51 protein-coding genes, 1 tRNA gene and 2 pseudogenes are annotated in these 55,131 nt (G+C 38.3%); 22 read left to right on the forward strand and 32 right to left on the reverse strand.

Annotation, left to right across the window (positions count from 1 at the left end):
* The first annotated feature begins 89 nt into the window (after nucleotides 1–89).
* The 4 genes from ADIARSV_RS06435 (at nucleotide 90) to ADIARSV_RS06450 (ending at nucleotide 4,487) form a co-directional block, all read left to right on the forward strand.
* A complete protein-coding gene (locus ADIARSV_RS06435; RefSeq protein ID WP_016194622.1) occupies nucleotides 90–935 on the forward strand; it encodes a transglutaminase-like domain-containing protein in 846 nt (281 codons plus the stop codon).
* 44 nt (nucleotides 936–979) lie between these two features.
* Nucleotides 980–2,623 (forward strand): AsmA family protein, encoded by a 1,644-nt coding sequence (locus tag ADIARSV_RS06440; protein ID WP_016194623.1) that lies wholly within the window; start codon nucleotides 980–982, stop codon nucleotides 2,621–2,623.
* Between the two features lie 23 nt (nucleotides 2,624–2,646).
* Entirely contained in the window at nucleotides 2,647–3,663 is a 1,017-nt protein-coding gene (locus ADIARSV_RS06445; RefSeq protein ID WP_016194624.1) for a Gfo/Idh/MocA family oxidoreductase, read from the forward strand.
* 221 nt (nucleotides 3,664–3,884) lie between these two features.
* Entirely contained in the window at nucleotides 3,885–4,487 is a 603-nt protein-coding gene (locus tag ADIARSV_RS06450; protein ID WP_016194625.1) for a DUF4142 domain-containing protein, read from the forward strand.
* A gap of 2 nt (nucleotides 4,488–4,489) precedes the next feature.
* Here the strand turns inward: ADIARSV_RS06450 and ADIARSV_RS06455 are convergent, their stop codons facing one another.
* Nucleotides 4,490–5,374, reverse strand: coding sequence for a diacylglycerol/lipid kinase family protein (locus ADIARSV_RS06455; protein WP_016194626.1), 885 nt, complete (start codon nucleotides 5,372–5,374; stop codon nucleotides 4,490–4,492).
* 35 nt (nucleotides 5,375–5,409) lie between these two features.
* Nucleotides 5,410–5,745, reverse strand: coding sequence for a MerR family transcriptional regulator (locus ADIARSV_RS06460; RefSeq protein WP_016194627.1), 336 nt, complete (start codon nucleotides 5,743–5,745; stop codon nucleotides 5,410–5,412).
* 111 nt (nucleotides 5,746–5,856) lie between these two features.
* Between ADIARSV_RS06460 and alaS the strand changes: the two genes are divergently transcribed.
* On the forward strand, nucleotides 5,857–8,490 hold the full coding sequence (gene alaS, locus ADIARSV_RS06465) for an alanine--tRNA ligase (protein ID WP_016194628.1): 2,634 nt from the start codon (nucleotides 5,857–5,859) through the stop codon (nucleotides 8,488–8,490).
* A 286-nt stretch (nucleotides 8,491–8,776) separates the two neighbouring features.
* Here alaS and ADIARSV_RS06470 read toward each other — a convergent pair whose 3' ends face one another.
* The 15 genes from ADIARSV_RS06470 to ADIARSV_RS06540 all read right to left on the reverse strand — a co-directional run bounded on the left by ADIARSV_RS06470 (nucleotide 8,777) and on the right by ADIARSV_RS06540 (nucleotide 24,081).
* Nucleotides 8,777–10,687 (reverse strand): OmpA family protein, encoded by a 1,911-nt coding sequence (locus tag ADIARSV_RS06470; protein ID WP_016194630.1) that lies wholly within the window; start codon nucleotides 10,685–10,687, stop codon nucleotides 8,777–8,779.
* A 175-nt stretch (nucleotides 10,688–10,862) separates the two neighbouring features.
* Complete coding sequence (locus ADIARSV_RS06475) at nucleotides 10,863–11,486, reverse strand: 7-carboxy-7-deazaguanine synthase QueE (RefSeq protein ID WP_016194631.1); 624 nt, start codon at nucleotides 11,484–11,486, stop codon at nucleotides 10,863–10,865.
* A 326-nt stretch (nucleotides 11,487–11,812) separates the two neighbouring features.
* Nucleotides 11,813–12,694, reverse strand: a complete 882-nt coding sequence (locus ADIARSV_RS06480; protein WP_016194632.1) for a bifunctional 5,10-methylenetetrahydrofolate dehydrogenase/5,10-methenyltetrahydrofolate cyclohydrolase — start codon at nucleotides 12,692–12,694, stop codon at nucleotides 11,813–11,815.
* 36 nt (nucleotides 12,695–12,730) lie between these two features.
* Complete coding sequence (lepA, locus tag ADIARSV_RS06485) at nucleotides 12,731–14,518, reverse strand: translation elongation factor 4 (RefSeq protein ID WP_016194633.1); 1,788 nt, start codon at nucleotides 14,516–14,518, stop codon at nucleotides 12,731–12,733.
* 300 nt (nucleotides 14,519–14,818) lie between these two features.
* Nucleotides 14,819–15,013: a hypothetical protein gene (locus ADIARSV_RS06490; RefSeq protein WP_016194634.1), complete on the reverse strand. Its 195-nt coding sequence runs from the start codon at nucleotides 15,011–15,013 to the stop codon at nucleotides 14,819–14,821.
* 73 nt (nucleotides 15,014–15,086) lie between these two features.
* Nucleotides 15,087–15,785 (reverse strand): DUF3291 domain-containing protein, encoded by a 699-nt coding sequence (locus ADIARSV_RS06495; RefSeq protein ID WP_040299305.1) that lies wholly within the window; start codon nucleotides 15,783–15,785, stop codon nucleotides 15,087–15,089.
* A 95-nt stretch (nucleotides 15,786–15,880) separates the two neighbouring features.
* A complete protein-coding gene (locus tag ADIARSV_RS06500) occupies nucleotides 15,881–16,414 on the reverse strand; it encodes a ferritin (RefSeq protein WP_016194636.1) in 534 nt (177 codons plus the stop codon).
* Between the two features lie 92 nt (nucleotides 16,415–16,506).
* Entirely contained in the window at nucleotides 16,507–16,860 is a 354-nt protein-coding gene (locus ADIARSV_RS06505; RefSeq protein ID WP_152439791.1) for a hypothetical protein, read from the reverse strand.
* A gap of 481 nt (nucleotides 16,861–17,341) precedes the next feature.
* Entirely contained in the window at nucleotides 17,342–18,673 is a 1,332-nt protein-coding gene (locus ADIARSV_RS06510; protein ID WP_016194639.1) for a DUF6600 domain-containing protein, read from the reverse strand.
* Nucleotides 18,674–19,088: 415 nt separating this feature from the next.
* Nucleotides 19,089–20,120, reverse strand: a complete 1,032-nt coding sequence (mgrA, locus tag ADIARSV_RS06515) for an L-glyceraldehyde 3-phosphate reductase (RefSeq protein WP_016194640.1) — start codon at nucleotides 20,118–20,120, stop codon at nucleotides 19,089–19,091.
* A 75-nt stretch (nucleotides 20,121–20,195) separates the two neighbouring features.
* Entirely contained in the window at nucleotides 20,196–21,161 is a 966-nt protein-coding gene (locus tag ADIARSV_RS06520) for a GlxA family transcriptional regulator (protein WP_016194641.1), read from the reverse strand.
* A gap of 57 nt (nucleotides 21,162–21,218) precedes the next feature.
* Complete coding sequence (locus tag ADIARSV_RS21820; RefSeq protein ID WP_016194642.1) at nucleotides 21,219–21,362, reverse strand: hypothetical protein; 144 nt, start codon at nucleotides 21,360–21,362, stop codon at nucleotides 21,219–21,221.
* Between the two features lie 147 nt (nucleotides 21,363–21,509).
* Nucleotides 21,510–22,340: an ATP-grasp fold amidoligase family protein gene (locus ADIARSV_RS06530; protein WP_235048373.1), complete on the reverse strand. Its 831-nt coding sequence runs from the start codon at nucleotides 22,338–22,340 to the stop codon at nucleotides 21,510–21,512.
* Between the two features lie 192 nt (nucleotides 22,341–22,532).
* Entirely contained in the window at nucleotides 22,533–23,363 is an 831-nt protein-coding gene (locus ADIARSV_RS06535) for a ferritin-like domain-containing protein (RefSeq protein ID WP_016194644.1), read from the reverse strand.
* A 10-nt stretch (nucleotides 23,364–23,373) separates the two neighbouring features.
* Nucleotides 23,374–24,081 carry a ferritin-like domain-containing protein gene (locus ADIARSV_RS06540; RefSeq protein WP_016194645.1) on the reverse strand — a complete coding sequence of 236 codons (708 nt, stop codon included), beginning with the start codon at nucleotides 24,079–24,081 and terminating at the stop codon, nucleotides 23,374–23,376.
* 139 nt (nucleotides 24,082–24,220) lie between these two features.
* Between ADIARSV_RS06540 and ADIARSV_RS06545 the strand changes: the two genes are divergently transcribed.
* Together ADIARSV_RS06545 and ADIARSV_RS06550 are read left to right on the forward strand one after the other, a co-directional pair.
* A complete protein-coding gene (locus ADIARSV_RS06545; protein WP_016194646.1) occupies nucleotides 24,221–24,769 on the forward strand; it encodes an RNA polymerase sigma factor in 549 nt (182 codons plus the stop codon).
* A gap of 4 nt (nucleotides 24,770–24,773) precedes the next feature.
* The gene (locus ADIARSV_RS06550; RefSeq protein WP_016194647.1) at nucleotides 24,774–25,601 is read left to right on the forward strand and encodes an anti-sigma factor; all 828 of its coding nucleotides are present in this window, start codon (nucleotides 24,774–24,776) and stop codon (nucleotides 25,599–25,601) included.
* Nucleotides 25,602–25,628: 27 nt separating this feature from the next.
* Here the strand turns inward: ADIARSV_RS06550 and ADIARSV_RS06555 are convergent, their stop codons facing one another.
* Both ADIARSV_RS06555 and ADIARSV_RS06560 read right to left on the reverse strand, forming a co-directional pair.
* Nucleotides 25,629–29,006: a DEAD/DEAH box helicase gene (locus ADIARSV_RS06555; protein WP_016194648.1), complete on the reverse strand. Its 3,378-nt coding sequence runs from the start codon at nucleotides 29,004–29,006 to the stop codon at nucleotides 25,629–25,631.
* Nucleotides 29,007–29,366: 360 nt separating this feature from the next.
* On the reverse strand, nucleotides 29,367–29,966 hold the full coding sequence (locus ADIARSV_RS06560; RefSeq protein ID WP_040299308.1) for an outer membrane beta-barrel protein: 600 nt from the start codon (nucleotides 29,964–29,966) through the stop codon (nucleotides 29,367–29,369).
* 333 nt (nucleotides 29,967–30,299) lie between these two features.
* On the opposite strand from ADIARSV_RS06560, the pseudogene ADIARSV_RS21000 reads away from it, so the two are divergent.
* From ADIARSV_RS21000 to ADIARSV_RS06580, 5 genes and pseudogenes are all read left to right on the forward strand, one after another.
* Nucleotides 30,300–30,386, forward strand: a pseudogene (locus ADIARSV_RS21000) (helix-turn-helix domain-containing protein); the annotation flags it as partial.
* Between the two features lie 418 nt (nucleotides 30,387–30,804).
* Nucleotides 30,805–31,485, forward strand: a complete 681-nt coding sequence (locus tag ADIARSV_RS06565) for a peptidylprolyl isomerase (RefSeq protein WP_016194652.1) — start codon at nucleotides 30,805–30,807, stop codon at nucleotides 31,483–31,485.
* 437 nt (nucleotides 31,486–31,922) lie between these two features.
* The gene (locus ADIARSV_RS06570) at nucleotides 31,923–32,885 is read left to right on the forward strand and encodes a hypothetical protein (protein WP_016194654.1); all 963 of its coding nucleotides are present in this window, start codon (nucleotides 31,923–31,925) and stop codon (nucleotides 32,883–32,885) included.
* A gap of 132 nt (nucleotides 32,886–33,017) precedes the next feature.
* Nucleotides 33,018–33,092 (forward strand) — tRNA-Val (locus ADIARSV_RS06575).
* A gap of 226 nt (nucleotides 33,093–33,318) precedes the next feature.
* Nucleotides 33,319–34,896 carry a GxGYxYP domain-containing protein gene (locus ADIARSV_RS06580; RefSeq protein WP_235048374.1) on the forward strand — a complete coding sequence of 526 codons (1,578 nt, stop codon included), beginning with the start codon at nucleotides 33,319–33,321 and terminating at the stop codon, nucleotides 34,894–34,896.
* Nucleotides 34,897–34,982: 86 nt separating this feature from the next.
* On the opposite strand, the gene ADIARSV_RS22095 is transcribed toward ADIARSV_RS06580, so the two are convergent.
* The 10 genes and pseudogenes from ADIARSV_RS22095 to ADIARSV_RS06625 form a co-directional block, all read right to left on the reverse strand.
* Nucleotides 34,983–35,135, reverse strand: coding sequence for a hypothetical protein (locus ADIARSV_RS22095; RefSeq protein WP_016194657.1), 153 nt, complete (start codon nucleotides 35,133–35,135; stop codon nucleotides 34,983–34,985).
* Entirely contained in the window at nucleotides 35,122–35,727 is a 606-nt protein-coding gene (locus ADIARSV_RS06585) for a zeta toxin family protein (RefSeq protein WP_016194658.1), read from the reverse strand. The genes ADIARSV_RS22095 and ADIARSV_RS06585 overlap by 14 nt, the downstream gene beginning before the upstream one ends.
* Before the next feature lie 241 nt (nucleotides 35,728–35,968).
* Nucleotides 35,969–36,376: pseudogene (locus ADIARSV_RS23145) on the reverse strand (DUF6855 family protein).
* A gap of 3 nt (nucleotides 36,377–36,379) precedes the next feature.
* Nucleotides 36,380–36,874 (reverse strand): peptide-methionine (S)-S-oxide reductase MsrA, encoded by a 495-nt coding sequence (msrA, locus tag ADIARSV_RS06595; protein WP_016194661.1) that lies wholly within the window; start codon nucleotides 36,872–36,874, stop codon nucleotides 36,380–36,382.
* 5 nt (nucleotides 36,875–36,879) lie between these two features.
* Nucleotides 36,880–37,818, reverse strand: a complete 939-nt coding sequence (locus ADIARSV_RS06600) for an NADP-dependent oxidoreductase (protein ID WP_016194662.1) — start codon at nucleotides 37,816–37,818, stop codon at nucleotides 36,880–36,882.
* A 63-nt stretch (nucleotides 37,819–37,881) separates the two neighbouring features.
* Nucleotides 37,882–38,679 carry a CHAD domain-containing protein gene (locus ADIARSV_RS06605; protein WP_016194663.1) on the reverse strand — a complete coding sequence of 266 codons (798 nt, stop codon included), beginning with the start codon at nucleotides 38,677–38,679 and terminating at the stop codon, nucleotides 37,882–37,884.
* A gap of 60 nt (nucleotides 38,680–38,739) precedes the next feature.
* A complete protein-coding gene (locus ADIARSV_RS06610; RefSeq protein ID WP_316929491.1) occupies nucleotides 38,740–39,078 on the reverse strand; it encodes an acetylxylan esterase in 339 nt (112 codons plus the stop codon).
* Between the two features lie 460 nt (nucleotides 39,079–39,538).
* Nucleotides 39,539–40,036 (reverse strand): DinB family protein, encoded by a 498-nt coding sequence (locus tag ADIARSV_RS06615; RefSeq protein ID WP_016194666.1) that lies wholly within the window; start codon nucleotides 40,034–40,036, stop codon nucleotides 39,539–39,541.
* A 60-nt stretch (nucleotides 40,037–40,096) separates the two neighbouring features.
* Complete coding sequence (locus ADIARSV_RS06620) at nucleotides 40,097–41,050, reverse strand: helix-turn-helix transcriptional regulator (RefSeq protein WP_016194667.1); 954 nt, start codon at nucleotides 41,048–41,050, stop codon at nucleotides 40,097–40,099.
* A 4-nt stretch (nucleotides 41,051–41,054) separates the two neighbouring features.
* Complete coding sequence (locus ADIARSV_RS06625; protein ID WP_016194668.1) at nucleotides 41,055–41,396, reverse strand: cyclic-phosphate processing receiver domain-containing protein; 342 nt, start codon at nucleotides 41,394–41,396, stop codon at nucleotides 41,055–41,057.
* Nucleotides 41,397–41,782: 386 nt separating this feature from the next.
* Here ADIARSV_RS06625 and ADIARSV_RS06630 point away from each other — a divergent pair, with 386 nt between their 5' ends.
* From ADIARSV_RS06630 to ADIARSV_RS06645, 4 genes are all read left to right on the forward strand, one after another.
* The gene (locus ADIARSV_RS06630; protein ID WP_016194670.1) at nucleotides 41,783–42,817 is read left to right on the forward strand and encodes a helix-turn-helix transcriptional regulator; all 1,035 of its coding nucleotides are present in this window, start codon (nucleotides 41,783–41,785) and stop codon (nucleotides 42,815–42,817) included.
* A gap of 9 nt (nucleotides 42,818–42,826) precedes the next feature.
* Nucleotides 42,827–43,333: a 3'-5' exonuclease gene (locus ADIARSV_RS06635; RefSeq protein WP_016194671.1), complete on the forward strand. Its 507-nt coding sequence runs from the start codon at nucleotides 42,827–42,829 to the stop codon at nucleotides 43,331–43,333.
* 204 nt (nucleotides 43,334–43,537) lie between these two features.
* A complete protein-coding gene (locus ADIARSV_RS06640) occupies nucleotides 43,538–43,915 on the forward strand; it encodes a DUF805 domain-containing protein (RefSeq protein WP_052016966.1) in 378 nt (125 codons plus the stop codon).
* Between the two features lie 35 nt (nucleotides 43,916–43,950).
* On the forward strand, nucleotides 43,951–44,247 hold the full coding sequence (locus tag ADIARSV_RS06645) for a DUF2752 domain-containing protein (protein WP_040299311.1): 297 nt from the start codon (nucleotides 43,951–43,953) through the stop codon (nucleotides 44,245–44,247).
* Here ADIARSV_RS06645 and ADIARSV_RS06650 read toward each other — a convergent pair.
* Nucleotides 44,244–45,005: an RDD family protein gene (locus ADIARSV_RS06650; protein WP_016194673.1), complete on the reverse strand. Its 762-nt coding sequence runs from the start codon at nucleotides 45,003–45,005 to the stop codon at nucleotides 44,244–44,246. The two genes, ADIARSV_RS06645 and ADIARSV_RS06650, sit on opposite strands and share 4 nt — an antisense overlap.
* A gap of 97 nt (nucleotides 45,006–45,102) precedes the next feature.
* Between ADIARSV_RS06650 and ADIARSV_RS06655 the strand changes: the two genes are divergently transcribed.
* The 6 genes from ADIARSV_RS06655 to ADIARSV_RS06680 all read left to right on the forward strand — a co-directional run bounded on the left by ADIARSV_RS06655 (nucleotide 45,103) and on the right by ADIARSV_RS06680 (nucleotide 51,156).
* Entirely contained in the window at nucleotides 45,103–46,074 is a 972-nt protein-coding gene (locus tag ADIARSV_RS06655) for a stage II sporulation protein M (RefSeq protein ID WP_016194674.1), read from the forward strand.
* A gap of 241 nt (nucleotides 46,075–46,315) precedes the next feature.
* Nucleotides 46,316–46,915 carry a hypothetical protein gene (locus ADIARSV_RS06660; protein WP_152439793.1) on the forward strand — a complete coding sequence of 200 codons (600 nt, stop codon included), beginning with the start codon at nucleotides 46,316–46,318 and terminating at the stop codon, nucleotides 46,913–46,915.
* On the forward strand, nucleotides 46,915–47,655 hold the full coding sequence (locus tag ADIARSV_RS20455) for a DUF4129 domain-containing protein (protein ID WP_016194676.1): 741 nt from the start codon (nucleotides 46,915–46,917) through the stop codon (nucleotides 47,653–47,655). Before ADIARSV_RS06660 ends, ADIARSV_RS20455 begins: the two co-directional genes overlap by 1 nt.
* On the forward strand, nucleotides 47,652–48,836 hold the full coding sequence (locus tag ADIARSV_RS06670) for a DUF4350 domain-containing protein (protein ID WP_016194677.1): 1,185 nt from the start codon (nucleotides 47,652–47,654) through the stop codon (nucleotides 48,834–48,836). Before ADIARSV_RS20455 ends, ADIARSV_RS06670 begins: the two co-directional genes overlap by 4 nt.
* On the forward strand, nucleotides 48,826–49,803 hold the full coding sequence (locus tag ADIARSV_RS06675; RefSeq protein ID WP_016194678.1) for an AAA family ATPase: 978 nt from the start codon (nucleotides 48,826–48,828) through the stop codon (nucleotides 49,801–49,803). The genes ADIARSV_RS06670 and ADIARSV_RS06675 overlap by 11 nt, the downstream gene beginning before the upstream one ends.
* Before the next feature lie 6 nt (nucleotides 49,804–49,809).
* Nucleotides 49,810–51,156 (forward strand): DUF58 domain-containing protein, encoded by a 1,347-nt coding sequence (locus ADIARSV_RS06680; protein WP_016194679.1) that lies wholly within the window; start codon nucleotides 49,810–49,812, stop codon nucleotides 51,154–51,156.
* 427 nt (nucleotides 51,157–51,583) lie between these two features.
* Here the strand turns inward: ADIARSV_RS06680 and ADIARSV_RS06685 are convergent, their stop codons facing one another.
* Both ADIARSV_RS06685 and ADIARSV_RS06690 read right to left on the reverse strand, forming a co-directional pair.
* Complete coding sequence (locus ADIARSV_RS06685; RefSeq protein ID WP_016194680.1) at nucleotides 51,584–52,372, reverse strand: carbon-nitrogen hydrolase family protein; 789 nt, start codon at nucleotides 52,370–52,372, stop codon at nucleotides 51,584–51,586.
* A 150-nt stretch (nucleotides 52,373–52,522) separates the two neighbouring features.
* Nucleotides 52,523–54,394, reverse strand: coding sequence for a CocE/NonD family hydrolase (locus ADIARSV_RS06690; RefSeq protein WP_016194681.1), 1,872 nt, complete (start codon nucleotides 54,392–54,394; stop codon nucleotides 52,523–52,525).
* Nucleotides 54,395–55,131: the final 737 nt, after the last annotated feature.

A 55,131-nucleotide genomic window follows, 5' to 3' on the forward strand; every position in this document is an offset into this window, starting at 1 on the left:
GCAGCACTCCACCGGATTCCTGAAGACTGGATGGAGCCCGCCTTTGAAAAACTAAATGCAACTAAAGATTGTGAGGAGAAAATCGATCTATGAAGTTTAAGGTAACATCCGAATTATCCTATCAGTTCAACTCCCCGGGAACATTAATCCTAAACATTCATGCACTCAGAACTCCAGATCAAACCGTGCTGGAGGAGCTTCATCAAGTTGAACCTTATTTTAAGTCTCAGGAACTGGTATCAGCTCATGCTGAAAACAGGTTTATCAGGATTGAAATTGATACACCTTCACCCATTCATATTAAGTATGAGGCCCTTATAGAGAACGCAACTGCTTTCATACCAGCATCCGAACTCTATGAAGTACAAGTAAAAGATATGGATGCATTGGTGTTATCTTATTTGAATCCAAGCAGGTATTGCCAGTCTGATAAACTCTATCGCCTGGCAAATAACATGTTTGGCTATATTGATGGCGCTTTCAACAAGGTTTTGGCACTTACCGACTGGATTTATTACAACGTGGAATATTTAAGTGGATCTACTAACTCTCAGACCTCTGCCTACGATACTGTTACGGAACAAGCTGGTGTATGCCGTGACTTTGCACACTTAGGCATCGCCTTATGCAGGGCGTTAACTATTCCCGCCAGGTATTTCACCGGGTACTCCTACAAGCTTAGCCCTCCAGATTTTCATGCCTGCTTTGAAGCCTATTTAGGGGGCAAATGGATTATTTTTGATGCCACCAAACTATGTCCGCTAAATGGTCTGGTTAAAATTGCTACAGGAAGAGATGCTGCAGATACGGCCATTGCCAGCATCTTTGGTGATGTATTATTTACATCGATCCAGGTAGGATGCGAAATAGCGGATGAAAATTTTGTTCCTTTTCAGTACGATAAGGCTGATCTGAAGGGACTTGCGTATCTCTGAAAATTACAGTTAAACTATAAGTCGTCTGATCTGTTCATCCTAAAATGAAAAGATATATAACCTTTATTGGAGTGGCACTCATCACCCTGGTGATTGCCTCTCTTTTATACTTAAAGTTCAGAAAACTGGATGATTTTGAACCCCAGATTAAAGGGAAACTTCAAAAGCTTGTACATGATGCCTCCAAAGGCCTCTATCGGCTGGATATAGAAAAAATAAATGCCGATATCGTCGGTTCTAAGGTAATTTTTAGCAATGTGAACATTAGGTATGATTCATTAGTCTACGTGAAGCTCAGGGCAGCTAAACAAGCTCCTGCAGATGTCTTTAACATTCATTTGAATTCCCTTGCTTTGGATGGAATAACTCCGGAAGATTTAATCCGCAAAAAGGATATCCATCTCAACATTCTTTTAATCGAAAAGCCTGTCGTTCACGTGTACCATCATCAGCTTGATTATGAGCGTCCTAAGAAAGAAACCAGCGTTTATGATGTGGTGCACAAAGAAATTGGAAGCTTTGCATTGAATTCCCTTGACCTCAAACATGTGGAATTTATTTATCATCATGTGGCTTCCAAAGTGCAAACCAGCTTTAAAGATTTGAATGTCAGCCTCAAAGATATTCTCATTGATTCTAAAACTCAATCTGATACTACCCGTTTTCTGTATGCTAAAGACGCAACCCTGTCTTTAAAGGATTTTAAACATAAAACGGCTGATAGTCTGTATAATTTTAAGCTGGACAGTATCACTATCCTGGCTGCAAAAAATGAGGTGCAGATTCAGTCGCTCAGAATGGAGCCCCGCATAAGTAAGGCTGACTATCCTAAAGTGCTTAAATCAAGGAAGGACCGCTTTGATATCTTAATTCAGCATGTGGTTTTAGAAAATATAAACTGGTGGGCATTGCTTGCCGATGAAGGGATTTATGTGGACCATGCTTTCCTGTCTAAAGGCAAGATCGAAGTTTACACAGACCGTACCCTTCCCAGCAATGAAACTAAACTGGGTAATTATCCGCATCAGCAATTGTTTAAAACGGACCTTCCCATTGGGATCAAAAAAATAGATGCGGCTGACTTTGATATTTCCTATATTGAACGGAATCCCAAGACGTTGAAAACCGGAGGACTAGATTTTATCAGCACCCAAGCCACCCTAACCAACATCACCAACATCCCTTCCTGGATTAAAAAAGATGAGCAGTTTAAAATCGATGCTACCACTCGTTTTATGGATGAAGGCAAGCTGAAGGTTGGTTTTCGCTTTAATCTCAGGCGACAAAAAGAGGGCATATTTTCAGTTTCCGCTGAGATGGGCCCCATGTCGGGCCTTAAGTTGAATAAAGCCACCATTGGATTAGCAGCTGTTGAGATCAAGCAAGCTAACTTTACTCATTTAAAGGTAGATATAAATGGAAATAATGTGGAAGGAAAAGGGAAAATTTTAGTAACTTATTCCGATCTTAAAGTTGATGTGTTAAAAAAAGATGACAAGGGTAAGTTCAAAAAGCGAGGTTTGATTACCTTTATTGCCAACAACTTTAAAATTAAACAGCAGAATCCCAAGAAGGGTGAAAAAGCGAAGGCGGTGAATGCCTATTACAAAAAGCCGCCCGAAAAATCTTTTTTCGCTCTGATCTGGAAAACGATTTTTGCAGGAGTTAAGGAGTCTGCGGGACTATAATTGAATTTAAATAAATTAAAAAAATGAGCCAACCAATCATTACAGGAATCATGTCTTATGGCATGTCGGGAAAGGTATTTCATGCTCCTTTTATCCAGTCAAATACGCATTTTCAGTTACGGGGTGTTACCGAAAGGACAACTAAGAAAGTGAAGGAGGTCTATCCTGATGTGATTAGCTACGATACCATTGAGGAGTTGCTTGCTGATCCCAAAATAGAGTTAGTCATCGTCAATACCCCTAATAATACCCATTATGAGTTCGCCAAAAAGGCATTGGAAGCGGGGAAACATATCGTTGTGGAAAAACCTTTTGCTGCCAGTTCAGAGGAAGCAATGGAACTGTTCGAACTGGGTCGATCAAAGGGATTAAGGGTGCTGGTGTACCAAAACAGAAGATGGGATTCGGATTTTAACTCCGTAAAATCAGTACTGGAAAGTGGTAAATTGGGCACTCTGATCGAGATTCATTTTCGTTATGATCGGTATAGAAGTGAAATTAGCAAAAAATCGTTCAAGGAATTGCCTTTGCCGGCAAGTGGTTTAACGTACGACCTCGGCCCGCATCTGGTAGATCAGGTCATAAGTATGCTGGGTAAACCGGAATCATTCCATAAGTCTACCGGGATATTTAGAAAAGGTTCCCAGGTAGATGATTATGTTAATTTCCATTTCAAGTATCCGGGAAGCCTGAATGTTTTTGGTACAGCAAGTCTGCTAACCGCAGCACCTTTGCCTGCATTTGTGATTCATGGTACTAAGGGTACCTATATCAAAGTGAGAGCTGACGTTCAGGAAGATCAGTTACTGGTTGGAACTTTGCCAACAGCTGCAGATTATGGGATTGAAAAGGAGGGAGCGGAAGGTCAGTTGACCACTATTAACGATGCAGGGAAAACTATAGTAGAATACATTCCATCTTTAAAAGGAAATTACAGCCGTTTATTTGATGCTATCTACAATACGATTCGTAAAGATGTTCCTTATCCGATCACAGAAAATGATATTATGCTGCAAATGCAGATCCTGGAATCGAAATAAAAGCTTCATCTCTGTATAACAGATTTTATATAATACTATAATGACACTATAAATAGTCCATGTTGAGTCCGTGTTTTGCTGCAAAAACACGGACTCAACATGGATTTATTATACTTTCATGCTAAATTCTATTAGATTCATTTATGAATAATATATTAGAATTAATAAGTGTGAACACTTAACACAGTAAAGATGTTACCCGTAAATTAACCCATTTTGACATGAAAAAGCTATCCTCCGTCCTTCTTTTTATGGCTTTAATAGTCACAAGCTGTAGCAATAATTCATCCTCAACCAATCAGGAAGGATCTGATAGTACTACTCAAAATTCCTCCTTAGACCGTAACGACAGAAGTTTTTTATATAAAGCCGCTAACTCTTCCATGATGGAGTTTGAACTCAGCAAGATGGCATTGGCAAAATCAAGGAATGAACGAATTAAATCCTTTTCTTCAATGCTGATGAATGATCATACAGATGCGGAAGAAGAATTAAGAACAATTGCCAGTCAGAAAGGCCTTGCGTTGCCCACTTCATTAACTGCAGGTAGTAAGAAAGAGGTCGACAAATTGCAAAAGAAGGATGGGGTACAGTTCGATAAAGATTATATAAAAGTTGTTCTTTCATCGCATCGGAAGGCTGTGAGAGATTTTAAAGAGGCGACAAAGGATACCGAGGACTCAGATGTGAAAGATTTTGCGTCCCGCACTCTTCCAATATTAAATATGCATCTCGATTCCGCTAATGCTATAAATAAGGGGGTAAAAACCTTCGTAGAGCCCAATAACATTACAGAAGGGATGAAAACTAATCCTTTGAAATAGACCTATTCTGCCTCAGGAGGCGGTACAAGAAGAGTTAAACAGGAAGGTATAATTTCAGCCTGTATTTCTCTTACTTTTCCTATTATTTCGCCGTCAACTTGCAAGGTGGTTAATTTGGAAGCATGAATGTGTAATTTGCTGCAGCTGTGCACCTGTACATATTCGGAGGTTTGCAGTTTATTTCTAAACATCTTCCAGGCAATGGATAAAAGCTTGATTCGGGGGAAGGGTTTTACCACAACGAGCTCAAATTTACCATCATCAATCTTTCCAACAGGGTTAATTACGGCACCTGTGCCATATTTTGATGCATTTGCAAATGTTAGTGATACGGCATGAAGTTTAATCTTTTTGCCGTCTATTTCGATGATAAACTTGTTTTTCTTGATCAGGAAGACTTCCCTGAAAAGGTATTTTGCATAAATCCAGAGACCTCTTGCCGGGTCTTCTTCAAAGCGCTTTACAATTCGGGCATTTAAACCTACGTCTGCCAGGTGAATGCACACTTTATTATTGATTTTTAGTACATCGATATGCTGCTCAACTCCATCTGTGAGTAAACTTAGGGCATAATCTATTTTATTGCCAATTTTAAGTTCACTGGCCATTCCATTTGCTGATCCGGTAGGGATTATAAGCAGCGGTAAAGGAGTTTTGTGAATTAATGAGGCAATCAGGTTTATTGTTCCGTCTCCACCTGCAGCGGCAAGTATATCCGGTTTATAGTGATTGATTTTTTTAAGAATTTCTTTTTCTAAAATAGTTTCCGGGAGGTCGTAAATTAGGTATTCATAGTTTTTATTTTCAGCATCTGACTGAATTATGGTTTTAAGATTTTCCTCCAGACGACTTCCCGATTTGGTGTTTACTACAAATAAAACTTTCACAGCTAGATGCGTTATGTTTAACGACGTTTACGTCTTTATAACTGATCCTTAACCTCTAACAAAAACTTTTTCAACTTTTCAAGTGAATCAATTACTTTCTGATTCTCTTTAATTTCAGTTTTATTTGTTTTTAGATGGTCTTTAGCTCCGGATAGGGTGTAGCCTTTATCTTTTACCAAATGAAAAATTATTTTAAGATTTTCAACGTCTTCCGGGGAGAACAACCTATTGCCTTTTTTGTTCTTTTTAGGTTGGAGGATTTCAAATTCACGCTCATAAAATCTTATCTGTGAGGCGTTAACCTGAAACATTTCAGTAACTTCCCCCATGGTGTAATAGAGTTTGGTAATTTCTCTTTCTTTGTATGGCATATACAAATGTAGTACGAATTAGCAATATTTGACAGGAGTTTCGCCGAATAATGAATTGTAATATTTCAAAATCCAAATCTGCTATTAACTTTGCAAGCAAATAAGTATAGGATGACAACGAAGGAAATCAGAAATGGATTTTTAGATTTTTTTGCAGGAAAGGGCCATCAGGTAGTGCCATCTGCGCCAATTGTGGTAAAGAATGACCCTACATTGATGTTTACGAATGCGGGAATGAATCAGTTTAAAGATATATTTCTTGGTGAAGCAGCCGTAAAATATCCCCGTGTGGCTGATACGCAACGCTGTTTGCGGGTTTCGGGTAAACATAACGATCTGGAAGAAGTGGGAATTGATACCTATCATCATACCATGTTCGAAATGCTGGGAAACTGGAGTTTTGGTGACTACTTTAAAGAAGATGCAATTGCCTGGAGTTGGGAATTGCTGACTAAAGTATATGGAATAAACGAAAATCAAATATATGTTACTGTATTCCAGGGCGATGAAAAAGAAGGCTTGCCTAAAGATCAGGAAGCTTATGATTTCTGGAAGAAATGGATTGCAGAAGACCGCATTTTGCTTGGTAATAAGAAAGATAATTTCTGGGAAATGGGCGATACAGGACCATGTGGACCGTGCTCCGAAATCCATGTGGATTGTCGTCCAGATGAAGAGCGTGCTGCAGTAGATGGCAAAACGTTGGTTAATGCGGATCATCCACAGGTTATTGAGATCTGGAATAATGTATTTATGCAGTTTAACCGGCTCAAGGATGGTTCTTTGCAAACGCTTCCTGCACAACATGTGGATACGGGAATGGGGTTGGAGCGACTGGTACGCATCCTTCAGGGTAAATCATCTAATTATGATACAGATGTATTTCAACCACTAATTTCCTTTATTTCTAAAGAAAGTGACATCCCTTATCACCAGGGAGAAAGTGTGGCAAAGACTGATATTGCGATGCGGGTGATGTCCGATCATATCCGTGCTATTGCATTCGCAATAGCAGACGGCCAGTTGCCATCAAATGTGAAAGCTGGATATGTGATAAGACGGATACTTCGACGCGCTGTACGGTACGCATATAGCTTCCTTGAATTTAAAGATCCATTTATTAATAAACTGGTACCTATTTTGGCTGAGCAATTTGACGGGGTTTTCCCAGAGTTAAAGGCGCAGCAGGATTTTGTACAGAAGGTGATTCTGGAAGAGGAAATTTCTTTTTTAAGGACCCTTGCCGCAGGGATCCAGCGTTTTGAAAAATATAGTTCTACGGATCAGGTGGTAGAAGGCAACTTTGCATTTGAGTTGTACGATACATTTGGGTTTCCTATCGACCTGACTGATTTGATGGCGCGGGAAAATGGAATGACCGTTGACATGGAAGGCTTTTCTAAGGCCTTAGAGGCTCAGAAGGCTCGTTCAAGGGCTGCAACTGTTGTTGATACGTCGGATTGGATTAACGTTAATCCGGGTGACTCCAATGAGTTTGTGGGGTATGACCTTTCGGATGCACCTGCACAGATATTGAAGTACAGAAAAATTTCTTCGAAGGGCAAAGAGCAATACCAGTTAGTATTAGACCGGACACCTTTTTATGCGGAAAGTGGCGGACAGGTGGGCGACACAGGCGTATTAGTTGCTGAAGACGGTCAAGTGATCCGGATTACGGATACCAAAAAAGAAAATGCGTTGTTCATTCATTTTACTGATGAACTTCCTTCTTCCTCTAACCTGGAGGGTGTCTTTTCTGCAGTTGTAGATGCCGATAGAAGGACATATATCAAGAGTAATCACTCGGCGACACATCTTTTGCAGGCGGCTTTGCGCCAAGTGCTGGGTACACATGTTCAACAAAAAGGCTCGCTGGTTAATGCAGATACTTTACGGTTTGACTTTTCGCACTTTGCAAAGGTTACGGATGAAGAGTTGGCACAGGTTGAAGCAATAGTTAATAAAAAGATCCGGGAAAATATTTTCTTGAAAGAAGAGCGGAATGTTCCTATTCAGGATGCTGTTAAAAGGGGCGTAACGGCATTGTTTGGCGAGAAATACGGTGAATTTGTACGGATCATAACCTTTGATGAGGCCTATTCAAAGGAACTTTGTGGAGGCCTGCATGTTCAGGCAACTGGCGAAATAGGTTCCTTTAAAATAGTGTCGGAGAGTGCTGTTGCAGCAGGAGTGAGGAGAATTGAAGCGATTACAGGTCTTGGTGCAGAGCAATATTTTATTGACCAGACGCATCTTTTAAACCAGATCAAGGCGCTGTTAAAAAACCCGAAAGACCTTTCCAGGTCAATCGAATCTTTGTTGGAAGAGAATACTCTCCTTAAAAAGGAGATTGAGAAAAGTGTATTTGAACGGGTAGCGAACCTGAAAGATGAGTTAGCTGCTAAAGCTCAAAATATTAATGGGATCAATTTTATAGCGCAGCGTATTGACTTTGCTCATCCTGATGCAGTAAAAAACCTGGCTTTCTCTTTAAAGGAGATGGTAGAAAACTTATTTCTTGTACTTGCCTCGGAAGAAGCTGGTAAACCTGGTTTAACCGTTATTATCTCTGATAATTTGGTGAATACAAGAGGTCTGAATGCAGGAAACATTGTTCGTGAACTTGCTAAAAATATTCAAGGTGGAGGTGGAGGTCAACCTTTTTACGCAACTGCTGGTGGTAAGGACAGTTCAGGTTTGGATAAAGCACTACTACAGGCTAAGGAGCTTATCAGTAAAGCTTAGTTTTTATCGCTGAAAAGAACTTATATTTTTTTTGGAATCCTCAAAATACTAGCGGTATTTTGAGGATTCTTTATATTATGCTATTTCTACGGTTTTTTAATATGAGTGTTATCTGTGGGAAAGTACCTGCTTATGAATTAATACACTAAGTCATCTAGTCTTTGCACCACGTAAAGAATGGAAAATACTATGGAGAAATTCATCACCTTCATCATTATCAGCAACAAGAAAGAGGCTTTACAATTATGGGATGTTACCTTTCGCTCAATCCAGAAAAGTTATAATATCAATTAATTGATTTAATAATAAACGCAGTTCTCCGGTTTAATTGTCTGCCCTTTTCTGTTAGGTTATCGGCTATAGGGAGGCTTTTTCCATATCCTTTATAACTTAATCTGGATGCTTTTATATTGTTACCGATCAAATAGTTATAAACTTCTTTGGCGCGATTTTCTGAAAGCAATAAGTTAATTTTATCGGTGCCGACGTTATCGGTGTGGCCATTTATTTCGATACTTACTGTTGAATTTTCATTTAGAAAACGAATCAAGATAGCCAGGTCAGATTTGGATTCCGGAAGAAGACTGAACTTATCGGTGTCAAAGAATATATTCTTTAATGTGGCTTCTTCCTGTACTTTAATCGGTTTCAGTTTTACATCAAGAATAAAAGGAGCCCGGTCATTTTGAGTTTCCAGTGCCAAGTTTTCTGAATAAACCATATATCCTTTTTTGAATATAGTCAGTCCATATTTAGAATCCTGAGGCAAGGTAGCCAGGAACTTCCCATTATTGTCTTCATCATCTTCAAATGCTGGCTTTCCTGTTTTAAGATCAACTATCGTAACCTGGGCAGATAATGCCTTTTGGGTATCAAAGTCAGTGATGCTACCCTTTACGTAGGTTACTTTTTTAGGTTTGAATGCTTCATTCAATTGGAATGAATAGATATCCATACCGCCATAACCGCCTTTAATATCTGAGGAGTAGTAGGCTGTATTTCCATCTGTGCTCACCATAAAACCACTTTGTTCTTTGGCTGTATTGATGGGGTATCCCAGATTTGTGGGTTGCTTCCATTGCCCGTTATCTTCCTGAACACTCATAAATATGTCTTGCTTCCCTAATCCTGGCCAACCTTCGGATGAAAAGTAAAGGGTTCTATTGTCGGGATGTATATATGGCGAATGCTCATCGTAAGGGGTATTGATATTTGGACCGAGGTTTTTGGGTTCAGACCACCCTCCGTCAGGTTTTAGTTCTGCACACCAAATGTCATTACCTCCATAGCCTCCTTTTCTGTTGCTTACAAAGTAGAGCCTTTTGCCATCTGCATTCAGTGCAGGTTGCGATTCCCATGCATCTGTATTCAATGGGTAACCGGGATTATAGGGCACACTCCAGTCTTTTCCATTCTTTTTACTGAGGTATATATCGCAACTCCCTTGGCCGTCGGGTCGGTTGCAAGCCGTAAAAAATAAGTAGATGCCATCAGGAGAAATGCATTGGGCACCTTCGTTATATTCTTCCGTATTGATATTGGAGCTTAATGAGGTGGCAGGTTTCCATCCTTTAGGGGTCTTTTCACTCTCATAAAAATCTTCATTGTTTTTGGTTCGCCTGGTAAATATAATCTGTTCATTATCAGCAGTAATGCTGGGGAAATACTCCTGATTAGGGGTGTTGATACTCGCACCCAGATTGATGGGATCAAAATGAACGGGTTTGCGTACTGCATCCATTCCGTACTCGCAGTCCAGGATATATTTCTCTATTTGTAATTTGCTTTTGTCTGTCAGTTTGGGCGATTGGGCATATTTCGTAAACCAAGGCAATGCTTCGGCATAGTTGCCACTGTAGAAATTGCTAATAGCAAGGCCATAAAAGGTTAACGAATTGAAGTTGGGGTTTATCTTCAGCACTGATTCGTAGCTTGTCTTAGCCTCTGTATAGGCTTCAGTGAGCCGGTAGATATCACCTAATTGCTGATAAGCTGATGCGAAGTGAGGATCTTCCTGTATTGCTTTTTGCAGCAGGGTAATCGCATCGCTGTATTGTTTTTTACGAATATGCGAGCCCGCCTGTTCATAGGCTTGCTTGGCAGAACGAACTTGTGTGATTTCCGGTTGCTGCGCATCTATCGTCAGGCTATATATGACGAAGAATCCTGTTAATAAAAGCTGATGCGAATAGAACATTTCGCCTAATATAGGAGAGTTATTTTACATATAGTTAATGAAGAAATAATTTCATATGTTCTTATTACCTGACAGTCGCTGTAAGACAGATTTTTATAAGTCGTAACGCTGCTGTAAAATCATCTGCCAGTAGCTATGATATGGGGGCATGGCACACATGAAGGGTTATTTCCTATTAAGGGATATTCAGGAATTTATGGGTTTGAAGAGAAATTTCCCATCTTGGATTTGCTTTCACGTAATCAATGATCAAAGGGATGATTTCCTGCGACTTAGACCACTCAGGTTGAAGATAAAGCTTGCAGCCTTCTGAAACAAGGTCCGCATGATTTTCTGCCCATGCAAAGTCACTTTTGTTAAATACAATTACTTTAAGTTCTCCAGCATGTGGGTATATAGAGGGATCAGGTGATTTGAATTTCTTTGGAGATAAACAAATCCAGTCCCAAAAGCCAGATAAAGGGTAGGCACCTGAAGTTTCCACAAAAGTTTTAATGCCTTTATTCTGAAGTTCAGTGGTCAGATAATCAAGATTATACATTAGGGGTTCACCACCTGTAATCACTACAGCCTTTCCTGGATACTTCTCCGCATTGGCTACAATTTGATCTACTGGGGTAAGGGGATGAATCGATGCATCCCAGCTTTCTTTGACGTCGCACCAATGGCAACCTACATCACAACCTCCAAGCCTAATAAAATAGGCTGCTTTTCCACTATGGTAACCTTCGCCCTGTATGGTGTAAAACTCCTCCATTAATGGGAGTAAGGTTCCGTCTTCCGGTACTTTTTGAATCATTTTATTGTTAAGGCTGCAAATATACTTATTGAAATAAAAGATATAGGCAGTGAAATGTCATTATTATTTTAGTAAATACAATCTATTAAGAGAGACCTCATTTGAATAGCCCAAGATAACTCAGAAATTTAAATATTTATCTGTTGAGTAATGTGATTTTGCTTAATCACATTGACTGAACTATAACTATTGTTGTTTTGTTGTGATCAGTCAAAACTGCGGAAAGGTAAAATTAGTTACCTTATTATTAGTTTTTCTAGCTTAATCACCCCAGATGCCTAATAAATAATTAGGAGGTTTCAGAGTATCGCTGCATCTAGCTTTAATTAAGGATAGATCTCTTTTTTGGCAGATGCTAATGTGTTCTTTAATAAACCAACTATCGTCATCAATCCAACTCCTCCTGGTACAGGTGAGATCCAGGATGTTTTAGGTGCTACGTTTACAAAGTCAACATCACCATATAATTTAAATCCTGATTTGGTCGTCGTAGATACTTCTGTGTTAATTCCTACATCAATTACTACAGCTCCTGGTTTAACCATGTCTTCTGTGATGAAGTTCTTTTTGCCAATTGCTGCAATGATGATATCTGCAGAGCGGACAACATCTTTGAGGTCTTTGGTACGACTATGTGTTAGTGTTACCGTACAGTTACCCGGATAATCATTTCGGGCCATCAGGATACTGATGGGACTGCCCACTATATTACTTCTGCCAACTACCACACAATGTTTTCCCGATGTTTCAATTTTATATTCTTCCAGCATCATCAGGATGCCATAAGGAGTAGCAGGAACAAAACAAGGCAGGTCGCGCATCATTCTTCCTAAGTTGACAGGATGGAACCCATCTACATCTTTTCGGAAATCAATTGCTTCTGTAACTTTTTCAGGGTCAATATGTTTAGGTAATGGTAGCTGAACAATAAGTCCATCTACTTCTTGGTCCCTATTTATTTCTTTAATCTTGGCTAATAGTTCAGATTCACTTACCGAAGTATCGTAACGATAGAGCGAGGATTTAAATCCAACCTTCTCACAATTCCTCATCTTACTGGCAACGTAAGTTTCGCTACCACCATCATGACCCACTAAAATAGCGACAAGATGGGGCTTTCTGCCAAGGATTGCCAGTACTCCGGCTGCCTCAGCTGTTATTTCTTCTTTAAGTTTTTCGGATACGAATTTACCGTCTAATAACTGCATGGTTCAATTATAGCAATTTGCTGAATTTAAAATGATTTAATCTAACTTAAGTACGGCCATAAATGCGGATTGAGGAATCTCTACATTACCAACCTGGCGCATCCGCTTCTTACCTTTTTTCTGTTTCTCAAGCAATTTACGCTTACGTGAAATATCACCACCATAACATTTAGCGGTTACATCCTTTCGTAAAGCCTTTACTGTTTCGCGGGCAATTACTTTGGCACCAATAGAGGCCTGGATAATAATCTCAAACTGCTGTCTTGGGATAAGCTCTCTTAGCTTTTCACAGATCCGCTTTCCGAAATCATATGAGTTTGCACGGTGGATTAATGAGGATAAAGCATCAACAGGTTCACTGTTTAAGCGAATGTCTAATCGTACCAGGTCTGATTTGCGGTAACCTATCTGATGGTAGTCAAATGAGGCATATCCTTTGGATATAGTTTTTAACCGGTCATAGAAGTCAAATACAATTTCTCCCATTGGAAGCTCAAAGACTAACTCCACACGATTTGAGGTCAGGTAAGATTGATTGACGATGATCCCTCTTTTTTGTATACAAAGGGACATGATCGGACCAACGAATTCTGATTTAGTGATGATGTTCGCTTTTATATAAGGTTCTTCAACAGAATCTATTTTACTTGGATCGGGAAGATCCGAAGGATTATTCACATGAACTACTTCCTGACGAGTGGTATGAGCAATATAGGAAACGTTGGGGACTGTCGTAATTACAGTCATATCAAATTCCCTTTCCAGTCTTTCCTGGATGATTTCCATATGGAGCATGCCAAGAAATCCGCAACGGAAGCCAAATCCTAAAGCGGCAGATGATTCGGGTTCAAATACAATGGAGGCATCATTCAACTGCAGTTTATGCATGCTTTCGCGCAACTCTTCAAAGTCATCAGTATCTACTGGATAGATCCCTGCAAATACCATGGGTTTCACTTCCTCAAAACCTTGGATGGCATCAGTAGAGGGGCGGTCAACTTTAGTAATGGTATCACCCACTTTAACTTCACGGGCTTCTTTGATTCCAGAAATAATATATCCTACGTCACCCGTCTTTACCACATCCCTTGGTTCCTGGTTAAGTTTTAAGATCCCAACCTCGTCTGCAATATATTCCTTGCCTGTAGCAATGAATTTAACCTTATCGCCCTTTCTTATCTCTCCATGCACTACTTTAAAATAGGCAATGATACCACGGAAAGAGTTAAACACTGAGTCAAATATCAATGCTTGTAATGCACCTGTTTCATTTCCTTTAGGGGCAGGTACGCGACTTACAATAGCTTCTAATATTTCATGAACGCCAAGTCCGGTTTTACCCGAAGCAGGTATAATGTCTTCCCGCTTGCAACCTATAAGTTCTATGATCTGATCTTTCACTTCCTCGGGCATTGCTCCTGGGAGATCCATTTTATTTAAGATGGGGATAATTTCCAGGTCATGCTCTAAAGCCAGATAAAGGTTAGAGATGGTTTGAGCCTGAATTCCCTGGGACGCGTCTACTATTAATAAGGCGCCTTCGCATGCCGCGATAGAACGGGAAACTTCATATGAAAAGTCAACATGTCCCGGTGTATCTATCAGGTTAAATATGTAGTCTTCGCCATTAAGGCTATAGTTCATTTGTATAGCATGGCTCTTGATCGTGATCCCTCGTTCACGTTCCAAATCCATGTTGTCAAGCAATTGAGCCTGCGCGTCACGCTTGCTGATGGTATTAGTATATTCTAATAACCGATCGGCCAGAGTACTCTTGCCATGATCGATATGTGCAATGATGCAAAAATTACGGATATTCTTCATTCGTAGTGCAAAGATAATTGATTGATGTTACATTTTCGTCAGATGTGACAGAAAGGCGTATAAACTCAAATTTGGGCCTGATTATAAGAATTAGTGCTGCGAAATTATATTTTGTCCTATTTGTAACTTATTGTTAATGATTGGCTTTTAAGTTGTTAAATCAATTATCACTTCATGTAAGCCTAGAATAGAGTAAATTAATGGCTCTAATAGCAAAATTAAATTCTGAATTGCTAACTAATATGCTATAATGTAATGTTTTATATTGAATTATGTAAATAGTTAGTTTAATACGATTTATTAGGCTTCATAGCGATGCCATGTTTTTGAAAAGTCATCATTCATGCTTTCAAACCTGCTTACAACAGTAGAAATGAACTCTTCATCCAGCAGTTCAAAGACTCCGTTTAAGCCATTTAATAAATCTATTTCCGCTAATTTATAGGTTTGCTCCAAATTTCCTTTCTCAAATTTTATGATGAATTTGCTGTTCATTGAAAAAATGGTAATCTTACAATCCGGTCTGGGTAACTCCGCAACTACTCGCATAAATCAAAGATATGTATATTTAGATGATGTTCTCCAAAGGATCTTTCCCGGATAATGTGCCCATGCTTTTAATGATTTTGAACCTTGCAAAAAGCTCTTCACTATACCAGTTTTCCTCTCTTGTCTTTTTGATTACCTCTCTATGTTCCGCCGATCCATAAGCAAATGCTTTTATATCCTCTGCTGATTGCCAGACAGAAAATGTGGCTTGTTTATAAACTGGTGCTTCTCCAATCCCAAAAGAAGTAATATATCCTTTGGCTTTAAGCATAAGCTGAGCTACATGATCTACATTGGACCAAAAACCTTTCAATTTAGAAAGTCGTATAGTAGCGCGAGTTAATACGGCAACTGGACCAGTATAGGTAGTTGGATCGAAATCTTTTCCAAAAGGGGTTTGATTATTCCAGGTGCCATGACTGCTGAGCGGTTTACATAATACAGTCCATTTTTCCTGAGTGAAATTGCTCCACCAGCGACTTATAAAGGACTCAGCATAAAAGGTATCAAAGTCTTCCTGTTTTTTCCAAACGGCTAACAATGCCCATTGCTGTAAATCAGGAGAAAGATCAAATGTTCCATTGCGACCAGAGCCCATTAACCGATAGAAGGAGCATTTTTTATTGAGAGACAATGGAAGCCGGTGTATAGCCATCGCCAAAAATGCAAAGGGAATATATCGACGGGGGTATCGGATAATAGTAAGTGAGACAATCATCAGGTTGTAAATAAATCTTGAGATAGGGTATAAAAATAGGCATAAAAAAAGGGCCGTAAAGCCCTTTTTAATATCGTAATTCAAATTAAACTGATTTATTCACCAGCGTTGCCGAAACTAACTTTTGGGATATGTTTATCAATTTCCCATCTGCCTGCTCCTTCCTCGCCAATAACGTCGAATAACTCCAGAATTCTTCGTGCAACGTATTCCTCTTCCACTTGTTCTTTAAGGAACCATTGTAGAAACTGGAAGGTGACATAATCATTTGCCTTTTGACACCTGTCTGCAATGCGGTTAAAATTTGAAGTTACCTGAATCTCCTGTTGAAGTGCCATTTCAAACACTCCTTTAAAGGAATCAAATTCCTGTGGAATATTAGTTACTTCTGGAGAAACCGCACTTCCTCCAAGATCATTTACATAGCGAAACAATTTAAGCATGTGCTCTCTTTCTTCTCCTGATTGTTTTTCCAGATAACCTGCGCTGTTATCATAACCATTACGGTCGCACCATGAAGACATGGCAAGGTATATAGAAGAGGAATATGCTTCCACTTTGATTTGCTCGTTAAGTAAGGCTTCTATTTCTTCTGTAAGAGAAGTTCTTAATCTAAGAAGGTCTTTCATAGTCGTATACTTTTTATCTAATATACAAAATAAAAAGATAATGTTTTAAAAGCGGGTGGGTATTTGTTATTTGGAGTGAGTTCAAATCCTTATCAAGCAAATTGCAGCTGATTGGTTCTAAGAAGGGTATGAAGATGAAGGATAGTTTTTGCTCCCCCAAGAATGCGCTGTAAACGAATCGTATCAATCATCGTTAATAGAAAACACGTTTCCGTATACAATGGCATTAAAATAGCGATATCAGCATGTCTTGCAGTGTTTGACGCCATATCATGAAGATTTATAGCAAACACGCGCTTAGTAAAATCAATGAAATTAATGGGTTTAAATGCAGTAACCCGCCCAGCATATTCCAATATGAAATGATTGGTTTGATCACATTGATAGACAGATCCACATTCAGTTTTGAAAATCTCAATAAGATGAGTATTAATTTTGGCTTGCATTTCCGTGTACATTAATACAAACTTACTATTAGTTTATAATTGATCCAAATAATAATACGCTTTTTTGTAATTATTCTAAATAAGAGATCAAATTGAATGTTTTGTGGCTTTAAAAGAAGTGTATCCTACTTTTTAAGATTGACAATAAAAGCAAATATACATAAGCGACAGTGCTTTTGCGATAAGCCTTGCTTCGGTTTTATATAGCGAAACTTTCATGATAGAGGAAATAGAAGGTGTATTCATGTGCATGTATACAAATCTGATAATGAATGTATTCTGCCTCTAAATCATCGGTTTGCAGATTCAATTCGTTATACAAAATGCAGTGTTTTAAATAGAAATAAATTTTAAGAAAAAATATCCTCAAAGTACCAACAGATTATCATTGGTATTTTGAGGATATAAAATATTGATTAGCAGCTTTATGCAAGCAATTGATAGCTAGTATATGGGTTCAATTATAGCACTAACCCCTTGTCTACCTGCTTCCACTTCTGGTAGGTCTGCTATTGGAAGAAGAGCCTTTGTTGTCATTTGATCTTTCTGGACTTTGAACTCTCTCAGTTGGCCTGCTTACCTGAGGGGTTGCCTGACTAGGTCTTTCTCGTGGTTGAGCTTCTTGAGGTTGAGTCCTTTTTTGTTGCTCTACTTGCCTTTGTGGAGGAGTTTCTGAAGAAGGAGTACGTTGTGGTGTCCGCGTAACTCTATTTGGAATGTCCCTTGATGTATTGGTTTCAGCTGGTTTGCTCGTTTGAGGGGCTCGGGTAGCTCCATTAGAATTTTTATCAGAGCTGTTGGTTTCAGCTGGTCTGCTCGTTTGAGGAATGCGTGTAACCCTATCAGATGTATTATTTGGAGCATCGGTTCTGTCGGTTCTCAAAGGTCGGTTTTCCCAACTATTACTTGAATTTCCATTTTGACCTCTTGGGGTAGCCTCCGTGTTGTTGCCATTCCTGTTGTCTGTACCAGGGGTTCTACCTGTAGTTGTACTCGGACGGGTATTTCTGCCATCCCGACTGTCTCTATCATTAGTTGGACGACCGTTCCGGTTATCCTCGTTTCGGTTCGAATTGTTTCTTCCGATAACCTCCGGACGATAAATTCGTAATGAACCTCTGTCTGCAACTGCTCTTCCCGGTCTGTTAGAGCCATAAACCTGGTGTACATCTACTCTACGCCTTGTAACCCGTTCCATCTCTCTGCGGTCAGGACCTGAAAAATAACGATGGTTATTGTTGACGTATATATTATTGATGACAGTTGTTCTTCCATAAATACCTGAATATCTATTTCTTGGTAAACAATAATTATAAACCGAACGATTGGTAATATAAAGTTGTGGCACAAAGATCCAGCGGGATAATGGAATGTTGATATTGATGTCGATCAAAAGGCCAGGACTCAGGGGAGCCCATCCATAGTATCCTCCGCCAGAGCGCCAATTTACCCAAGCCGGTCCCCATTCAGATCCTGGAACCCATAACCAGCCATAGTAATCGTCAAATAACCAACGTCCATAATGAAAGGGAGCCCAACCCCAGTCATAATCAGATACCCATGTATTTCCGTATTCGGTAATAACCCATTGTCCTCTTGTTCCGTATGGTTGAAAATCTTTCTCTACATCCGGTACCCAAACCTGTCCGTAGTCTTCATAATTGACCCATTCTCCATAAGGGGAGAGTTCGTCATAAAAAGTTTGGAAAGATACCCGGGCACCGGGCTGTAACACCATGCCTGCTGTACCTTTCATGCTGCCGATCACTGTAATCAGTAATCCTAGCATTAATAAGCGTTTTAAATCTTTCATCTGTGTGTGTTTAAATGATTAGAGAGGAATTGAGTATAAAGGTTTATTCCCAAGTTCCCTTTAACTGATTTGTTACGTGTGTTACATACAAGACGAAAGAAAACACCATTAGGTTACAAAGTATATAGGATATTTATGATTAAATCTGTGCTAAAAAGCAATTTGATTTTAATCTTTTAATAGGATATAAAGGTAATATCGCGGTGGTAGTCAACAATAATGAGCGATTTAAGCTTACTGAGATAATAATATATGAGGAAAATATAGTACCAACAATTAAGTGGAATAAGCAACTCAAGCTTTACTTTATAATAGCATATTAAACTGTTTTATAATGACTTAAGTATTAAAAATGCAAAAATATTTTATTTAAAGCGCCCTGTCAGGCAAATAACCCAACACGGCGCTTTATTAATTAAGATAATTCAGCAGATTTTGCCCATAAGTTTATAGATGCATCTACCGCATACTGATCAATTTGTGCTAGTTCATCAGCAGTAAAGCTCAAATTATCAATAGCTTTTGCACAATCTACTACTTGCTCCGGACGGCTTGCACCAATCAGGGCAGAAGTAATACGACCATTTCTAAGTACCCATGCAATAGCCATTTGGGCTAAAGTCTGACCCCGCTGTGCAGCAACTGCATTCAGTGACCTGATATTATTCAAGTTTTTCTCATTTAGAAACTCAGGTTTCAAAGATGAGTTTTGAGTCACTCTGCTACCTTCAGGTACTTCCTTTAAATATTTATTTGTCAGCATTCCCTGAGCTAAAGGAGAAAAAACTATCGATCCTATTCCTGCATCTTCTAGTGTATCCACCAAACCATCCTCTTCAATCCAACGGTTCAGCATAGAGTAACTTGGCTGATGAATGATGAAAGGTGTTTTCAACTCCTTTAAAATAGCCATTGCCTCAAGCGTACGTTGAGAATTATAGGATGAGATACCAACATACAAAGCACGTCCCGACCGTACGATATGATCAAGAGCCATCATAGTTTCTTCAAGTGGGGTATTCGGATCGAAACGATGCGAGTAGAATATATCGACATAATCCAGACCCATTCTTTTAAGGCTCTGATCACAACTGGAAATAAGATACTTGCGACTTCCCCATTCCCCATAAGGACCAGGCCACATACTATATCCTGCTTTCGAAGAAATAACCAGTTCATCACGAAGATTAGAAAAATCTTCCTTTAAGATCCGTCCGAATGCTGTTTCTGCACTTCCTGGAGGCGGTCCATAATTATTAGCAAGATCAAAATGAGTAATTCCAAGATCAAAAGCCTGTCTGCATATTGCTTTTTTATTACTATGATCAGCGTCCTCGCCGAAGTTATGCCATAAACCCAGAGAGAGTGCAGGTAATTTTAAACCGCTTTTTCCACAATGATTATAAATCATTTTGTTATAGCGATCTGGAGAAGGTGTCCATTCCATAAAATAAAACGTTTTATACTAAGGACACAAATTTGATGAAAAAGTTTGTTAGTTTAGCTGAAAAGGTTCATCTATTTATTGTATTGCATTAAATTTATCTCTGTATTCCGAAGGTGTCATGCCCACATTTTTTCTAAATATCTTTCTAAAGGCCTTTGGATCATTATATCCTGAATTAACAATCACTTCCATCATTTGCTGATCCGTTTGAACTAAAAGTTTTTTAGCCGCTTCCACACGGGTCTGCTGTAGATATTCAATAGGAGTTATCCCTGTAACTAATTTAAACCTTCTAACTATATTTCTTCTGCTTGATGGAATGTCTTTAATCATTTCCTCAATGGTACCGGTATACTGAAAGCTGTCCTCAATCTTTTTCTGTGCGGAAGCTACCAATGTATCATTGTGGTCTGTAAAAGGCTTAAAAGTGCTAAAATACGACTGGTTATCCCGATTCATATCAATAGCATATATTTTAGCAGCTCTAACTGCAATATCTTTTCCACAATAATATTGGAGCAGATGAAGCAAAAGATGAAACGTTGAGGTTGCCCCACCACTGGTATAAAGGAGTCCATCCTGAGTAACCGTTTTATCAGCTCTTAACAAAACATCAGGAAACGCTGCATTAAATTCCGGACAGGCATCTACATGTGTGGTCGCAACCTTGCCATTGAGCAGTCCACTCGCTGCTAATAAAAATGCACCCGTACAAAAAGTAGCGATCCTTGTACCCTTTTGGTGTTGTCTGTTTAACCATGGCAGATAATCCTGATTTGCAACAATATAATCTTTAACCGCGCCAGGTGAGAAAGATGGTATCAATAACAAATCGTATAATTCATCAGAGATTAGGTTCTGAGTGTTATAATTAGAAAAATGATCGGCACCATGATCATCAATTTTTATAAGGTTAATGTTAAATAGAGTCGATTGATTCGTATCTGTGTAAAACTTATTAGCCGTTTCAAACACATCCAATATAGCAGCTACACTTAATAATTTAAAATTTCTAATTAGTAAAAGACCTACCTGTTTCATGGTAAAATAGATTTATCACAATAAATATAGGTATTTTGTCTTAAAACCTGTGCTAGTTCAAAGCAAAACCAATCCTGTCTTTTTATTGAAATTATTTCCTAAATCAATCACATAATAATAAGTTCCCATTGGAAATAACACGCCGTTAATGTTCCCTACCATGGTATTTATATCCTTTACTGCTGAAATCCTTTGTTCCATAACGATTAAATACTTTATGATGGCATATGAAAAGGAATGTAATCCAACAATATTCCATTGATCCATTTATCTGCGTCCTAAAGTAGGAGATTATTCCTCTTCATAAGCAGAGTATCAATAAATAGGTAGTATGTCCCGATAAAATCTTTAAACTAATCCCTTACAATACATATCCCAATAACGAATCATTAACTTTTTTCCGTAACTACTAAAGTGTCTTCCCATCCCTGGAGTAGGTGTAAACTCACCAAATACCGCTCCCTTGGATGTAGCATAGAAGTCTATACGTACAAAAATTCCATATGCTTTACTTAACATCTTAGCTTGAGAAATAATTTCATCCCAACATTTTGGCGGCTTTTGTCCATCTACAAGTGGGTATTTAAGATGCAGGGTTTCCATTTTATTCCAGTGTTCGTCATAAAAATTTCCTTCACCTTTACTGGGACTAAACCTTTTAATTGCATGACAGCTAGCTATAACACCATTGAAACAAAGAAGCTTATAGTCATCCAAAATGGCATGCTCTCCCTCTTCATTTTCCAGAAACTCTTCAATAAGGAATTCTAAATCAGGATTTTTATCTACTTCAGATCTTAAAATATCTCTGATATCTTCCGGAGAGTACCCTTTGTCATCAAAAAGATTCAGCCCATTGTGCATCAAAAATACAAGATTTGAAGAGTGACCAACAGTAGGACGGATTACATAGTATAAAGGCAAAGTCTCAAAATTGATTTGCTGCACATCCGACCCTCTCCAATATAAGTCAGCAACTTTGCAGCCATGCTTTATCGCAAATTCTCTCGCGTTATATTTATTACTTAATTTACGCTGCCAGTATGGGACATCCTGCCATTTTTCCATAGAGTCATCAGCACGCATAGGCGTATTTCTAATCCACTCAGCATTGGGATCATTCCAAAAAAGGTGATGGCGATGTTGAATTCTCTTAGATACTTCACCAAGATTGCTCAAGTATTTTTTGATAGGTTTAAACATACTAATAGAAACGATTATTTGGTATTATATTTTGAAAATATTCAGATATATTGAAAATTTATAATTTCATTAATTTATATAATGCAGACAGTCAAGTACTTTTATTGTTTTTGTAATCTGAATATAATATTTGCCGCTCTAAAACAGAGCGGCAAATAAACCCTAAAACTAAAAAAAAATTAACGCTAAAAAAGGAGTAACAATCTGAAGTACCTGATCTTTGGATAGTGGCTCATCAAACGCTTCTGAAGCGGCATTTGCAGAAATAGCCTGACCATTAATATTTGTTATTTCTAACATCGCCTGCATAGTAATTTCTTCACCAGCATACACGTTATTGACAGCCGCACCAATACCTGAATTATTAAGCGTAATCCATGGTTTAACGTCAGCACCTCGTCCTTTACGCATCTGCCTGATATGAGAGGCATGTCTGGCTTCCACAGAATGGATATTCAAAGCAGCTGTTAATACACCAGCATTACCTTTTAAATTTCCAGCCTGACCTTTATAAGCCCGTACACCAGTGTCTTCAAAAGCCTGAGCGACCGCTAAAAAGGTATCATAATTGCTAAATACAGTTGGGAAAGTTCCCTTAGCCGTAAAGTCGAAAGCAGGTTTAGTACCTGGCTTTGCGCCTAAAGATGTAATCGTATCCTGTAAAAATTTCACATGCGATTTTTCATGCTGACAAATTGTAGTAATGGCACCCATAGGTGCTCCCGAAGGAATTAGTCCTGCACTTTTTAACCCAGTGTCGTAAAATTCAGACTCCAGCTGTTCAAGTGTTAAGGCAAACTGAAGTACACCAACAATAGTATCTGTAGTCTGTCCGTAGGCCTTATTCAACATAGATCCCAGTGCCAATGGTACTGCCGATAACGCAATCTTTGAACCAATATTGAAAAAGCTTTGCATTGCTTTTCTTCTAGGACTGATGCGATCATAAATGTTTGCATCAACCTTTTCAATTTCATCTAGAATATTTTGAATGTTCATAGTGATAGTTTTAACCTGGAAGTGTATTTAAATTAATTTTAGTAACAACATAAGCACCTGCAATGGCAAACACTTCTTGTGGAGAACGGGATTTGTCTAAGCCCATAGCATCAATTACTGTGTTATCAGCAAATGTGCCATTACTGATCAAATCACGAATTAAGGCTGCATGCCTGGCTTCAACCGATACGATTTTACCTGCAAGTACCAAATAATCGCCTAAAGCAATGTATTGTCCGGCACCGTTATAAGCCGATACACCTAAATCTTCGAAAGCTTTTGCTGTTCCCAGAACACTGTCCCGGCTATTAAAATTAATTGAACTAAAATTAACTTTCAAATCAGGAATAGCATTTGTACCAAGAGCAGATTTAAAAAATTCCCGATGTGCAATTTCATGATCTCGAATATCTGTTAAAAGAGATTTTTCGTTAGCATTCATTGATTCATAAGGAAAATTGAGAACCTGGATGTAAAAAGCAGCTTCCAGTTGCTCTAATGCGTAAGCATAGTTTAATACAGCGGTGTCTCCAGTGCCAAAAGATACACCCATATCATCACTGTTCATGTCTTTTTTACAGCCGGCAGCCAGTAAAGCAAGACTGGCAGCACCGGCACCTGCATATTTTAAAAACGAACGCCGTTGAACATTTGCTGTTAAGAATCCATCCGCTTTTTCTAAAAATAGCTGATCTTCCTCATTCCTTTGGTTTTTCATAAATTAAGCTTTTAGTTTCTTACATCTACGAGAATTTTACTATGGTCGGTTTTAAAATTCTTTTTTTTTATTAAAAAATATGAAAGCTTAAAAAACTAATAATTAAATTTTTAGTTATTGTGGATGAAGTCACACCATTTTGAGAAGAGATCATATTAAAATAGCAGAGCATGAGCTTATTGAAGGTATTCGCCGAAAGGACAGAATGGCCGCAGAAGCTTTGTACGATATGTATTCTGCTGCAATCTTTGGAGTGATTATCCGCGTGGTTCAAAATCAGGAATTAGCAGAAGACTTATTACAGGATACATTTGTTAAAGCGTGGAATTCGTTTAATTCTTATGATGCATCTAAAGGCAAATTATTTACCTGGATCAGCAATATCGCACGCAATAGTGCTATTGATAAACTGCGTTCAAAAGATTTTCGTAACCATAGCAACATCGATAAGATAGAAAACAACGTATATGCTATTGACGAACAACAGTACGTCGAAATAAATTCGGATGGTATGGGTGTAAGGGAACTGGTAGAAAAATTAAAACCTCAGGATAAAGTCATATTAGACTTAATTTATTTTAAAGGTTATACACACGTAGAAGTTTCAGATGAGTTACATTTACCTTTGGGAACGGTGAAAACCAGATTAAGGAGTGCAATTAATACATTGAAAAGTTTTTTTAATTGAAGCAGTGGAAGATATTAAAGCATATATCGAAAGTGGGATCTTAGAACTATACGTTCTGGGTAACCTAACTGATGCCGAAAGACATGACGTGGAAGATATGTGCCTTAAGTTTCCGGAGTTAAGCACGGAAATTAGCCAAATTGAAAATTCTCTATTGCAGTATTCCAATGTATATGGCATAGAACCTCCAACATCTTCACGCGATAAGTTCTTGTCATCCCTGAATTTTGAAATACAAGCAGAACCGCTACTGGAAGCTGAAGTTATCAATCTGCCTTCCAGAGAAAAAAGTATTAGGTTTTATAAATATGCATTTGCAGCCTCTGTTGCCTTATTGTTAGTGTCACTCTTTACCATTATTAACTTAAATAAGGAGCTGAAGGAATCAAAAAACGAAATTATAGCACTTCAAAGTTCCAATCAAAAATTTGCATCTCAGGTAAATTACATCGGTAAGGAGTTACAAGTGAACAAAAAGTTCCTGCAGGTATATCAAAATCCGGAAGAATACAAGCTGGTTACATTGAATGGAACACCGAAAGCTCCTGAAGCAAGTATGAAGGTTGCCTTTAACAAGGACAAACAGGAAGTGCTGATTGATATTTCATCCTTAAACTTACCGGCACCGGATGCCAACCACCAGTACCAGTTATGGGCTCTTGTAGATGGCAAACCGATAGATCTTGGGGTATTCGATTATACAAGCGCACAATCAGGTTTAACTCAAATGAAGTCTATTGGCAAAGTAGATGCCTTTGCGGTAACTTTAGAGAAAAAGGGAGGAAGTAAGACGCCAACCTTAACTGAGCTGGTCGTTATGGGAGGTGCATAAGTTTAACTTATGCACCTAAAAAGGTCTTTAGACACCCAACAAGGCCAGTAAATCCTGTTTGTTCAATGTCTTAACGCCATTATCTGTTCGGATCAGTTCATTCATCAGTCCCTTTTTCGATTCCTGCATGTCCATGATCTTCTCTTCGATGGTATCTTTACAGATTAGCCTCACTGCTACCACATTCTTTTTCTGCCCAATGCGGTAACACCGGTCTATAGCCTGATTCTCCACTGCAGGATTCCACCATGGATCCACGATATACACATAGTCCGCAGCCGTTAAGTTCAAACCTGTTCCACCAGCCTTCAAACTGATCAGGAATACCCGCACCTCCGGATTATTCTGAAACTCCTGAATTAGCACTTCTCTGTTTCGTGAAGCCCCTGTTAAGTAGCTTAAGCCTATTTTCCTATCATCCAACTTTTTGCGAATCAAATCAAGCATCGTCACAAACTGAGAAAATATCAGGATCTTATGCCTGCTTGATTTCGTTTCAATCTGTTCAATCAGCGTGTCGATCTTGCAGGAAGCGTCTCCTTTCACCTTTTCACCCTTCAGCAACAGAGGCGAATCACAGATCTGCCTCAACTTAGTCAGCCCTTTCAACACATGCATGGACTTCCTTGGGAGTTCCGAATGATCAGTAGCCGAAATAAACTCCCTAAATTCCCGCTCATAATCATCATATACCTTGCGCTGTTCCGCTTGCATCTCACAATACAAAATCATTTCCGTTTTATCCGGCAATTCATTTGCGACCTCCTGTTTAGTGCGCCTCAATATAAAAGGCTTCACTTTCTTCTGCAGTTCAGCGGCACGTCTACTTACCTTAAATTTATCAATTGGAGAGGAGTAGATATCTTTAAAATATTGCTTGCTGCCTAATAAACCCGGACAGGCAAATGAAAGCTGACCATAAAGATCGAAGGTGTTATTTTCAATCGGTGTACCAGTTATCGCAATCTTATTCCGGGAGGTTAATAAACGAACAGACTTGTAACGTTGCGATTCCGGATTCTTAATATTCTGCGATTCATCCAGAAAAATATAGTTAAACGAATAGTCCTTTACGAAGTTGATATCCGAAAGCAGGGAACCATACGAAGTCAGTATCACCTCATACTGATCGAACTCATGATTGTTTTTCAACCTGTTGCCCCCATAAAGCGTCAACAATTTGATAGAAGGAGCAAACTTTTCTATTTCCGCCTGCCAGTTAAAGATCAGGGAAGTAGGCACAACCAGCAGATTGGTGTTCTGCTTAACTTTCGTTCTTTGCGTAAGGATAAAAGCAATGATTTGAAGCGTTTTACCCAAGCCCATATCATCAGCCAGACAACCTCCAAAGCTAAAGTCATCCAAAAAATTTAACCAGTTTAAACCCTGCAACTGGTAGGGGCGAAGAGTTGCCAATAAACCTTTCGGAATTTCAACCGGAGCAATTCCTTCGAAATCAGGCAGCTTCTTTTGAAATAAAAGTAACTCATTCCTGGCATCAGCTGTGAAAGTATCACTCTCATACAATTCCGCAAGAGCAGAAAAGTTAATTTTAGGTGTACGAATAGTCTCTTCATCAATTACTTCTCCCGCATGAAAGTAATTCGTAAATTTCTCTATCCATTCAGCCGGTAAGATGCCCATCGTACCATCATCCAATTGCACATATTTACTTTTATTCCGGATTGCTTTATGTACCTGTTTTAAGGAAGCCTTCCTACTGCCATAGCTTACATTGATTTTACTGTTGAACCAGTTGATCCCGCTTAAAACCTGTATCGAGATCTTTACCTTGTTCGCATTCAGCTTATTGCCTTCAATCTCATTGAACCCTAAAACAGTAATATGCCTATCTTTCCAGTCTTCGAACACTTTTAAAAACCAGTCTTCATTCAAAAAGTGCTTCTTATGTAAAAAGAAATACTGAAGCCCATTATCCATTTGTTCTTCAAAATCAGCATGTTGCTTCAATAGAAGGGCCGTAAACTGGATTTCAGCATCTTCATCACGCTGAACCAAGAAAGGACGACCTCTCGAATCCTCTCCGAAAATCTGCTTTCTCGTACGGATAGGAATTTCAACCTCCCCATAACGGATTACGGGTATAAGCATCACATGTTGACCAAAGTCAGACAGAAAGATAATCCGTTCAATGTCCGCATTAAAGCCCTGTTCCATAATCTGTTCGGGAGAAGCCACCTCAATATCCGTATAATTGATACTCACCCGTTCTTCCAGTTTACTTAAGATGGTGTTTTTGAAATCTTTGTATTTAGACTGATGAATCAGCGGGTGATTCGCTTTTCTCTTAAGGAAATTGATAATGTCCAACGTATTCAGAAAATCAATCAGGTATAGTGTGTTTTCAATCAGGATAAAATAAGTATGTTTAATAACCAGGTCTTCAATATCGTATATGCTGTCCCCAATCTCCACACTTCCTGTAACCTCGTAAAACTGGCCTTTTCTGCTGACTGTTAATGTAATATCACTTACGGTGCTGGTACTTACCTGTACAGATTGAACAGATAAGGCATTTATACTTTCCGCAACGTCACTGTTATGAATATAAAAAAGAAAGTTGAGCGGGTTTTTTACAATAGCCTTTAAGCTGTTGATGGCGGCCTGAGTAACCTTTGAATCCACATTATTCTGAAATCTGGACAATGCAGTAAAGAACTTAATCGCATCCGCTTCATCCGTTTCCCATATTAAATCAAGCGGATTGACTGCTTTTAATGGGTTTTTGATCTTGCCATCTTTCGTTTGCTGTGCCTCGTATATTTCAATAAACAGATGTTTATAATACTTATGCTGCTTAAGGACAACCATTCTTAAACTACCTTCAGCTAAATCAGTCTTTGGCATGACAGGTTCCTGAGCGGACGTCAGTTGATCCTTTAAAAGACTTAAACTTTCCTTGGTTACAGGAAGAAGCGTATTTAAGATAGGCCGGATGGCTAATTTTTTATCCAGGTACTCTATCAAAAAATAACGATCCAGATCAAGATCATGCTCCAAGCCATAATCTAAAGCGAACTTCTGGAGTTTATCATGACGTAATGAACGGTCGAAAAATACCCGCAACTCATTACGTTTCAATAAACTAAGTAATACGAGCGATTGATGTTCACATAAATTGGTCTTTTTGTTTTTGCAAGAGCAGGAGATACATAGTTGATTTCCGCTCTGCTTCACTTTAATTTCAGGAAAAGCATCTGCGCTGTACTGAAGCATAAAGGAACCTTCATCTACAAACAGGTAGCGGGGAATAACAAGATTGACAGATTGAAGCAAGTAATCTGCATTCACACTGTGCTGGGTAATAAGCTCTTCCGACAATGCCGGCAAAGTTAGCCCATTAAATAGGTATTCGTCCTCCTGATCTGTTGCTGCTATGCCCAATTTATACCTTGTCTATGTAACCTGAATAATTTTCAAGCAAATATGCAATCAAAGAAACTTCAAAGGAAATGAATCTGCAAATTTATATCGCTAAATTTCTTCGCTAGGCTCAGTAGTGTTAAATTCTTCGATAAATTCTAGTACCATGAGCTATTTATTTACTGAATATTTTTTAAGTATTCCTTTAATGGAATAAGGCCCATTTCAGCCCTTCTTTTATCCACTGATTCCGGTTCTTCTAATATTTCTGATTTTGATAGTTTTCTTAATCCTGATGGAACCTTAAAGTGGTTTATACAGGAGATTATAAAGAAGCAACATAAAAAGAGTAGGGATAAAAAAAATCGGTTGTGTTTCATATTACAGTTTATAACTTAACCCTATCGTTACATTTGCTTCATATAATTTCCTCGGGTGAGTCTCATCATTAAAATTTAAAAGGCTATGAAATACAAGCTGAGGATTTACGAATAAGCCTATTTTATTATTAAAAAAGTACTGAGCACCAGCGCCAGCGCCAAGCCCTATACCGGATTGATTATCCAGTTCAGCTGTGTTTTTTATATCCAGATCGAAACTTAACCCCCCATTGAGATAAAAATAATTAAGAAAAGTATATTTTACATACACTGGCATACTTAAAAGCTGAATTTCCTCTGCCCTTGACACTTGTGGTTGCCCCATAGGCGCAGGGGTAACATTGAATTTATGTGTCAGCAAAGACAGTCCGCTTTCTATTCCTATATGCTTACTTTTTTGATAGGTGTAATGTAGGCTGAATTTTTGGGTTGATTCCTTACTAACGCCAGCAGTACCTAGTAATAGCTCTTTTTGGTGAAGATAACCATCCGAAAAGGAATAAGAAACACCTACATAATGACCCTTTGCAGGGATTTGCGAAAAAAGGGTATAGCTAGATAATAGGAACATGAATAATAGAGAGAGTTTGGATGTCTTCATGGTACTGAAATAAGGGGATAAAATTTTAAAAGTATAAATATTGATAAGTTTATATTAGCTTGACCGAGCAAATAGATCAAAGCATTGAAATATTCAAAAACACATTCAATTATTGAATCAATTAGCTTTTATTATTATGCCTAATCTAACAATATATTGGATCTTATTAGGCGAAAAGCATATCTATTTTTTTAAGAAAAATAACTAGAAGACATCTAAACTTTGAATATTGAAAATTCTGCGGATTCTAGGTTTTATTAAAATCAGAACAGCTTTTAAAGCTTAAACCCCCATAATATAAATTAATCTTTCCATCCTAAAACCGGAAAAGCCAAGGCTATCCGGTTCAGCACGCTGGAATCTATATGTAAAGTACTGGATTGTCAGCCAGGGGATTTATTGGAGTATGCGAAGGAATAAGAACTTCGTTTTTGCAAGAAATTACATTTCATACAGGCTCATTTTCTAGGCCTGTATGAAACATAAACCAAATATTACTCAACATGACAGTAGTAGCTTAAAAATGGAAAGTTCAAGCCTTTGATGTGAATGTGAAGATGTCCATATAAAAGGATAAGTTCCATTTGAAAACATTTGAATTATTATTGATGAATATTTATTGCCCAGCGGATCCATCGATCTCAAGACAAGCGGCAAAATCTCCCCGATTTACCTATCATTTCTTTCGCGTCAGGTACAGCGGCTCTAATTGTGTTGCACAGTTGCTGCAAAATTGGTTGGATGGATTCAGGACAACCTGAAATATATTCGTCAATGCTGTTCACTATAGTCTTTTCCATAACTATTTGCTTTATCTTAATACACAATTTAAAATTACATGAAATCGTTTATAATTACTGCAATTTTTTCTTTCCTGGTCCTGATAAGTTCCGCACAATCTCGATTTGTGCGTTTACATACCAATAAAGGCGATATCCTTTTGCATCTATACGATGAAACACCTAAACACAGGGATGCTTTTATCAAAAGTATTGAGGAGGGACTTTATGATCATGCCGCTTTTAACCGGGTAATAAAATCCTTTGTAAATCAGGGAGGAGAGTTAGACGAAACGATTTTAGATAGGGAAAAGCTACATCCTGAGCTTCCTTTAAAACGTATAGATGCAGAAATAATACCCAGTCTTTATCATAAAAAGGGAGCATTAGGTGCAGGAAGGAATGATAATCTCCAAAAGCGTTCTTATCTAACACAAATTTATCTGGTTGCTGGCAAAAGGCAAACAGATAAGCAACTCGATTTCTTGGAACAGAAAAAAGGTATCAAGTTTTCTGCTGAACAAAGAGAAGTGTATAAAACGATAGGAGGGATCCCGCGCCTTGATCAGGACTATACGATTTTCGGAGAAATTATACAAGGTATGGATGTGGCTGATGCAATTAATGCAACGGCGACCAATAGTCAGGACCTTCCAATCAATCCAATTATCTTTACTCCTGAAATCGTATCTATAAAAGAATCGACCCGAATTCTAAAAAAGCTCCATTTGATTGAATGAAGAAACGGTACAGTTGTTTACTAATTTAAAGAAGGTCACTCCTGAGATCTTATAAAGTTGATTTGCATTTGTACTGCCCAGTGACATGACTATAATTCCTTCTAATATGAATGGCATATTATTCCGGTATTAGTCCAATGATAGCTAGCGTAAGTCGGACTTAACCCTGATATTTATTACATTGTTTGTGTTTTCAATACTAATCTGTTTACCTGATGTTCGTAAGTTGGCTAATCTATTTCCATTCGTATATCTGTGGAGCAGTGGATTGATGAAATACCATAATTACAGATTTTTAGTATTTGATGTAACCTTGATTTGATGAAAAGTGTCTTTTATGTCTTTTTATGACGTATGAGAGAAGATTTGAGAAGATTTAGCATCATTTTCGTACGTCAGGATCTTTAACGATTACTTTACTGTAAATCATAAAGATTATGGCTAGTATAGATAATAAAGGAATGATCCACGGAACCGCAGGATCAGTGATTTACCGTGAGTATCGTGGAAAGAACATCATCCAGGGTAAAGCAAAAGCATTTAAGCAAACCGAAAAAACTAAAAGGAGCGCTACTGAGTTTGGACTTTCAAGTTCTTCGGCAGCAGTTATCCGTACGGCTTTTGAACCGGCTTATTTCTTTAAGGATGGGACGGCAGCTTACAGGAGCACCCAATTGGTGTACCGGTCGATACTAAACAATGTGACCGGAGAGAAGGGAAAAAGGGATCTGCATGACGGGGACCTTTCTTTTTTACAGGGACTGGACTTTAATGCGAACAGTAAACTGCATGAAGTGCTACAAATGAACCATGAAGCAAGTAAAAGCGCAAATGGTGTTGTAAGTGTTACCCTTGGATCCTTAAACACCCAAACAGACATAAAAAGGCCTAAAAACGCAAGCGGAGCCTATATGAAACATCGCATCAGGTTAATGTTGGTTGCTTTTAACTTCAGGGAAGAGTATTACGAAAACCTGGGCTTTCAGGATTTAGACATTGAAGGGTATCAAATCATAGAAGGGCAAGTGATAACTTTTACAGAACCAGTTCCAGAAGATTGCCTGGCACTAGTCAGTATGTCACTGATGTTGTATTCTACAATCGCCCAAACCAATGAAAGTATCCTATTAAATAGTAAGGAATTCAGTCCCTGTGCTATTATTGGAACTTTCAAATCAGAAAAACCATCTGAATACCCTATAAAAGATGTTGATACACAACCCTCTAACTACCCCGGCAGAGAAGAAAAAATCAAAGGGATGTTTTATAAAGGCAATCTTCTTATGTTAGGACTTGTAAATAAAATCAGCAAAATGACCATTTCATCATCTCGAAAGCAACAAGTGAATAAGATTATACCAGATCTTATCCTTACGGGCAAGGTCTCCTTCAAAAAATGATGACTCCTAAAGTCGTATAGAGATACCTATCTTAAGGTAAGTAAAGCTATAATGTGATGATTTATCTTGTTAGTGCAGCATAAGCGGATTTAACATTATCTTAGAAAAAATATTATATTTAGCCAATCCAAAGGGAATTTAGCTCAGTTGGTTTAGAGCACTACCTCGACAAGGTAGGGGTCGCTGGTTCGAGCCCAGTAATTCCCACTTAAAGAGCTGATTAATTTTGATCAGCTCTTTTTTTTGGTGTGCCGGGCATGGCAATCAGCTATTGTGTGAAGGTTTTGAACCTATTTTGCAGTAAACGGATTCAGCTACAGTTTGATATTGACCACGGAATGAATAATAAAATGATTTTTAACAGCTTTATGGCTAACTCAAATCATTAGTATGACTTAAAAACTATAGTTGACCGATGATAAAAAGGATTAAATTGTATAAAATTAAAGCTGTATGCTTTCTTTTATTCCAATTGTTTGTCATGCCATCAATTGGCCAGATCAAATGGCCAGCTGGACAGCTGCTTCCTTCTTTCCCTGCGCCTGCACAGACCTTGGATTTAATTACGCTTCGCCAAAACTCTTCTTATTCAGCAGCAGAAATGTATCTGTTTGCTTCGTTGAAGGGCATCGTAAACAAGACTAAACCACGTATTTTCTCTTATGAGGGTGATTCTTTCGGTGAAGGGCCACATACCTGGCTTCAGTCCCTAGGTTTGAGTTGGTCTGAACCTGCAGATAAATGGGACCTTATTACTAAATATCGTACTGAAATTTCGGGTTTGATCGTATACGATCCTGCTCAGCCACACACGATTAATCTGGCCACAGTACTTGCAAAAGGCAAAGGTGCATTGATTGCCTCGCCTTTGTTGTTGTCCAAATTAACGTCTTCTCCATATAACTTACCTGTCTTACTTGATTTGCAGGGGAAATTTAGTAGCAAACTTGAAGTTTACCAGTCGCTATACGATATGTATTGGCCACACCTTGATCACCGTTTACTAATTGGACTAAACCCTAATGCACATAAAGCGGCTCTGCGTGAATATGCAGTGGCCTTAGGTGCTGCAGTGATATGGCTCGACCCTAAAGTAGCTGGTGAAAGTGAATTGCTGAACAAATTTTTATCTTCAATGTCCCCTGGTTCAAGTTTTATGGGGTGGTGGCCAGAAGAAGGGGCAGGCGTGACGAGAGCTTCAAAGTATGGTATTGCAACTATTGCAAGTGATTGGTGTTCTAATCTAACGGTACATAGTGGTACTTCCAGAATCGTAAATATCAAACCAATACCTCCAAAACCGACACTTAAAAATAAGATCTACGTTGCATTTATATTGAGTGATGGAGATAATTTACAATATACAGAGCATCTTATGCGCAAACTTTGGAATAATCCAGACCGGGGTACTGTTCCAATGGGATGGACTGTGTCACCTGCCATGCTGGATGCAATGCCTGGTGCGCTTAACTACTATTGGCAAACGTCCACTGACAATGATAACCTGGTATCCGGACCTTCTGGTTATGGGTATACCTATCCTAATACCTGGTCTGATCAAAATTTGCTAAAACAGTTCGTTTCTAAAACGGAGGATTATAATAATCGTGCTGGTTTACGGGTAATCACCATCTGGAACACTATTGTTGGCGGGATTGACTCAAATGTGGGGAAGATTTATGCCAGTCAGGCACCATCGTTGCTTGGTGTTACTGCCCAGAACACAGGTGGCGGACTCACTATCTATAATAACAGCTTGCCTGGAATGGCACTTTCCTGTAACTATTGTACAAATGAACAAGCAATGAAAGATCATATCGGGCGTGCTTCCGCTGGTTGGAATAGATCATCACCACGATTCCTGATTATACAGGCGCAGCCGTGGACTAACATATCGCCAACCAGTTTTAAAAATGTGGCTAATTCACTTAATGAAGATTATATAGTAGTTCGTCCTGATCATCTTTTTCAGCTTATTCGTGAGGAAAATGGCATTTCTACAAATCACTGATAAGTTTATTCCTGCTATGGACAAAGGTATAAATATGACTAATTATTTACTTTAGCTTTTAACTTTAATTAAGTAAATGTCAACAGCTATTCAGGTTTTATTTTTACTATTTTGCCATCTTTCATTACCACGAGTTCAGTTTTTTTATACTTCTTAAACTCAATTAGTTTTTCATATGCCTTATCTAGTCCTAGCATAATTTTGTTTCTAAGTTCTATTTGTTTTTCATCTGTGTTCATAACAGTGTCTTAGTTTGTTAAACTGAATTTTGTCAATGATGCTTAATTGTCCGTCCTTCATTTTTTGCGCCAAAAGCTCGTGTTTACCATTTGAGTTATTGAATATTAGAGCTCCATCAACAATTGGCAAATAAATGTCAAATAAGTTGATTATTCCTTTTACGTATCTTCTTTCGATAACATCGGCTTCGATGTTATGCCCACCCTCTGACACTCTTATCTTTACACGTTCTTTTGCTAACTCAACGTTTTCTAGCCAGAAGAAAAGCAGAGTAATTACATAGCCTTTTGCTTTAGCCTCGCTTATTTTGTTTTTGTAGCTTCTGGAAGAAAGTGTGGTTTCAAATGCAAAACTTTCGTTATCTTTCAATAGCCCGTTTATTCTATTAAGCATAATCCGTCCTGCTTCAATCGCTACTTCTTCAGGTTGAAAAGGGGACAATCCTTTGGCTATTTCGTCGGCATTAACAAACTCTTTGCAATTTAAGATCTCTGGCAATATAGTAAATGAAGCGGTTGTTTTACCAGCACCGTTGCAACCTGCAATTATGTAAAGATTTTTATCTAGCACAATTACGAATTTACAAAACATAATTGTCAATTTTACCTCAATATTATTACCATACTTTTAGATGTCTGGAAATTTACCCGAATAAGAGGATAGTGCTCTACTCCAAGTTACTCGAACTAGATAGTTTCGATTATTTTTTAATAGGTAGTATGCTTTCTATCATCCATAGAAGAGATCCTGACAAGAAATGGTGTTGATGTCCTTAAAATAAAACGATTTTAATTGACAAAATATATTGAGTGTTTTCGTTCCGGATGCAATGCTACAGTGCCCGCATTTTATTCCCCTTTGCCTCATGAGTAACCTCAGCCAATCCTAGCTTTTCCATCAATGGTGGAATATACATGCCAAAGCGCCCGCGAAGACCTTTTTTTAGTCCGTACCATCCACCTATTGGATTATTTTCAGAACACCCCCAAGCCTCAACGGTACCTTCTTTTGCAGGCTTTTGTTCATCAGCACTGCCTAATTCCATTCAATCACCATGTTTTTTCAGCATTTCATGAAGATCATTCAGGCAACGCATATTATAATGCAAAACAGTCTTACCAACTGTACACACAAAGATTTCTATTCCGTCCTTTTCATCCACATGCATGGTATATTCTGATGAAAATGGTGGTGTTTTAAGTAGCGTAGGCTCGCTTTTTGTTCCAATTTTCTCTTTCATTTTTTAATCCCCCAATTGCCACTCAGGTCTTTCAAAGTGGCAGGTATATCCATAAGGATTCTTTTGTAAATAATCCTGGTGTTCGGCTTCTGCATTCCAAAAATCTGTTGCAGGAACCACTTCTGTAACTATTTTACCAGGCCACTTGCCAGATATATCCATTTCTGAGATCAGTGTATTCGCTGTTTCCCGCTGACTTTCATCTAAATAGAAAATTGCAGAACGATAAGAAGCACCTATATCATTTCCCTGCCTGTTTCGGGTGCTAGGGTCATGAATCTGGAAGAAATATTCCAAAAGGTTGCGATAGGACAGCTGGGTTGGATCAAATTCGACCGCTATAGCTTCAGCATGAGTTCCGTGGTTCCGGTAAGTAGCATTCGGCACATCGCCTCCTGTGTAGCCAACTACAGTTGAAATAACGCCAGGATAGTTCCTGATCAGTTCTTCTACACCCCAAAAGCAACCGCCCGCCAATATGGCTTTTTCAGTATTCATATAAATTATTTTTTAAAAGTAGAATATTCCACTACCAATACAACTTTTCCGTTCAGCCCACCCTTAGAGACTAGTTCCTGTGCCTCAGCGGCTTTGTCTAAAGGAAGCACCTTTGCTATTTCAGGTTTAATTTTTCCTTCTTCTACCATTTGCTTCCCGTAGTCTAATTTCTCAAATGCCGGTGCTGATGAAGTAAAACCGGCAGATATACCGTATTTTTCAGCTAGTTCTGGTGATGGTGGCATCACTGCACTTAACAATAGCCCATTCTTTTTGATCACTTCAAACGATTTTATCTGAGTTTCTCCACCAACAAGATCAATAACGAGGTCAACATCTTTTACCAATTTGGTAAAATCCTGCGTTTTGTAATCAATTACTTCCTCAGCTCCAAGAGCTCTTACTAAGGCAACTCCATCACCTGAAGCTGTACCTGTTACCTTTGCACCCAATGCTTTCGCCATTTGTACCATTACTGCGCCTACAGCCCCTCCTGCGCCCTGAATTAGTACAGTTTGTCCTTGCTGAACTTTACCTTGTTCTACTAAAAACGTATAAGCTGTAACTAATGGAACAGCCAGTGCAGCTGCCTCATTCATGGTTACATTATTGGGAATTGTGGTTACTTTGGCTGCGTCAATAGCTATATATTCAGCATAGGTGTCACCAAAGGTGGTAGCAAATACCTTATCACCTACATTTATCCGTGTTACCTGATCGCCAATAGCTTCCACGGTACCCGCAACATCTCCTCCCGGTATAAAAGGGAAATGTACAGGAATTTGTTGTTTCATAGATCCTGAACGGATTTTTATCTCAAAAGGATTGACTGTTGTAGCGGCAACCCGAATCAACACTTCGTTCTCCTTAGGTTGCGGTTTTTCAACTTCACTTAGTGTAATGACTTCAGGTCCTCCGTATTTGGTATACTGTATGCTTTTCATTTCGTTTATTAGAATGCTAAATTAAACCCTCCGTAATGGGTATTGTTTTATCGGTATCTTTATTCACAACCGTATCGGCTTGTTCCAACGGTTTTCCTTAACAATGGTTGCACGCATATAAAAATTCTTAATCAATAAAGTGATTTTCCGTTTCAGTTTTGTCCGTTCCTTTTTCAGCACTGCCACAACACCTGCATCGCCAACTTCTTCAGCAGAAAAGAGATCAATAGCTATCTGTTTATCATGCCAGTCGCCGATAGTGATCTGTACTTGTTCCAGATAATCTTCATTTAGATTTAAGTTTAGCACCGGTTTCACCAGTGCATAATTATAAATCAGCATTTTCAATTGCTTTCGGCAGGCATGTAGCGTTTCATCCGAGGGTAGTATTTCAAGGCAAAGAGCAATATCCTCCAATTGCTGCTTGTAATACATCACTATGTGTTGGTTGCTCAGGTGGGGAAGTTTCTTTTTAAGACTCTTCCGAGTTTTGCGCAGTCTTTTTACATGTTTATTCGAGGCGGACCTAAGTTTAGCCGCTGATATCTTCATCAAATGACGTTGACGTCGTATAAAAGGGGAAATTCCTATCTGATGATCCTTAACCATTTCCAGATTTAGATAAGCGTTTCTGATCTCACCCGCTTCCTTAAAGATTTGACGTACTGGCTTTAGTTGTTTTTCGAGTTGAGCTGTTTTCTTTTCGAGATCTACCATTACTAGGAATGCACGTACTTTCTTTACCTGAATTCGAAATCGGTGCAGCGAATCTTGTTTGCCTTCATGATCAAAAGATTTCAAATGGGCTTTGAGTTTCGTCCATTCATGTTTTAAATAATGCCACTCAACCTTTTTCTTCATCCCTTATCATACAACAAGCTATTGATCTTTAAGTTTGGGAAATGAATTGCTACCATTTGGTCATTTTATTGGATCCGTAGGCCTGTTCAGTTGTTTTTTTATCCACTCAAGTGATTCCTGGTTAGTCTCTTCAAAGCGCCAGTGTCCGGAAATAGGGGTAATAGAAATTGTTTTACCTGCTTTAATGGAGTTAACTGCAGAAAATACAGATGTAGGGGGACATGTATTGTCATTATACCCCCAAGAATAAAATCCAGGTACAGTGATCTGTTTGGCAAAGTTGACTACGTCGTAATAGCCGATGGTTTTCAACTTTAATTTATTCCGTGTGCAATCGCCAAAAGCTATGCTGATGTTTCGGAAATTTTCGGTATCAAGGAGAGGAGAGATGCCATGTATTCGATGCTCAGACTAATATAACCCTGTTCTTCTTATAAGCTGGTAGCATTTCAGGTCCTGTTTCATAGCTGATAAAAACATTATCCACTGGGACACCAAACTTTAAAATGCTGACATGTATGGAGGCATTTTTATTCACCTTGTATTCCAGTCCTTTGCATAAGGTGTGAGTACAAACTCAATTAATTTGATTGGAGAAAGGGAGTTTTGTGCCGATGCGTTGGCGAAAAACCTCACAAATAACAATAGTAGAAATAACGGTTCTATTATATGCTCTTTAAGGCCGATTAATCCTTATGGGATAATCGGCCTTAAGAACTGTTTCAAAAGTCGTGAATTGCTTGTTGATTTTAAAAAGTTTCTTTGTCCTAAAACTATTTAAATCGTAAAATGAGGAATACTCATGGGAAAGTATCCAGAATTACATCTGTTTAATGATGTCGTTTAGAAATCTACCAAGTTAAAAACTTTGATCGTCAGCACTTGGGCCATACGAACCTGGGATTGGAATATCCAGTAAACGGAGATATACGCCCAGCTGAGCACGGTGATGAATAGTTTGACTTAGCGCGATACGAATTAATCCTCCCTTTGTAAGATTACCTAAAATCTGATCTCCATTTCTTAAGATCCATTCAGGTGTCAGGTCTTCATCCTTGGCATTTTCTAGTTTGGCTTTAGCCTCTGCAAAAGAATGTTCAAAGAGATCAAGTAGTTCTTCATTGTTATTCCATGTTGCAGGTGAATAAGGCACTACTGCAAAGTCAAGTTCATCTGTATCAAAGGCCAAAGGTATCCAGTTGGTTAGATCAGCAATATGTGATGACAGCTGCTTGATAGTCATGCTCTTTACATGTGGTTGCCATTCATATTTATCCTCAGGAATAATTTTCAGCATCTTACAGGTAGTCTCTGATTCCTGTTTAAGTTCTTCTAAAAAATTTGTTACTGTTGACATCTTGTTTCTGATTAAGTAACAAAGAAACAATAGTCCTGTGACAGCCCTATGTCAGCAGTGCTAAATAAAATTAATATTTTTTTTAATGGTATTAAACAATAGCTGTACTTTTTTCTTAATGGAATCGGGCTGAAGGATAATGGCGCAATCTGCGATAGACATATACCAGCGTGAAAATCCTTCTGGAGATAAAGTCAGGAATTTCATTTCTATGCCTTTAGCAGTTTGCTTTTCTGATACATAGCCCTGGTAATATTTCTGCTCACCCAAATGAAGTGAAGCCTCCTGATCAACAAGAAGGGTGATTTCTACGACTGAGAATGCTTTATACTGATCAATCAGGTAGTTCTCCAGACTGATATGAACGTCCTGATAACATTCGTTTGTTGTTTCGATTTTTATGATGCGATCAAAGCGGAAATCTCTGCATGCTTTCCTTTCACGGCAATAAGCAATCAGGTGCCAGTAATTATCAAGGTAAAGTATACCAATAGGCTCCACTAAACGTGATGATTGTTGCTGCCGGTAGTAGGAATAATATGTCATCTGCATCACCTTCTTGTCAGCAATCGCCTGCAAAATAATTTGAAGTGGATTCGGATGTTCCTTGAATTCTGGATGCCGCTTGCTTTTAATTACTTTTATCCTTTCATCCAGATCTTCTAAATAATCTTTGTCTGTCCGTTTAAGAACTGCCCTGATCTTATCCATTGCAAGGCTGTAAGATTTACTGTTTTCCTGATCGGTTAAAGACAGTACCAGTTTTTCTGCCGTAATGAAAGCTGTTGCCTCTTCGCGGGTAAACATAAGAGGAGGGAGGCGATAACCATCAGCCAGTGAATAACCTCTTCCGGCTTCACCTATAATGGGTACTCCGGCTTCTTCGAGTGAACGGATATCACGGTAAACGGTGCGTAAACTAATTTCGTAACGGTTGGCAACATCCTGCGCCCTGGTGTTTTTGCGCGATTGTAACTGAATAAGAATTGCGGATAGGCGGTCGATCCTGTTCATTGATTTACTCCTCGCTCGTTAAGAATTTTTGATAATTGTTCAGCAATGATTCAATCTGCAATTTTGCTACTGGATTGGCTGAATGTACATAGAATTGTAAGTCTTTAAGATCGAATTCACGATCGTATACCAACCATTTAGCACAAGCATAACCATCAGGAAGCAGGGACTGTGATTCATCTTCGCCAAGATCATTGTCAAAACTAATGAACTCTGGAAGTCCGTTTTCTGAAATATAAGCTACAAAATCGGTATAGCTTCTGACAATTATAAAATCAGCATCAGTGAGGTTTTTATAAACCATATTTACAGTTCGCAGGTCGTCAAGAAAAAGCTTATATCCCATGTTCAGTAAGTATCGTGGTAATTTTGTTTATTTCAAATCATTAAAATTTTATTTAAAACTTTTTTAACCTTTTTTTAAATATGCAGATACCCTGCATATCACGACGTCATCTTTGTCGTGAATTAAAAATTAAAAAAGAATGAAGAAAGTTATAATAACCTTTTTAACCGTTACATTATTTGTACTTATCTGCGTATTAGTTGATAAATCAACTAGCATTAAAAACCCATCGTATTATTATTTTTTCGCAATGCTGCTCCTTTATTCAGTAGGGGTGTTGGTAGCCAGAGATATAAATAAAGAGTGATGAAGATCATTCTAAATGTTTTCCTGTGAACTTCCAGTAATGATATATTTACAGGACTTAATCGCCTAACATTTAGACCATGCCTATAACCCTTGATGCCTTATTACGATACCATTCTATTGATACTTGTTTGCAAGATTATGCTCTTGGTTGCACCCTTGATTTCCTTGCAGAAAGATGTACGCAAGATTTAATTGAGAAAGGAGAAAATCCCCATAGGGATACCGTAAGTAAGCGTACTATTCAAAATGATATCAAAAATTTGCGAGGTGATAAATTAGGCTATAATGCGCCTATTGTGGTTAAGGATGGAAAGTATTCTTATTCTGAGAAGACCTATAGTATTGGTAATGTTTCGCTGACAAATAATGATATTATAAACATTTCAGCTGCTGTGAAAATGCTGAAATCATATAAAGGTGCTGTGTTTTTTTCGGGTATAGAATCTTTGGTAGACCGGCTGGAACGAAATGCTAATTTGAATTTGTATGGGAAGGTTCAATCTATTGTGGCTTTCGAGCACTTTCCAGAAAGTTCAGGAACTGACATGATTAAGCCACTTATGGATGCCATTACTAAGAAAGAGGTGATTAATGTTACTTATTTGCGCTTCGGTTTGGATCAGACAGCAAAAAATCAACCTTTTCACCCTTATCTGCTTAAAGAATACCATAACCGCTGGTATGTGCTGGGAATGAATAATCAATATAAGGAGATTCAAACCTTTGCACTAGACAGAATTAAGAAGTTTGAGGTTTTAACTGATATTCAGTATGATACACAGCATAAGCCCGATCCCGATGTATATTTTAAAGATACCATTGGAGTTACTATTTTCCATAATGCTAAACCTGTAGAAATTAAATTACGCTTTAATCAATCAAAGCTTCCGTATATCAAAAGTCAGCCGCTACATGAAAGTCAGTGGGTGATAGAAGAAACCGAGGAATATATTACTATTGGACTTAGACTAACGTTAAACTTTGAATTGCAATCGTTAATTATGAGCTTTGCAGATGAAGTAGAGGTGCTTCAACCGGCTTCATTGAGGTCTTTAATAAAGAAAAGGATTAATAAAGCAAGTGATTCTTTTAATAAGGAGAGGCCTATTTAATATAATATAATGAATTCAATCAATACTTTTACTGCAATAGATTTCGAAACTGCTCAGGGAAAAAGGAATAGCATTTGTCAGGTTGGCCTGGTTAGGGTAGAGCAAGGGATTATTACCAGGAAGATTGTGCTGTTGGTGAAACCTCCTGATAATTTTTACGCTCCAATCAATATTCAGATTCATGGAATTACTCCTGATATGACTCGTAATTCGCCTTCTTTTGAGTGGATATGGCCTTCCATCATGGGTTACATCCGCAATCAAAATATTGTGGCACATAATAGTTCATTTGACGTAAGCTGTTTACAGCAAACTCTAGCGTATTACCGGATAGCTGTTCCCGATTTTAAAGCGCATTGCACATACAAGATTTATGGACAAAAGTTAAATTTGGTATGTAGTAAATATGGAATAAAATTGCAGCATCATGATGCTTTATCTGATGCATTGGCATGTGCTGAATTATTTCTGATTCATAATAAGAAGAATAATATTTCTTCTGGAATTTCAATATAATGATATTTTTGAATTTGCTTAATCGGGTATCTGAACCTGACGGGGGAAGAGCAATTTTAAAATAGTAAAATAGAAATCGCTCTACTTGCATCGGCACAAAACTAATGATAGTACAGGTTTAAATTTTCGCTATATGCTTATATTTTGCGTAATTTGAAAAAAGTATTTTCTATATTTATGGCTTAAACCTTAAATATTTAACTCATGAATTATTTCATTATTGTATTACAGAAATACGCACAATTTACAGGCAGGGCCAGGCGTAGTGAATATTGGTATTTTGCCTTATTTAGCAGTATCATATCAATCATACTATATCTAGTAGGTGATGCGATGGGTTTCAATTTGCTTTATAATATTTATTCTTTCGCTGTATTGATCCCTTCTATTGCTGTAGGTGTAAGAAGGATGCACGATGTTAACAAAAGCGGCTGGTTCTTACTAATCCCCATTTACAACCTTATTTTAGCATTTACCGATGGTACTCCGGGCGAAAATGCATATGGGCAAGATCCTAAAGGCAGACAAGGCTTTGGTGCTATGGACTATGAGAAACCATTAGGAGTAGATCCTAACAGCTAGTGTTTCTTATTATTGTGTTTTGCAGCTATTGGAATATGATTCATTGGCTGCAAAACCATTTATTACCCTGCCCTTTTAAATACTTAACCGGTATTGATTGTCCAGGCTGTGGTTTTCAACGTTCTGTTGTGGCCTTATTACAATGCAACTTGCATGAGAGCTTGGAAATTTACCCTGCTACCATCCCAATATTGATTTTATTAATTACTGTTTTATTGAAAATGCAGCGGTTTTTTGTCAACAGGCCATATATAAAAGATGTTATGCTTGTGTTGTCGACAATAATAATTACGGCAAGCTACCTGTTTAAGTTGAGCCTTTTACTGCCTTAAGCCCTACCTGCTGAAAGGTAATTGTAATCGTTTAGTATAATTTCAAGAAATTGGTAATCATTTGTTTGTGAGGGATACGCTACATTTAGAAACGTTTTAATACGGTGAGCAAGTTTGAATATTAACAGGTTATTGCGCGTTTGATTAAAGTTTCGAATAATATCGTGTATCAAAACAATATCTTTATCAATGAGCTGCATGACCTCGGGGTATGTAGGCTTATAATCAAGGCCGGGCTGTATAAAAATAAGGCTGGTGAAGTCGTCATGAGGGGTGGTCTTAACAAGTGTTGTACCAGCTATCATATCGCCAATGCGTTGTTTTTTATCAGAAAAAGCAACACTGACAACTGCCGCTGATCCTAAAGTAACACCAAAATCAATAATGCGAAACACCCAGCGTAACAAATATTGCCCTATGCTTGGCCGCCCACCATTAAGGCTTATCACTTTTATTTTAAGAGCACGTTTACCTAAGCTTTGCCCGTTCAAGAACATCTCGGTAAACAAGTCGTAGAATACACAAAGTGCAAGCCATATACCTATCAGTATGATAAACATGCCTTGATCAATATTTCCGTTACGGCCAATTTCATTTTGACTTATACCTGCGTAAGCAAGAAATATCATAAATGCAACCGTATAGGCGCACATAAATACCATATAATCTACAGAACGTGCAGCTATACGCTGACTTAATGAAGCTATATCATAATCAATATCAATATTTTGTGAGGTTATAATTCTAACTGTTGGCATGGTTAACAAATATATATATGCAATACCATTTATTTATGTATTAAGATTAAAAATTTGTTACTATTTTAACGGAAAATAATAATACTAGGACTAAAACATGCGTGAGGCGTTGTTTATTAAACAAAATACAGAAAGATGGGACGATTATAACAATAATCCAACCGAAGACCCGGACGAGTTGGCTAGTCGTTTTATAGGTATTACCGATGATTTGGCTTACGCTAAAACATTCTACCCAAAATCTAAAACAACTGTTTACCTGAATAAGCTTGCAGCAGAGTTTCACCAATATATTTATAAAAATAAAAAAGAGAAAAGTGGCCGGGTATTTATATTTTGGAAGTATGAAGTACCCTTGCTTTTTATGAAATACCGAAAGCAACTTTTGTACTCATTCCTGTTTTTTAGTATCTCATTTTTTATTGGAATATTATCAGCAAAATATGACAACAACTTTGTGAGGCTTATCATGCATGACGATTACGTCAACATGACCAACGAGAATATAGCCAAAGGGGACCCATTTGGGGTATATAAAACCGGCAACTCCTATTACATGTTTTTTCAGATAGCGAAAAATAACCTGTATGTAACCGTTTTTACCTTTGTATCGGGGATATTATTTTCTGTTGGCACTGTTTATGCCCTTTTTAGTAATGGCATAATGCTGGGCGCGTTTGAGTATCTTTTTATTAGCAAGGGGTTGGGGATCCAATCTGTTTTGGTCATATGGATTCACGGAACGCTCGAAATTTCAGCGATAATTATTGCCGGTGGTGCTGGCCTTATATTTGGCAATAGTATCCTATTCCCAAAAACGTACACCCGCATGGTCTCCTTAAAAAAGGGTGCCATGGATGGCTTAAAAATAGTCCTTGGGATTTCTCCCATAATAGTTACTGCCGCTATATTTGAAAGCTTTGTTACCCGCCATACCGAAATGCCTGTTTGGCTAAGCATAGGCATTTTAGCAGGTTCGTTAATTTTTATAGTTTGGTACGTGATCATTTATCCTTTATATATATTAAAAAAAACCACTATGCCTGATATGTATACAAATGCTACCTAAAGTTGAATTATCAAAAGTCCGCAGTTTGGGAGAGATTGTTGACGATAGCATTCTTTTTCTCAAGCAGAATTATAAACCTTTATTTAAATCATATTTCGCGATATGCGGCTTTTTTTGGGTTGCAGGGTTGATAATATCCATATTTAATCAAACATCCGGAGCGCAGCTGCAAGACCAAAGTGAACAGTTTACCAGCCCTTCGTTTTTGTTATCCGTGCTGTTCGGACTTCTTAATTTTGTAATGATTACAATAACCTGCCTGTCGTTTATCGTGCTTTACAAGGAAAAAGGTAATGAATCGCCAAGCGTTGCAGAAGTTTGGGCCTATGTACAGTACTACCTTTTAAGGGCATTTGGAACCACTGTAATGTTGGTGCTTATTTTAGCCTTAGGTATAGTTTGCTGTATAATCCCGGGCATATATTTTGCACCTATCTTCATGCTTATCCTCACTGTGATGATAATGGAGAACGGAGGAGGAGTTTATTCATTTAACCGCGCTTTTCTGCTTATAAAAAACAACTGGGGTCAGGTGTTTGGGGTGCTTGTTGTAATGATGCTGCTCGTTCTGGCTTCAATAATGCTAATATCCATCCCCATAGTGATCGTTGTAATGGGGATTCTTTTTTTTACACATGTAAACCATCCGCAAACACAGGCGCTGTCTATTTCTATTTCCTTATACTCCATACAGTTTTTATACATGCTCCCTATTATTGCTATTGCGTTGGCTTACTATAGCCTTAACGAAATTAAGGATGATAACAGCCTGATGCAACGTATTCGAATGCTTGGTAAAAACACGGAGGATGCTGATGACCTACCTTTAGAAGAGTATTAATGATGCATAAACGGTTACTCATTTTTTGTATACTGATCTGCTTACACCTCAACCTTAAGGCAGGCATTACAACAAAGTCTGATGGTGTAAAAAAGGTTGTGGTATTACGTGCTGATACTTCAAGAGTAATATTGCGTAGTTTTAATGTTGAGGCCCTGAAAATCTATAAGAGGAGCCCTGGGTTCAATTACAGTACACAAACCCCTGCAAGTAACTGGTGGGGGAGGTTTTGGCAATGGGTTTGGCTAAAGCTTGAAAAACTACTTGGTCGCAAGGAAACCAAAACAAATTCAAACGCATTCATCACTTATTTACTTATAGCCGCAGCAGTGGGTTTTACAGTGTATGTGGTTATGAAGATTTTAGGGCTGGATCATATTTTTAAGCGTACTGCAAAACAAGCGGGTTTAGCTTACGATGAATCAATTGATGATATAAAGGGGATTAATTTTGATGAAGCCATTAACAATGCCGTAAACCTTCATAACTATCGTTTGGCAATACGCTTCTTATACCTTCAAAGTTTAAAGCAACTGGATGAAGCGCAGCTTATCAGCTGGCAAATTGGTAAAACCAACTCTACTTATATAAACGAATTAACCAACATGGAGCATAAAAGATCATTTGGTTTGCTTACGCGGCAGTTTGAATTTGTATGGTATGGCAATTTCCCGGTTAACGGGCAGTCCTTTGAGGAAATAAATACTTTATTTATCGATTTTAAAAAGATGCTATCATGAAAGGCTATAAATTGTATCTTTTTTGTGCATCACTGTTTCTGACTGTATACTTGTTAGCAGAATATAACCGACCAAAAAATATTGATTGGACAACAACTTTTAAATATACAGATAATAACCCTTTCGGTACTTATGTGCTTTATAATCGCCTGAATGATATTTTTCCGGCAGCAATAATTGCTAAAACAAATAAATCGGCATACGAGGTATTTACAGATAGCTCTTTAAAACCTGGTAACTACATTATTATTGCGGAAACAGCGAATATTGGCAAAGCTGACTTTAAAAAAATGATTACCTATATAGCAGCCGGTAACTCGATTTTTATTTCAGCCCTCAATTGGGACGGCTTCCTGGCCGACTCATTAAAAATTAAGAACGGGATTGAGTTTAATAAAGAAAAAACCGGGGTTAACTTTACCAATAAGCTGCTTAAACATCCCAAAGCGTATAAGTTTGACAAGTTTACAAGCAACCAGTATTTTGATAAGTTTGACACCAGAAAAGCAACGGTTATCAGTCAGAACCAATTTGGCCACAGCAATTATCTGAGTTTTAAATTTGGGAAGGGCAATTTATATGTTTTTGCAAACCCACAGTTATTAACCAATTATACACTGCTTAAACCGAAGGGGGCTGATTACGCCGCAAAAGTACTTTCGTATATGCCTGTAGCTAAATATGTTTATTGGGACCAATACCAAAATAGTGGTAACGAGGAAGATGCATCATCAATGCGGGTCTTTTTTAAGTATCCTGCTTTGAAATGGGCTTTTTATATTAGCGTTATCTCTTTACTGCTTTTTGTAATTTATGAGGTTAAGCGTAGGCAGCGTATCATCCCGGTGATAGAACCACTGAAAAATTCAACGGTGGAATTTGTAAGCGTTGTAGGCAACGTATATTATGAACAGCGGGATAATACGAATATCGCTTCCAAAAAGATAGTTTACTTTGCCGAACACCTTCGCAGTGTATTCGGTTTAAAAACAGGCATTTATAATAAGGAGTTCCTTGTGGGCTTCACCAATAAAACCGGCATTGACGAATCGCTTGCAAAAGAGCTGCTGAACCACATTAATTATCTGGGCCATCAAACGGCCGTTACCGATGATGAACTTATTATATTAAACCAACTAATAGAAAAATTTTATATCCAATCCGGATCATATGGAAAATGAAGATTTTGAACAAAGAACGGACCTTACAAAGCTAAGTGCTGCTGTTGAGCTAATAAAAGCTACACTTGCCCAGATCATTGTTGGCCAGCAGGATGCTATTGAGCTGATCATAGCTGGTATATTGGCCGATGGCCATATCCTGATAGAAGGGGTGCCTGGCGTAGCCAAAACCTTAACCGCCAAACTGGTTGCCAAAGCAATAGACGCCAAATATTCACGGATCCAGTTTACGCCGGATTTGATGCCCTCTGATGTGTTAGGTACATCTGTATTTAACCCCAAAAGCACTGCCTTTGAATTTAAGCAGGGGCCTATATTCGGGAACATTATCCTGATAGATGAAATAAACCGTGCACCAGCCAAAACGCAATCGGCCTTGTTTGAGGTGATGGAAGAGCGGCAGGTAACCATTGACGGGCACACCTACAAAATGCAGGAGCCTTTTATTGTTTTAGCCACACAAAACCCGGTGGATCAGGAAGGCACCTACCGCTTGCCTGAAGCTCAACTGGACCGCTTTCTTTTTAAAATAGAGATCAAATATCCTTCGCTGGAAGAAGAAATTGCTATTGTTACCCAGCAGCATCAGCAAAAAACAACCGATCAGCTTAGCCATATTAAAGCAGTTTTGGCTGCGGAGGATGTGATAAACCTACGCAAGCAGGTAAGGGAATTGTATGTAGAGCCAAAAATACTGGCTTTTACCGCGCAAATCATCCACGAAAGCCGTAGCAATAAATCGCTCTTTTTGGGCGGTTCGCCGCGTGCATCGTTAGCCATCGTCAATGCGGCTAAAGCACTGGCAGCTATTAAGGGTCGAGATTTTGTTACCCCGGATGATATTATAGCCGTTGCTAAACCTGTGTTAAGGCACCGAATTATACTTACTCCTGATAAAGAAATGGAAGGTGTAACTCCTGATGAAGTAATTGCACAGATCATCCAAAAAATTGAAATACCTCGATAAACACAGGTGAAAAAAATAATCAGCTTATTTTATAGTAATCTATTCCTATCCAGCAGGTTGTTTGCCGCGCTTAGTGGCTGTGTGGTACTATTTGTGTTGTCGTTCTTTTTCCCTTGGCTGGGAGTAATTCCTGAGCTGGTGTTTTGGGTCTTGCTTTTGCTAACGATTATTGATTTGCTGCTACTTTACCGTACAGCTAATGCCATATTTGCCAAGCGACAAGCACCTGAACGTTTAAGTAACAGCGACGAGAACGAGCTGGGCATCTTCATTGAAAGTAAATACTCTTTCACCATATCTGTGGGTATAATTGACGAGATCCCTTTTCAGTTTCAAAAGCGGGATGTGTGGTTTAAAACCATCCTTAAGTCCGGAGAACACAAACTGATTAGCTATATGCTGCGACCTACAAAACGCGGTGAATACGAGTTTGGGAACATCAGGGTGTTTGTACGTTCGCCTTTAGGGATTTTAAGCAGGCGTTTTAATTTTGAGCAGGCCGAAATATTGCCTGTATATCCATCGTTCCTTCAGATGCGCAAATATGAGTTGATGGCCATATCAAACCGCCTGAATGAAATTGGCATTAAGAAGATCCGCCGGCTTGGGCATAGCATGGAGTTTGAACAGGTTAAAACCTATGTGCCTGGGGATGATTTTCGCACTATTAACTGGAAATCTACAGCTCGCCAAGGCAACTTAATGACTAACTTTTACACCGACGAGAAATCGCAGCAGGTGTATTGTGTTATTGATAAATCAAGGGCCATGAAAATGCCTTTTGACAGTTTAAGTCTTCTTGATTATGCTATTAACGCCAGTTTGGTGCTTGCTAATATCGCTTTGCTGAAAGAAGACAAGGCTGGACTGATTACTGTAGCTGAAAAAATTGGGGCCGTGATTCCTGCCGACCGCAGGCACACGCAGATAAATAAGATACTTGAGGTGTTGTATAAAGAGAAAACCCGGTATTTGGAAACCAATATGGAGGCATTGTACACCACAATCTGCCATGTAATAAAGCAACGCAGCCTGGTGGTGTTCTTTACCAATTACGAAAGCATGAATGCAATGCAAAGACAACTGCCATTTTTAAAGCGCATTGCAAAGCTCCACCTTTTGTTGGTTGTGTTTTTTGAGAATACCGAGCTAAAGCAATTGAGCGAACAGCCTGCTAATAACGTGGAGGAAATCTACATAAAAACTATAGCGGAAAAATTTGCGTTTGATAAGAAGCTTATCGTTAAAGAATTGGCGAAACATGGTATTCAGTCGATATTAACCAGCCCACAAAATCTTACCATCAATACCATAAACCGTTATCTGGAATTAAAGGCCAGGCAAAAGATTTAAAAGCAAATTTGGAAGTTATTAGGTAATAATATTGAATTGATTTCAGTTACGCAATATAAACATAGAAGCTATATTTACAGCATTTTAGATTTTATGAATGTTGTTTGAAGAAATGCTTTTGGATGATTAATAGAGGTTTTAAAGAAAACACCTGATGGGCAGGTGCTCATATTAACCAATTATAAACCGTATTCATATGTACAAATAGGATGCCAATTGAAAGTTTTCAGTCAAATGTTGTTTCCCTTGCAATTTACGGCCAATAAGTATTAACATAATTCTTATAAAATAGACACTTTGTTCAAAATATCGGAATTAATTAGTTAATAATATACGAATCTTATTCTGAATGATCTACTAATCCAGGCAAATGCAATTCATTCAGATTTTAATGCGAATTTAGTTTATTCATGAATCTGACGATTATTTAAACATATAGCTGATTTTTAAATCTTTTTGCCAGGAAGCCTGTAGCAACATCAAGATCAATGTCAGCTACAATTACTCCTATTTTGCCATACGTTTCGTGGGCAATACAAGCTCCATCAGGGCCAATTAATGAGCTGGCTGATTCAGGATAATGAAATGCATAATTAGAACTAGCAAAGTAAATGGTATTTTCTAATGCCCGCATCATCATTGCCTTTTCATAATATGGATTGTCTTTATCACCCCACTCTGTAAGTTTTACGCCCTGGATATCACTGCCAGCGCAGTGTGGATGAAATACGATTTTAGCATCGCGTTGTGCTGCCCATCTTACCGATTCTGGATATCGAAACCCTTCATGGCAGATTGTAATTCCAAATTTAACACCATTGATCTCAAAAATACTGCGTTCAGTACCTGGGATCCATATATTGTCTTCAGTAGGATCCAACTGATTTTTGGTCTGATAACCTAATATTTCTCCGGTATTTGAAATTACATGCGCTACATTTAAAAGTCCTTTGGGGTGATACCAATCCATAGGTATGATGACTGATATGGAATTTGCAGCAGCCATCTTACGCACTTCATTTAAGGCTGATACTAGCTTTTCTTGAGAACGTTCTTCTACTTTATAATCTAACCCTGAATAACCCGGAATATAGGACTCAGGGAAGCAGATAATTTCAGCTTGTTTGTCGGCCGCATCAATGATCAGCTTCTCGACCCATTGTAAACCGTCCCAAATAGATTTGGGAAATGGTGGTGATGCTATTGCTACTTTCATACTAGTTTGGCCTCAATTAATTATTGATAACAAGTAAACCAGCGACCGTACTGGCGGAATTGTTCAAGCTTATTTGCTTCTTAAAATTATATAAATAATTCTTTCCTTTTTTGATTATTTGCTTGACTGATGAACATTCGGCTAAACGAATTATTTAAGAACAGAAACTGTTATGTACGAACTATTAGATGAATCGTGGTAAATTCTATGGGTGGCTTTTTGAAAGTCCTTGGTTTCAGCTTGATAGATATTCATGAATTTTTGAGGATTTCGATCGGCTATTGGAAACCATGAATTTTGAATTTGAATCATGATACGATGTCCTTTTTTGAAGGTATGCGCCACATCTGGCAGTGTGTAATGGACCTTTGTGATTTGTCTGGGTATGAATGCCTCAGGATTTTCGAAACTGTTACGGTACTTGCCTCGCATAATTTCTCCGCGAACCAACATTTGATATCCACCCATCACTACGTCTTTAGGATTAGGAACCGGGTTAGGGGTATCTTCGGGATATACATCAATCAGCTTAACGACATAGTCGGCATCCGTTCCGGTAGTAGAGACTATAAGGTTAGCTAAAACGGGACCGGTTAACGTAATATCTTCTTTTAAGATTGGTGTTTGATAGGTTTTAACATCCGGACGGCGAGCAGCAAAGCGCTGATCATCGATCATATATTCGCGTGTACGCCTTTGTTGTACACCTTCCTGGTAGGGTACTGGGTTCGCTGGATCACTTACATACTCATCCCAACTAGCTGTTTGTGCTTCTTTATCAAAACTGAGCATACCGTTCGGGTGTAAATAAAGGTTTTTATCTTCTGTATCCTTCGGCGGCCAGGTACTGAACTTTTTCCATTCGTTACTTCCGGTTACAAATATGGTTGCTTCTGCAGGATTGAAATCACCTTGATCTTTTAAGTAATGTTTAAAGAAGGGGAGTTCAAATTTTTCCTGGTAATAGGTGCTTGTGGGCTGACCGAATTGAATATCACCAAAACTGCTTCCATCACTACGTACCCAACCGCCATGGAACCATGGACCCATAACCAGAATGTTGTTGGCTTCCGGGTTTTGTTTTTCAATGGATTTATAGGTGGCGAAAGTTCCATAAGCATCTTCGGCATCAAAAAAACCGCCTACAACCATCACGGCTGGTTTAACTTTCGTTAAGTGAGGCTGAATATTCCTTGCTTTCCAAAATGAATCGAGATTGGGATGAGCAAACAAATTGTTCCAGAATTGAATGCTATCTGCAAAATACTTTTCCTTTAATTCTTTAACGCTACCTGATTTGAGAAAAAAGCTGTAATTATCTGTAATGGAATACTGGAAGCTTTTTGGTCCTTTTTCAACCGTAATGGGTTTTAAACGTGGAACTCCAAACGTTGACATGAAGCCAAAGGCATCGGTTAAAAATAAAACACCATTGTGATGAAAATCATCACCCATGAACCAATCGGTAACAGGGGCTTGTGGGGATACTGCTTTTAGCGCTGGATGTGCGTTTGGCAAAGATGCTGTTGAATAGAACCCTGGATACGAAATGCCGTATATGCCGGCTTTGCCATTATTGTTATTTATGTTTTTAACCAACCAGTCTATGGTATCATAGGTATCTGAGCTTTCGTCAATATCTTTTTTGCTTTTCTTATTAGCGACTTGAGGTCTCACATCATCAAAGTTACCTTCGCTCATCCATTTGCCTCTGACGTCCTGATATACAAATATAAATCCTTCCTTCATCATTGCCGGGAAATTACCCAGGCTGGTTTTATATTTTCCATCTCCGTAAGGAGCAACGGTATATGGTGTCCGATTAATTAAAAAGGGATATCTTTTACTTTGGTCTTTGGGGATATAAATAGATGTAAAAAGTTTGATGCCATCGCGCATAGGGATTTGGCGTTCTATTTTTGTGTAATTTTCTCTTACATAAGCTGAATCTGTTTGCTGAGCAGCTAGTTGATAGGAGATAAGGAGCAATAGAAAGAGACTTAGGGTCTTTATTGTAGGCATTTGTTTGATAATTTATTATTAAAAAGGTAAATATAAGTTTTGAATCATAAATAATGGAGTATTAAATACTAATAAATTAGCTTGTTGGGGCTATGTTGTAATTTCCTCTGGTGATTACATCTATAAATAGGTCTTTTTGATTCAATTACACCGTTAAAACCAATCTGTTATGATTACATTCGCATTGACGGTGTATAGTTGCGCACAAATTACTCTTTCTGGAGATCGGTAATTCATAGCAGTGACAGGTGTATTTATTATTGAAGCAGTTTATATCCGCTTGATTTCATTCCCCTTTATTCTACAATAAGGTTATTAGTGGATCTTCAATGACTACTTTTAAAAATGAGTATGAAATAAATTCTTGCCAGTAATAATTAATGCAACGGCTATTGTATTATATAATAACTAAGATCCCCAGAAATCTAAAGTGCGTTCTTAAATATTTCAATGAGACGTTTAAAACCTTCGCAAAACAAATCTCCTTTAGCGCATCGTAGTTGTTTAAAAGTAATTGTTGAAAAACTTTGATCGTAAATAGTTGTTTTTCAATGTCTAACTTAATGCGAAGTGTATTTCTGAGCAAATGACTGAGAAATAGTTGCAGTATTGCTACAGAATGTGCACTTTTGCAATCCCAAATCGAAGGGGGAAAAGCAAAGCGCGAGGCGGAGCAGAAGATGAAGAGAGATAGAAATAGGAGCAAAAAGAAAAGCAATTTTTTTCTTGCAAATATC

It is taken from the genome of Arcticibacter svalbardensis MN12-7 (assembly GCF_000403135.1).
Taxonomy (GTDB): domain Bacteria; phylum Bacteroidota; class Bacteroidia; order Sphingobacteriales; family Sphingobacteriaceae; genus Arcticibacter; species Arcticibacter svalbardensis.

Excerpts from the sequence above, each read along its gene's own strand:
- ADIARSV_RS06600 (WP_016194662.1), bottom strand. The coding sequence starts at position 37,818 with ATGAAAAGCATACAGTATACCAAATACGGAGGACCTGAAGTCATTACA.
- ADIARSV_RS06445 (WP_016194624.1), top strand. The coding sequence starts at position 2,647 with ATGAGCCAACCAATCATTACAGGAATCATGTCTTATGGCATGTCGGGA.
- mgrA (WP_016194640.1), bottom strand. The coding sequence starts at position 20,120 with ATGGAATGGACACCTTCTCCAGATCGCTATAACAAAATGATTTATAAT.
- ADIARSV_RS06635 (WP_016194671.1), top strand. The coding sequence starts at position 42,827 with ATGAATTCAATCAATACTTTTACTGCAATAGATTTCGAAACTGCTCAG.
- lepA (WP_016194633.1), bottom strand. The coding sequence starts at position 14,518 with ATGAAGAATATCCGTAATTTTTGCATCATTGCACATATCGATCATGGC.
- ADIARSV_RS20455 (WP_016194676.1), top strand. The coding sequence starts at position 46,915 with ATGATGCATAAACGGTTACTCATTTTTTGTATACTGATCTGCTTACAC.
- ADIARSV_RS06460 (WP_016194627.1), bottom strand. The coding sequence starts at position 5,745 with ATGCCATACAAAGAAAGAGAAATTACCAAACTCTATTACACCATGGGG.
- ADIARSV_RS06675 (WP_016194678.1), top strand. The coding sequence starts at position 48,826 with ATGGAAAATGAAGATTTTGAACAAAGAACGGACCTTACAAAGCTAAGT.
- ADIARSV_RS06495 (WP_040299305.1), bottom strand. The coding sequence starts at position 15,785 with ATGATTGTCTCACTTACTATTATCCGATACCCCCGTCGATATATTCCC.
- ADIARSV_RS06630 (WP_016194670.1), top strand. The coding sequence starts at position 41,783 with ATGCCTATAACCCTTGATGCCTTATTACGATACCATTCTATTGATACT.
- ADIARSV_RS06570 (WP_016194654.1), top strand. The coding sequence starts at position 31,923 with ATGGCTAGTATAGATAATAAAGGAATGATCCACGGAACCGCAGGATCA.
- msrA (WP_016194661.1), bottom strand. The coding sequence starts at position 36,874 with ATGAATACTGAAAAAGCCATATTGGCGGGCGGTTGCTTTTGGGGTGTA.
- ADIARSV_RS21820 (WP_016194642.1), bottom strand. The coding sequence starts at position 21,362 with ATGGAACAAAGGATTTCAGCAGTAAAGGATATAAATACCATGGTAGGG.
- ADIARSV_RS06605 (WP_016194663.1), bottom strand. The coding sequence starts at position 38,679 with ATGAAGAAAAAGGTTGAGTGGCATTATTTAAAACATGAATGGACGAAA.
- ADIARSV_RS06500 (WP_016194636.1), bottom strand. The coding sequence starts at position 16,414 with ATGAAAGACCTTCTTAGATTAAGAACTTCTCTTACAGAAGAAATAGAA.
- ADIARSV_RS06470 (WP_016194630.1), bottom strand. The coding sequence starts at position 10,687 with ATGTTCTATTCGCATCAGCTTTTATTAACAGGATTCTTCGTCATATAT.
- ADIARSV_RS06620 (WP_016194667.1), bottom strand. The coding sequence starts at position 41,050 with ATGAACAGGATCGACCGCCTATCCGCAATTCTTATTCAGTTACAATCG.
- ADIARSV_RS06585 (WP_016194658.1), bottom strand. The coding sequence starts at position 35,727 with ATGTTTTGTAAATTCGTAATTGTGCTAGATAAAAATCTTTACATAATT.
- ADIARSV_RS06520 (WP_016194641.1), bottom strand. The coding sequence starts at position 21,161 with ATGAAACAGGTAGGTCTTTTACTAATTAGAAATTTTAAATTATTAAGT.
- ADIARSV_RS06660 (WP_152439793.1), top strand. The coding sequence starts at position 46,316 with ATGATTACAATAACCTGCCTGTCGTTTATCGTGCTTTACAAGGAAAAA.
- ADIARSV_RS06480 (WP_016194632.1), bottom strand. The coding sequence starts at position 12,694 with ATGCAGTTATTAGACGGTAAATTCGTATCCGAAAAACTTAAAGAAGAA.
- ADIARSV_RS06475 (WP_016194631.1), bottom strand. The coding sequence starts at position 11,486 with ATGATTCAAAAAGTACCGGAAGACGGAACCTTACTCCCATTAATGGAG.
- ADIARSV_RS06615 (WP_016194666.1), bottom strand. The coding sequence starts at position 40,036 with ATGTCAACAGTAACAAATTTTTTAGAAGAACTTAAACAGGAATCAGAG.
- ADIARSV_RS22095 (WP_016194657.1), bottom strand. The coding sequence starts at position 35,135 with ATGAACACAGATGAAAAACAAATAGAACTTAGAAACAAAATTATGCTA.
- ADIARSV_RS06450 (WP_016194625.1), top strand. The coding sequence starts at position 3,885 with ATGAAAAAGCTATCCTCCGTCCTTCTTTTTATGGCTTTAATAGTCACA.
- ADIARSV_RS06645 (WP_040299311.1), top strand. The coding sequence starts at position 43,951 with ATGATTCATTGGCTGCAAAACCATTTATTACCCTGCCCTTTTAAATAC.
- ADIARSV_RS06685 (WP_016194680.1), bottom strand. The coding sequence starts at position 52,372 with ATGAAAGTAGCAATAGCATCACCACCATTTCCCAAATCTATTTGGGAC.
- ADIARSV_RS06625 (WP_016194668.1), bottom strand. The coding sequence starts at position 41,396 with ATGGGATATAAGCTTTTTCTTGACGACCTGCGAACTGTAAATATGGTT.
- ADIARSV_RS06435 (WP_016194622.1), top strand. The coding sequence starts at position 90 with ATGAAGTTTAAGGTAACATCCGAATTATCCTATCAGTTCAACTCCCCG.
- ADIARSV_RS06490 (WP_016194634.1), bottom strand. The coding sequence starts at position 15,013 with ATGAACAGCAAATTCATCATAAAATTTGAGAAAGGAAATTTGGAGCAA.
- ADIARSV_RS06670 (WP_016194677.1), top strand. The coding sequence starts at position 47,652 with ATGAAAGGCTATAAATTGTATCTTTTTTGTGCATCACTGTTTCTGACT.
- ADIARSV_RS06655 (WP_016194674.1), top strand. The coding sequence starts at position 45,103 with ATGCGTGAGGCGTTGTTTATTAAACAAAATACAGAAAGATGGGACGAT.
- ADIARSV_RS06510 (WP_016194639.1), bottom strand. The coding sequence starts at position 18,673 with ATGAAAGATTTAAAACGCTTATTAATGCTAGGATTACTGATTACAGTG.
- ADIARSV_RS06690 (WP_016194681.1), bottom strand. The coding sequence starts at position 54,394 with ATGCCTACAATAAAGACCCTAAGTCTCTTTCTATTGCTCCTTATCTCC.
- ADIARSV_RS06560 (WP_040299308.1), bottom strand. The coding sequence starts at position 29,966 with ATGAAGACATCCAAACTCTCTCTATTATTCATGTTCCTATTATCTAGC.
- ADIARSV_RS06535 (WP_016194644.1), bottom strand. The coding sequence starts at position 23,363 with ATGAACATTCAAAATATTCTAGATGAAATTGAAAAGGTTGATGCAAAC.
- ADIARSV_RS06440 (WP_016194623.1), top strand. The coding sequence starts at position 980 with ATGAAAAGATATATAACCTTTATTGGAGTGGCACTCATCACCCTGGTG.
- ADIARSV_RS06565 (WP_016194652.1), top strand. The coding sequence starts at position 30,805 with ATGAAATCGTTTATAATTACTGCAATTTTTTCTTTCCTGGTCCTGATA.
- ADIARSV_RS06505 (WP_152439791.1), bottom strand. The coding sequence starts at position 16,860 with ATGCAAGCCAAAATTAATACTCATCTTATTGAGATTTTCAAAACTGAA.
- alaS (WP_016194628.1), top strand. The coding sequence starts at position 5,857 with ATGACAACGAAGGAAATCAGAAATGGATTTTTAGATTTTTTTGCAGGA.
- ADIARSV_RS06640 (WP_052016966.1), top strand. The coding sequence starts at position 43,538 with ATGAATTATTTCATTATTGTATTACAGAAATACGCACAATTTACAGGC.
- ADIARSV_RS06650 (WP_016194673.1), bottom strand. The coding sequence starts at position 45,005 with ATGCCAACAGTTAGAATTATAACCTCACAAAATATTGATATTGATTAT.
- ADIARSV_RS06540 (WP_016194645.1), bottom strand. The coding sequence starts at position 24,081 with ATGAAAAACCAAAGGAATGAGGAAGATCAGCTATTTTTAGAAAAAGCG.